Annotated in this window: 41 protein-coding genes, 1 tRNA gene and 1 pseudogene; 32 read left to right on the top strand and 11 right to left on the bottom strand. The window is 70.0% G+C overall.

The window, feature by feature from the left end; all coding sequences use genetic code 11:
- Positions 1–856: UPF0182 family protein (locus tag RN729_RS00625; protein WP_310781559.1), on the top strand; the 856-nt coding region annotated here is incomplete at its 5' end.
- Here RN729_RS00625 and RN729_RS00620 read toward each other — a convergent pair.
- Positions 857–1,003, bottom strand: a complete 147-nt coding sequence (locus tag RN729_RS00620) for a hypothetical protein (RefSeq protein ID WP_310781557.1) — start codon at positions 1,001–1,003, stop codon at positions 857–859.
- Between the two features lie 29 nt (positions 1,004–1,032).
- Positions 1,033–2,301 carry a PIG-L family deacetylase gene (locus RN729_RS00615; protein ID WP_310781555.1) on the bottom strand — a complete coding sequence of 423 codons (1,269 nt, stop codon included), beginning with the start codon at positions 2,299–2,301 and terminating at the stop codon, positions 1,033–1,035.
- Positions 2,302–2,488: 187 nt separating this feature from the next.
- Here RN729_RS00615 and RN729_RS00610 point away from each other — a divergent pair, with 187 nt between their 5' ends.
- From RN729_RS00610 to RN729_RS00575, 8 genes are all read left to right on the top strand, one after another.
- Positions 2,489–3,160: a hypothetical protein gene (locus RN729_RS00610; RefSeq protein WP_310781553.1), complete on the top strand. Its 672-nt coding sequence runs from the start codon at positions 2,489–2,491 to the stop codon at positions 3,158–3,160.
- Positions 3,161–3,255: 95 nt separating this feature from the next.
- Complete coding sequence (locus RN729_RS00605; protein WP_310781552.1) at positions 3,256–4,104, top strand: hypothetical protein; 849 nt, start codon at positions 3,256–3,258, stop codon at positions 4,102–4,104.
- 100 nt (positions 4,105–4,204) lie between these two features.
- On the top strand, positions 4,205–4,585 hold the full coding sequence (locus RN729_RS00600; protein ID WP_310781550.1) for a cupin domain-containing protein: 381 nt from the start codon (positions 4,205–4,207) through the stop codon (positions 4,583–4,585).
- Entirely contained in the window at positions 4,585–5,376 is a 792-nt protein-coding gene (locus RN729_RS00595; RefSeq protein WP_310781548.1) for an SDR family oxidoreductase, read from the top strand. The genes RN729_RS00600 and RN729_RS00595 overlap by 1 nt, the downstream gene beginning before the upstream one ends.
- Before the next feature lie 173 nt (positions 5,377–5,549).
- Positions 5,550–7,664 carry a multicopper oxidase family protein gene (locus RN729_RS00590; protein ID WP_310781546.1) on the top strand — a complete coding sequence of 705 codons (2,115 nt, stop codon included), beginning with the start codon at positions 5,550–5,552 and terminating at the stop codon, positions 7,662–7,664.
- A 49-nt stretch (positions 7,665–7,713) separates the two neighbouring features.
- Positions 7,714–9,150: an amidohydrolase family protein gene (locus RN729_RS00585; protein WP_310781544.1), complete on the top strand. Its 1,437-nt coding sequence runs from the start codon at positions 7,714–7,716 to the stop codon at positions 9,148–9,150.
- Positions 9,147–10,580, top strand: coding sequence for an amidohydrolase family protein (locus tag RN729_RS00580; protein WP_310781542.1), 1,434 nt, complete (start codon positions 9,147–9,149; stop codon positions 10,578–10,580). The genes RN729_RS00585 and RN729_RS00580 overlap by 4 nt, the downstream gene beginning before the upstream one ends.
- 36 nt (positions 10,581–10,616) lie before the next feature.
- Complete coding sequence (locus RN729_RS00575; protein WP_310781540.1) at positions 10,617–11,291, top strand: nitroreductase family protein; 675 nt, start codon at positions 10,617–10,619, stop codon at positions 11,289–11,291.
- Positions 11,292–11,327: 36 nt separating this feature from the next.
- Here the strand turns inward: RN729_RS00575 and RN729_RS00570 are convergent, their stop codons facing one another.
- On the bottom strand, positions 11,328–12,401 hold the full coding sequence (locus tag RN729_RS00570; protein WP_310781538.1) for a Glu/Leu/Phe/Val dehydrogenase dimerization domain-containing protein: 1,074 nt from the start codon (positions 12,399–12,401) through the stop codon (positions 11,328–11,330).
- Positions 12,402–12,568: 167 nt separating this feature from the next.
- Between RN729_RS00570 and RN729_RS00565 the strand changes: the two genes are divergently transcribed.
- A complete protein-coding gene (locus RN729_RS00565) occupies positions 12,569–13,165 on the top strand; it encodes a hypothetical protein (RefSeq protein WP_310781536.1) in 597 nt (198 codons plus the stop codon).
- A 36-nt stretch (positions 13,166–13,201) separates the two neighbouring features.
- On the opposite strand, the gene hemH is transcribed toward RN729_RS00565, so the two are convergent.
- The gene (gene hemH / locus RN729_RS00560) at positions 13,202–14,266 is read right to left on the bottom strand and encodes a ferrochelatase (RefSeq protein ID WP_310781535.1); all 1,065 of its coding nucleotides are present in this window, start codon (positions 14,264–14,266) and stop codon (positions 13,202–13,204) included.
- Positions 14,267–14,391: 125 nt separating this feature from the next.
- Between hemH and hemG the strand changes: the two genes are divergently transcribed.
- On the top strand, positions 14,392–15,657 hold the full coding sequence (gene hemG / locus RN729_RS00555) for a protoporphyrinogen oxidase (protein ID WP_310781534.1): 1,266 nt from the start codon (positions 14,392–14,394) through the stop codon (positions 15,655–15,657).
- Between the two features lie 38 nt (positions 15,658–15,695).
- Here hemG and hemE read toward each other — a convergent pair whose 3' ends face one another.
- A complete protein-coding gene (hemE, locus tag RN729_RS00550) occupies positions 15,696–16,718 on the bottom strand; it encodes a uroporphyrinogen decarboxylase (protein WP_310781533.1) in 1,023 nt (340 codons plus the stop codon).
- A 115-nt stretch (positions 16,719–16,833) separates the two neighbouring features.
- On the opposite strand from hemE, the gene RN729_RS00545 reads away from it, so the two are divergent.
- Together RN729_RS00545 and RN729_RS00540 are read left to right on the top strand one after the other, a co-directional pair.
- Positions 16,834–18,597, top strand: coding sequence for an amidohydrolase family protein (locus RN729_RS00545; RefSeq protein WP_310781532.1), 1,764 nt, complete (start codon positions 16,834–16,836; stop codon positions 18,595–18,597).
- Complete coding sequence (locus RN729_RS00540; RefSeq protein WP_310781531.1) at positions 18,591–19,139, top strand: TlpA disulfide reductase family protein; 549 nt, start codon at positions 18,591–18,593, stop codon at positions 19,137–19,139. The genes RN729_RS00545 and RN729_RS00540 overlap by 7 nt, the downstream gene beginning before the upstream one ends.
- Here the strand turns inward: RN729_RS00540 and RN729_RS00535 are convergent.
- On the bottom strand, positions 19,136–20,902 hold the full coding sequence (locus RN729_RS00535; protein ID WP_310781530.1) for an ABC transporter transmembrane domain-containing protein: 1,767 nt from the start codon (positions 20,900–20,902) through the stop codon (positions 19,136–19,138). The genes RN729_RS00540 and RN729_RS00535 overlap by 4 nt on opposite strands.
- A gap of 111 nt (positions 20,903–21,013) precedes the next feature.
- Here RN729_RS00535 and RN729_RS00530 point away from each other — a divergent pair, with 111 nt between their 5' ends.
- Positions 21,014–22,087, top strand: a complete 1,074-nt coding sequence (locus tag RN729_RS00530) for a COX15/CtaA family protein (protein ID WP_310781528.1) — start codon at positions 21,014–21,016, stop codon at positions 22,085–22,087.
- Here RN729_RS00530 and RN729_RS00525 read toward each other — a convergent pair.
- A complete protein-coding gene (locus RN729_RS00525; protein WP_310781527.1) occupies positions 22,084–23,373 on the bottom strand; it encodes an acetyl-CoA C-acyltransferase in 1,290 nt (429 codons plus the stop codon). The genes RN729_RS00530 and RN729_RS00525 overlap by 4 nt on opposite strands.
- 119 nt (positions 23,374–23,492) lie before the next feature.
- On the opposite strand from RN729_RS00525, the gene gltX reads away from it, so the two are divergent.
- Together gltX and tadA are read left to right on the top strand one after the other, a co-directional pair.
- Entirely contained in the window at positions 23,493–24,968 is a 1,476-nt protein-coding gene (gltX, locus tag RN729_RS00520) for a glutamate--tRNA ligase (protein ID WP_310781526.1), read from the top strand.
- Complete coding sequence (gene tadA / locus RN729_RS00515) at positions 24,965–25,432, top strand: tRNA adenosine(34) deaminase TadA (RefSeq protein ID WP_310781525.1); 468 nt, start codon at positions 24,965–24,967, stop codon at positions 25,430–25,432. The genes gltX and tadA overlap by 4 nt, the downstream gene beginning before the upstream one ends.
- 37 nt (positions 25,433–25,469) lie before the next feature.
- On the opposite strand, the gene RN729_RS00510 is transcribed toward tadA, so the two are convergent.
- The 3 genes from RN729_RS00510 to RN729_RS00500 all read right to left on the bottom strand — a co-directional run bounded on the left by RN729_RS00510 (position 25,470) and on the right by RN729_RS00500 (position 28,401).
- Positions 25,470–25,838, bottom strand: a complete 369-nt coding sequence (locus tag RN729_RS00510; RefSeq protein WP_310781524.1) for a transcriptional repressor — start codon at positions 25,836–25,838, stop codon at positions 25,470–25,472.
- Between the two features lie 35 nt (positions 25,839–25,873).
- Positions 25,874–26,248, bottom strand: coding sequence for a MerC family mercury resistance protein (locus tag RN729_RS00505; protein WP_310781523.1), 375 nt, complete (start codon positions 26,246–26,248; stop codon positions 25,874–25,876).
- Positions 26,249–26,439: 191 nt separating this feature from the next.
- The gene (locus RN729_RS00500; protein WP_310781522.1) at positions 26,440–28,401 is read right to left on the bottom strand and encodes a Na+/H+ antiporter NhaC family protein; all 1,962 of its coding nucleotides are present in this window, start codon (positions 28,399–28,401) and stop codon (positions 26,440–26,442) included.
- A gap of 71 nt (positions 28,402–28,472) precedes the next feature.
- Between RN729_RS00500 and pyrR the strand changes: the two genes are divergently transcribed.
- The 3 genes from pyrR to RN729_RS00485 are packed head-to-tail and all read left to right on the top strand — an operon-like array spanning position 28,473 to position 31,410.
- Positions 28,473–29,144 (top strand): bifunctional pyr operon transcriptional regulator/uracil phosphoribosyltransferase PyrR, encoded by a 672-nt coding sequence (gene pyrR, locus RN729_RS00495; protein ID WP_310781521.1) that lies wholly within the window; start codon positions 28,473–28,475, stop codon positions 29,142–29,144.
- Positions 29,141–30,115: an aspartate carbamoyltransferase catalytic subunit gene (locus RN729_RS00490; RefSeq protein WP_310781520.1), complete on the top strand. Its 975-nt coding sequence runs from the start codon at positions 29,141–29,143 to the stop codon at positions 30,113–30,115. Before pyrR ends, RN729_RS00490 begins: the two co-directional genes overlap by 4 nt.
- Positions 30,112–31,410: a dihydroorotase gene (locus tag RN729_RS00485; RefSeq protein ID WP_310781519.1), complete on the top strand. Its 1,299-nt coding sequence runs from the start codon at positions 30,112–30,114 to the stop codon at positions 31,408–31,410. The genes RN729_RS00490 and RN729_RS00485 overlap by 4 nt, the downstream gene beginning before the upstream one ends.
- Positions 31,411–31,479: 69 nt before the next feature.
- Here the strand turns inward: RN729_RS00485 and rpsT are convergent, their stop codons facing one another.
- On the bottom strand, positions 31,480–31,734 hold the full coding sequence (rpsT, locus tag RN729_RS00480; protein ID WP_310781518.1) for a 30S ribosomal protein S20: 255 nt from the start codon (positions 31,732–31,734) through the stop codon (positions 31,480–31,482).
- Between the two features lie 250 nt (positions 31,735–31,984).
- On the opposite strand from rpsT, the gene RN729_RS00475 reads away from it, so the two are divergent.
- From RN729_RS00475 to RN729_RS00415, 13 genes and pseudogenes are all read left to right on the top strand, one after another.
- Entirely contained in the window at positions 31,985–32,761 is a 777-nt protein-coding gene (locus tag RN729_RS00475; protein ID WP_310781517.1) for a segregation/condensation protein A, read from the top strand.
- On the top strand, positions 32,758–33,336 hold the full coding sequence (gene scpB, locus RN729_RS00470) for an SMC-Scp complex subunit ScpB (RefSeq protein ID WP_310781516.1): 579 nt from the start codon (positions 32,758–32,760) through the stop codon (positions 33,334–33,336). Before RN729_RS00475 ends, scpB begins: the two co-directional genes overlap by 4 nt.
- Positions 33,302–34,099 carry a pseudouridine synthase gene (locus RN729_RS00465; RefSeq protein ID WP_310781515.1) on the top strand — a complete coding sequence of 266 codons (798 nt, stop codon included), beginning with the start codon at positions 33,302–33,304 and terminating at the stop codon, positions 34,097–34,099. Before scpB ends, RN729_RS00465 begins: the two co-directional genes overlap by 35 nt.
- Positions 34,100–34,148: 49 nt before the next feature.
- The gene (locus tag RN729_RS00460; protein ID WP_310781514.1) at positions 34,149–35,171 is read left to right on the top strand and encodes a MoxR family ATPase; all 1,023 of its coding nucleotides are present in this window, start codon (positions 34,149–34,151) and stop codon (positions 35,169–35,171) included.
- An 86-nt stretch (positions 35,172–35,257) separates the two neighbouring features.
- On the top strand, positions 35,258–36,100 hold the full coding sequence (locus RN729_RS00455; protein WP_310781513.1) for a DUF58 domain-containing protein: 843 nt from the start codon (positions 35,258–35,260) through the stop codon (positions 36,098–36,100).
- The gene (locus RN729_RS00450) at positions 36,097–37,104 is read left to right on the top strand and encodes a hypothetical protein (RefSeq protein ID WP_310781512.1); all 1,008 of its coding nucleotides are present in this window, start codon (positions 36,097–36,099) and stop codon (positions 37,102–37,104) included. The genes RN729_RS00455 and RN729_RS00450 overlap by 4 nt, the downstream gene beginning before the upstream one ends.
- Positions 37,101–38,093 carry a VWA domain-containing protein gene (locus tag RN729_RS00445; protein WP_310781511.1) on the top strand — a complete coding sequence of 331 codons (993 nt, stop codon included), beginning with the start codon at positions 37,101–37,103 and terminating at the stop codon, positions 38,091–38,093. Before RN729_RS00450 ends, RN729_RS00445 begins: the two co-directional genes overlap by 4 nt.
- A 2-nt stretch (positions 38,094–38,095) precedes the next feature.
- Complete coding sequence (locus tag RN729_RS00440) at positions 38,096–39,085, top strand: VWA domain-containing protein (RefSeq protein WP_310781510.1); 990 nt, start codon at positions 38,096–38,098, stop codon at positions 39,083–39,085.
- Positions 39,078–39,788 carry a hypothetical protein gene (locus RN729_RS00435; protein WP_310781509.1) on the top strand — a complete coding sequence of 237 codons (711 nt, stop codon included), beginning with the start codon at positions 39,078–39,080 and terminating at the stop codon, positions 39,786–39,788. The genes RN729_RS00440 and RN729_RS00435 overlap by 8 nt, the downstream gene beginning before the upstream one ends.
- 115 nt (positions 39,789–39,903) lie before the next feature.
- Positions 39,904–40,893: pseudogene (gene selD / locus RN729_RS00430) on the top strand (selenide, water dikinase SelD); the annotation flags it as partial.
- 104 nt (positions 40,894–40,997) lie between these two features.
- A tRNA-Ile gene (locus RN729_RS00425) sits at positions 40,998–41,071 on the top strand.
- A 57-nt stretch (positions 41,072–41,128) separates the two neighbouring features.
- Positions 41,129–44,209, top strand: a complete 3,081-nt coding sequence (locus RN729_RS00420; RefSeq protein ID WP_310781508.1) for a carboxypeptidase regulatory-like domain-containing protein — start codon at positions 41,129–41,131, stop codon at positions 44,207–44,209.
- Positions 44,210–44,356: 147 nt separating this feature from the next.
- Positions 44,357–46,424, top strand: a 2,068-nt coding sequence (locus RN729_RS00415) for a TonB-dependent receptor (RefSeq protein WP_310781507.1), incomplete at its 3' end; no start/stop codon positions are given.

Genomic DNA, 46,424 nt, shown 5'->3' with positions numbered 1-46,424 from the left:
CGCGACCGATCCGATCATCCAGTCCTACGCCCGCGTGTTCCCGAACCTGTTCCAGCCGATGGAGGCGATGCCTGCCTCGATCCGCGAGCACGCTCGCTACCCGGAGTTGATTTTCGATATCCAGGCGGAGCTCTACAGGACATTCCACATGCGTGACCCGACCGTGTTCTACAACCGGGAAGACATTTGGGACGTGGGCAGGAGCCTCGCCGGCGACACCGGCGCCGCCGAGCGCATGAAACCGACCTACATCGTGGCGACGCTGCCGGGCGAGACCGAGCCGGAGTTCCTGCTGATGCTGCCGTTCACACCGCGCAACAAGGACAATCTCAACGGCTGGATGGCGGCCCGCTGCGACGGCGATCGGCTCGGGGAGCTGATCTTCTATCAGCTTTCCAAGCAGCAGCTTGTCTACGGACCGAACCAGATCGAAGCGCAAATCAACCAAGAGCAGCAGATCGCCCGCGACCTGACGCTCTGGAACCAGCAGGGCTCCCGCGTGCTGCGCGGCGAGATGATCGCCATGCCCGTTGGGGAGAATTTCCTCTATGTGGAGTCGATTTACATCCAAGCCGAGGCGGCTCGCATGCCGCAGCTGCGCAAGGTCGTGCTCGCGATGGGCGAGAGGCTGGTGTACGAGGACACCTTCGAGGAAGCGCTGGCCACTCTGGGCGACTTAGAGGCCGAAGACGCTGCTGCTCTGCTTGCCTCGGCCGATGCCGAGGCGGGACAGCCCGTCGCCGAAGCTACAGAGCCGCCGATCCGTACGGTCGCCCGCCGCCTGGCGGAATTGCGCAGGCGGGCGCTCCAGCTAGCCGACGACATCGAGGCGCTCGAGCGCGATTTCGAGCGCTGATCAGGGCTTGGCGCCGGGACCGCTCCAGTCCGCCACGAAGATGTTGAACTCGTAGCGCGAACTGGCATCGCGGTCGGACGAGAACACCAGCTGCGAACCGTCCGGCGAGAACTCGGCGAACGACGTGAAGCCGCCGAACTCGGTCACCTGGCGCAGGCCCGAACCGTCGGTGCCGATCAGGAACAGGTCGAATTCCCGGCTGTCGCAGTTGTTCTTGTTCGACGAGAAGATGATGTGCTTGCCGTCCGGCGCGCTTCGACGAGTACGGTCTGTCCCGGGACCAGCACGTCGTCTCGCGCCCGCAGTTCGACCCGCACTCCGGCCACGGCCGCGATCGCCCGCATTAGCAGGCGCGCGCGACGGTCGAGTTCGCGTCGCAACTCGCTCTCCGCCCCGGGGCGTGCGGCGGCGCGGAGCCGCTCCAGCCGTCGCAGCGCCTCGGCGAGGAAGGGCAGGGCGGTCTCCGGCCTCGTCGCGTTGAGCGAACCGCCGGCGTCGCCGATCGCCTCCCGGTACGCATGAATGTCCGTATGAACGTCCGCCTCCGCGGACCCGCCGAGGTCGGCGGCCAGAGTCGCCAGCGTCGTGTCCACCCCCGTAAACAGCGGCTCCGTCGGAGAGCCGCCGACCCGCGAGGAGACGAGCGAGAGGCGGGTGACGCGCGGACCGAGCGGCAGCGCCGTGCCGAAGTCCTGCGAGCGGTGCTGGCTGCGGCTGTCCATCGCGACCTGGTGGTGCGTGAGGCCGAACAGGGGATCGAGCGTGCCCGTCTCGATTTCGATCGAGGTGGCGCCCAGCTCGAAGAGGGGGCGGCGGTACAGCTTCAGCGGCGCCCAGGGTGCCGCGCCCGCCGCCAACTGTTCCGGGAAGCGGGTCGCGTCTCCCGCGGCGTCGAAGGCCTCGCGCGTGAGCAGGCCGGACACCTGGTGGTGCCCGTGGCCGTCCCGCTCCGTTCCGCTCCACATGCTGATGAGCACGTGTGGACGGAAACGCCGGATCGTCCACACCAGGTCGGAAAGGATCCGCTCGCGCGGCCACTTCGAGAAGGTCTCGTCCGCCGTCTTCGAGTAGCCGAAGTCGAAGGCGCGGCCGAAGAACTGCTCCGCCCCGTCGATCGTGCGGGCAGCGAGCAGTTCGCCCGAGCGGATGATGCCGAGCCCCTCGCCGAGTTCCGTGCCGATGAGGTTCTGGCCTCCCTCGCCTCGCGTGAATGAAAAGTAGGCGGCCTCCACCCCCCATCCGCGCGCGAGCGTGGTCAGCAGGGCGGTGTCTTCGTCATCCGGGTGCGCCGCCACCACGAGCACCCTCTTCACGCCATCGAGGTGCCGGAGGATGAGTCCCGCTTCGATCGCGCCGGGGAGGCGCGATCCCTGCGCGTGCGCGAGTGCCGGGAGCAGGCACCACGCCACGGCGGCGATCAGGGTGGACGTCGATCGAAGCTGCATGGGGCGGGAAGCTACGTCCGCGCCGCGACCCCAGAAAGGGAAGGTCGTACGTCTTTACTTGCCTTACAGTTGACTTGCGGCGCATCGGAGTAGATCATGGTCCATTACGACACAGCAAGTACGCGCTACTCGATATCTATCGTCGGGCGAAAAATCTGCAGGAGGAGGCACAATGAACGAAGATGTGATGAAATTCATAGAGGAGGAGTTGAAAAAGAACTCCCAGGTCTCGAATGCGACGCTCTTTGAAGGGGCGAAACTCATAGACAAGGCCATCGGGAAGCTGAACCCGAGGCAGTTCCATGCGAAGTATCCGCTGCAGATCAAGCGTCGTCTGGCGGGGGCCGGCACGAAGAGGACGGTCCGGGCGCCGGCAAAGGCGAAGGCGGCGCGGCCGCCGCGTGCCCCGAAGCGCGACGGGGAAGCAGCGGTGCTGGCGTACGTGGCCCGCGTGCTCAAGAGGAATCCCGACGTAAAGAACGCGGAGTTGTTCAAGGGCGCCTGCGAGATCGACGCTTCGGTCGCCAAGCTGTCGGCCCGACAGTTCCACGCGAAGTACCCGCTCCAGGTGAAGCGGCGTCTGGCCGCGGCTGCGCCGGCTCCGAAGCCCGCCCCGAAGCCCCGGAAGCCCGCCGCGCGGCCCCGGAAGCCCGCCGCGCCGGCCGTGGCCGAGCCCGCGCCGCCGCCCGCCGTGGCCGAGGCCCCGTCGATGGGAGGCGGGAATGCCGCCGCCATCCGCGGACTGCTTCTCAGTCTGGCGAGAGAACTGGCCAACGCCGGGACGCAGGCCGAGACGATCGAGGTCATGGCGCGACTGGACGGCTACGTGGACGACATCATGCAGGCGGCTCGAAACTGAGTCGCACCCGCCGGCCGGCACCCCGCCGGCGGTCCGCTTCGCCGCACATCCCGAGAGCCCGGCGTTCATGCGTCGGGCTCTCGTCGTTTCCGACCGTGTTTCCGGGCGCGTTTCGGCCCGCGTTTCTGGCCGTGGCGCTCGGCATCGTCCTCCCCGCGATGGCGGTGGCGCAACTGAAGCGCGACGCGCTCGTGCAGCCGGTAGGGTTGGAGCGGAGCGAAGCCCTGATCGGCATCGGCTTCACGCGCACGACGAACGCCGCCTTTCCGCTGGCCGGACACGGAGGGGAGCTGACCGCCTTCCCGGTGCTCCACGCCGCCTGGGCGATCGGGCCGCACGCGGTCGCCGAACTGAAGGGGGCGGTCCGGAAGGTGCTCTCGATCGAATCGCGGGACCGGGCCCCCGCCATCGCGCTCGACCCCTCCGTTCGAGACGGGACGACGCGCGATGTCGGCGATTTCGAAATCGGCATCTCGATCGTCCCCCTCAGGGGACCGGGGGGCTTCTCGGCCGGCGGGCACCTGGGAGTCAAGCTGCCGAACTCCGACGAATCGATGGGAATCGGCACGAACACGACCGACGTTACGATGGCGGCTCTCTTCTCCTGGGCCTCCGCCCGCTGGCGCGCGACCGGCTGGTTCGGCGTCTCCATCCTGGAGGTGCCGGCCGAGCCCTTCGAGCAGAACGATGCGTTCGCCTGGGCGTTCGAGGCCCTGTGGGACGCGGCCCCGAGCTGGCGGCTGTCCGTCGGGACCCGGGGGCGGGCCAGCACGAGAAGCATCTCCCCGCCCGGCACCGGCGACCTCGGCGAACTCCGGGCCACGGTCGAGTGGAGACGGGGACCGGTCGCGATCGACGCCGCGCTCGGGCACGGAACGACCGAAATGAGCGGAGACTGGAACCTTCGCGCGGGTGTCGCCTGGACGCTTGCCGCGAATCGGTAGGCGGCACATCGTCCGTCCACTCTACAACCCCCGGTCACGGCGTCCGGGAGCTACCCCGCGAGCACCCCGCGAGCTTACCCCGCGAGGCGAGGAGGAAACGATGAGCGAAGCGAAGCCCCGGCACTTCCGCTGGGAGGCGTTGCCCTGGGAACGTGTGACCGAGCAGTTGGGCCGGCGCATGGTGACGGGAGACCGGGCGATGATCGCGCAGGTGCTGCTCGAAGAGGGCGCGGTCGTCCCCACGCACTCGCACGAGAATGAACAGTTCACATATATCCTCGAAGGCGCGCTGCACTTCTGGCTGGGCGACGACGGGAGCGAGGAGGTCGTCGTGCGCGCGGGCGAGATCCTTCACATTCCCTCTCACGTCCCGCATAAGGCCATCGCGCTCGAGAAGACGCTGGATCTCGATATCTTCTGTCCTCCCCGCACGGATTGGCTCGACGGGACGGACTCCTACTTCCACGACTCGGACGACTGATGGACCTGGGGATCGCGGGCCGCGTCGCCCTCGTGGCCGCCTCCTCCAAGGGGCTCGGCCGGGCCGTGGCGGAGGAACTGGCGGCGGAAGGGACGCATCTTCTCATGTGCGCGCGCGGGAAGGCGGCGCTCGCGGAGGCCGCGGCGTCCGCGGACGCACGAGGGCCGGGTGACGTCGTCGCGGTCCCGGCCGACCTGTCGGATCCCGCGGACGTGGCCGGCCTGGTCGACGCGGCGCTGGCCCGCTTCGGACGCGTGGACATCCTCGTGAACAACGCGGGCGGGCCACCGGCCGGAAAGTTCGAGGACCACGACCGGGCGGCCTGGAAGGCGGCCGTCCGCCTCAACCTCGAGAGCGCCCTCGATCTCACGCGCGAGGTTCTGCCGGGCATGAAGGAGCGCGGCTGGGGGCGGATCCTGAACATCACGTCGGTCGCCGTCAAGGAACCGGTGGACGGGCTCATCCTCTCCAACAGCGTGCGCGCCGCCGTGACGGGTTTCGCGAAGACGCTGTCGAACGAGGTCGCGTCGTGCGGCATCACCGTGAACAACGTGCTCCCGGGCTTCACGCGCACCGCGAGGCTGGAGGAACTGGCCGCCGTGCGGGCCGAAGCCGCGGGGATCTCGACGGAGGAGGTGGAAGCGGAGTGGAACGCCGCGATCCCCGCAAATCGTCTCGGCGACCCGCACGAGTTCGCCGCGGTCGTGGCGTTTCTCGCCTCCGAGCGCGCCAGCTACGTGACGGGCGTCTCCATCGCCGTCGACGGGGGGCGCACGCGGGCCCTCCAGTGACCCCAGTGACCCCCGGTGCCCGGCGCCCCTCCGGGCGGCTCCCGTCCGGGCGGCGCTCATCCGGGCGGCGCTCACCCGGACGGCGCCTTTCCGGGCGGAGGGCCGTCCGGGCCGCGGCGGCGGCGCTCGTCGCCGGCGGGGCGCTCTGGCTGTCGGCGTGCGCGCCCCCGGATATGCCGCCACCGCAGGAAGCCGCGGCCTGCGAGCCTGGCGCGGAATCGGGGGGCGCGGCGAACCCCGACCTGTACTGCATGTCCCTCTTCCCGACGCCCCGCGTGCCCGGCGCGACCGGCACGGTCGAACTCCGCCGCCCGCCGGGACTGTTCTCGATGGGGGTGACGCCGGACGGACGACTCCTGTACGACGCCGTGATCTCGACCAACCTCCCGCCGCCCTCCACGCTGGGTCCGTACGACCGTTACGTCGCCTGGGCGTCGACCCAGGTGCTGTGGCCGATCGAGCGGCTCGGAGAGGTCCCGGCGCGCGGACGCGCCGAGGTGGGGCAGGTCGGGTTCAACAAGTTCCTCATCCTGGTCACGGCGGAGTCCGGTGCGGAACCCGGCGCGGAATCGGGCGCGGCGGGCGGGGCGGACGCGGAGCCGGCGGGTCCCTACGTGCTGCGGGCCCAGTCGCCTTCCAGTCGCATGCAGCCCGCCGACTTCCTCGAGTTCGCGCTCGGCGCCTCCCGCACGCCCCCCGGCGAGATGGCGATGGACGACGCGTGGGGCGGTGTGCCAATGCCCGACGGCGTCATGATGCTCCCGTCCCTCATGGAACTTCGGCCGGACGTCGAGCCCTGGCTTCCGGGAGACGGTTGGGAGGGCGAGATCGTGGACTCGCGCCCCCGCGAGTTGATCGAACTCGGCGACGGCGATGCGCTCTCCCTCGACGCCGTCTACGTGCGCCACCGCATCGGGAACCGCGAAATCCTCGGCTACGGCTTCAACGGGCAGATCCCCGGGCCCCTCCTCCGGGTCCCGGAAGCCGCGACCGTCACGATCGACTTCACGAACCGGATCGACTGGCCCACTGCAATCCACTGGCACGGACTCCGGCTCGACAACCGTTTCGACGGCGTCCCGGGCCTGACGCAGGACGTGGTCCCCCCCGGCGAGAGCTTCCGCTATACCCTGCATTTCCCCGACCCCGGCCTCTACTGGTACCACCCCCACCACCGCGAGGACGTCCAGCAGGAGCTGGGACTCGCCGGCAACATCATGGTCCGCTCGGAAGATCCGGACTACTTCGGTCCCGTCCACCGCGAGGAGATCGTGATGCTCGACGACCTCCTCATGGGCGAGCACGGGATCGTCCCCTTCGGCCTCGAGCGCGCCACGCACGCTCTCATGGGCCGCTTCGGCAACACGATGCTCGTGAACGGCGAACCCGATTACGCACTCGATGTGGAGCGCGGGTCCGTCGTCCGTTTCCTTTTCACGAACGCGTCGAACACGAGGACCTTCAACCTCTCCTTCGGCGGAGCGCCGATGAAGCTGGTGGGCACGGACGTGGGCAACTTCGAGCGGGAGGCGTGGGTCGAGAGCGTCGTCATGGCGCCGGCGGAGCGCTACATCGTGCACGTCGCCTTCCCCGAGAGCGGGGAGGTTCCGCTGCTGAACCGGGTGCAGGGGATCGACCACATCAACGGCGCCTTCTTCCCGGAAGAGGACACGCTGGGCGTCGTCCGCGTCGGCGCGGCGGACGCGGCGCCGGAGCTGACCGCGACCTTCGAGGCGCTGCGGGGGAACGGGCGCGCGCAGGACGAGATCGCGCCGCACCGACCCCTCTTCGACGGGCCGGTGGACCTCGAGCTGGAACTCGACATGTCGACGCAGGGCCTCCCCCTCGTCGTCGAGCGTCTCATGCAGGTGGATTCGGCGTACTTCCACCCGATCGAGTGGTCGGGGACGATGCCGATGATGAACCTGATGTCGACGCCGGAAAACGTGTCGTGGACGCTGCGCGAACCTTCCACCGGGCTCGAGAACGAGGCGATCCGGTGGACCTTCCGCGTGGGCGACGTCGTCAAGCTGAGGATCCGGAGCCGTCGGGAGACGCTGCACCAGATGCAGCACCCGATCCACATCCACGGCCAGCGCTTCCTCGTCCTCGCCACGAACGGCGTGGCGCACGACAACCTCGCCTGGAAGGACACGGCCGTCGTCCCCGTGGGCGGTTCGCTCGACCTCCTGCTCGAACTCTCCAACCCCGGCGACTGGATGCTGCACTGCCACATCGCCGAGCACCTGGAGGCGGGCATGAAGATGGTGTTCACGGTGGAGCCGTGACGCGGTAGGTTTTTCGGGCCCCGAACGGCCCAACTCACAGGAGTCTCCCATGAGAAAGTTCATCGCGGCCCCCGTCGCGCTCGCGGCCCTTCTCGCCCCGGTCCACCTGCCCGCGCAGTCCGCGGCCGAACTCGACGAGGCGACCTCCGAGTTCGTATCCATCGCCGGCCCGACCGTCGCGCTCGTCGGCGTGAAGGTCATCGACGGTACCGGCGCCGCCGGACGGACGAACCAGACGGTCGTGATCGAGGGGAACCGCATCGCCGCGGCCGGTCCGTCGGGCACGGTGGAGATCCCGTCGGGAGCCGAGGTCCACGAGCTGCCGGGACACACCGTGATCCCGGGAATGATCGGGCTCCACAACCACATGTTCTTCATGGGCGCCGGGGGCCGGATGGCCCAGGGCAACATCTCCTCCCCGCGTCTCTATCTCGCGGCGGGGGTCACGACGATCCGCACGACGGGCAGCGTCTCGCCCTACGCGGACCTCAACGTGAAGTCGAACATCGAACGCGGGCTCGCGCCGGGCCCCCGCATGCACGTCACCGCGCCGTACGTCACCGGACCCAACCCGGCGCTCGGGGACATGGCGCAGGTGAACTCGCCCGAGGAAGCGCGCCGCTTCGTCCGCTACTGGGCCGGGGAGGGCGCCTCCTGGATCAAGGCGTACACGACGATCCGCCGCGCCGAACTCGCCGCCGTCATCGAGGAGGCGCACGCGCAGGGCCTTCGGGTCACGGGCCACATCTGTTCGATCACCTTCCAGGAAGCCGTCGACATGGGGATGGACAACATCGAGCACGGCTTCGGGACGGCGACGGACTTCGACCCGCGGAAGCGGCCCGACGAGTGTCCGCCGAATTCCATGGTCACGGTCGGTGAGGAGGGGGACCCGAGCGGGGAGACCGCCCGGGCGCTCATCCTCTCCATGGTAGAGAACGATGTGGGAATGACCTCGACGATGGCCGTGATCGAGCCCATGACGAAGGGGCGGGCGGTCCTCGACGATCGGACGCTCGAGGCGATGGCTCCCGAGGTGCGGGAGGACTACCTCGAGACGGTGGACGCGATCGAGGCGAACCCGGATTGGCCGATGACGGAGGCGCACCTCCAGAAGCACATGGCGTTCGAGCGCGGCTTCGTCGAGGCCGGGGGCGTGCTCGCGGCGGGCGTGGACCCGACGGGGATCGGGGGCGCGATCGCGGGTTTCGGGGACCAGCGCAACTACGAGCTTCTCGTCGAGGCGGGATTCGATGCCCCGACGACGGTCCGGATCGTGAGCGCGAACGGCGCCCGGATCATGGGCGTGGACGACGAACTGGGGACGATCGAGGCCGGAAAGCTCGCGGACCTCATCGTGCTCGATGGCGACCTGGAATCGGACTCCGCGATCATCAGGAACGTCACGGTCGTGTTCAAGGACGGGGTGGGTTACGACTCGGAGAAGCTGATCGACTCCGTGAAAGGAATGGTAGGGATCCGATGATCGAATATCGTCGTGCCCGAAACGGGATTTTCGCCTTCGCCATCGCCGCGGGGCTCGCCGCGCCGGCCGCCGCGCAGAGCTACGACCGGCTGTCCGAGCAGACCCGCGCCTACGTCGCGGTGGAGGGGCCGGTCGTGGCGCTCGAACACGTACGCGTCATCGACGGCACCGGCGGCCCGGTGCTCGAGGATCAGACGGTGCTGCTGCGCGACGGCCGGATCGCCGCGGTGGGCCCCGCCTCGTCCGTCCCCGTCCCGGAGGGCGCGGAGCGTCACGATCTGGGCGGCCACACCGTGATCCCCGGGATGGTCGGCATGCACGACCACCTGTTCTACACCTCCGTCGGGGGACGGCGCGTGCAGCTCGGCTTCAGCGCGCCGCGGCTCTACCTCGGCTCCGGCGTCACGACGATCCGCACGACCGGGAGCTTCACTCCCTACGCGGACGTCCACCTGAAGGATGCGATCGACCGCGGCGATTCGCCGGGTCCCCGCATCCACATCACGGCGCCGTACATCACCGGCTCGACGGGCTCGCCGCACCAGGCCCGCATGACCTCTCCCGAACAGGCGCGGCGCTTCGTCGAGTACTGGGCGGAAGAGGGGGCGACGTGGGTGAAGGCGTACACGTCGATCGGGAGCGCCGAACTCGGGGCGGCGATCGAGGAGGCGCACCGCCTGGGTCTCCGCGTCACCGGGCACCTGTGCTCGGTGAGTTTCCAGGAGGCCGTCGCGCTCGGGATCGACAACCTCGAGCACGGGATGCTCACGGCGTCCGATTTCGTGCCGGAGAAGGAGCCCGACCGCTGTCCCGGCAACATCATGCAGCGGGCCGGCGGCTCGGACCCCACGGGACCCATCGCGCAGGAGACGATCGAGGCGATGGTGGAGGCCGGAGTGGGGCTCACCGCCACGCTCGCGGTCTACGAGGCCTTCTTCCCGGACCGTGCGGTCGTGGATGAGCGGACGCTCGAGCTGATGGCTCCGGACCTTCGAGAAGCGTACCTGGACGAGCGCGGGCGCATCCAGGAGATGGGACCCGATCCCGAGAACTTCCGGAACGAACTGCGTTTCGAGAAGGCGTTCGTCGACGCCGGGGGGTTGCTCGCGGCGGGGGTCGATCCCACGGGCAACGGCGGCGCGCTCCCCGGCTTCGGGAACCAGCGGAATTTCGAGCTTCTGCTTGAGGCCGGACTCTCGCCGGTGCAGGCCGTGCAGGTCGTGAGCGCCAACGGGGCGAGGATTCTCGGGGTGGACGACGAACTCGGCACGGTCGAAGCCGGGAAACTCGCCGATCTCATCGTGCTGAACGGCGATCCCGGGAGCGATCCGAGCGCGATCCGGGCCGTCCGCTGGGTGTTCAAGGACGGCGTCGGATACGACTCCCGCGAACTCGTTCAGGCGACGCGGGGCCTCGTCGGGATCCGCTGAGTCCCGCGCCGGTCCCCTGACTCGCAGATCGATCCGATGACGGACGGCGGTGCGTACCGCCCGGTGCCGCTGGCGACGTTCACGCGGCGTGAAGAGGCGGAGATGGTGCGCCGCGCCCGGGCCTTCCGCGACGAGGTGCGACGCCGCCGGACGGTCCGGGAGTACTCCGGCGAACCTGTCCCGGAGGAGGTCATCGACGCCTGCATCGAGGCGGCGGGGACGGCGCCCAACGGCGCGAACCGGCAGCCGTGGCACTTCGTTGTCGTGCGCGACCCCGAGGTGAAGCGCCGGATCCGGGTGGAAGCGGAGAAGGAGGAGCGTGATTTTTATGCGCATCGTGCGCCGGCCGCCTGGCTGCAGGCGCTCGCCCACCTCGGGACGGACGAGCACAAGCCGTTCCTGGAGAGGGCGCCCGTCCTCATCGCGATCTTCGCGGAGAGCTACGAGGTGCGCGACGGGGAGAAGCTCAAGAACTACTACGTGACGGAATCCGTCGGCATCGCCACGGGGATCCTCATCACGGCGCTGCACCACGCGGGGCTCGCCACCCTCACCCACACGCCGAGCCCCATGGGCTTCCTGAACAAGGTCCTCGACCGCCCTGCCAACGAACGGCCCTTCCTGCTGCTCGTCGTGGGCTATCCGGCGGACGACGCGCTCGTCCCGGACATCACGAAAAAGCCGCTCGACCGCATCGCCTCCCGCCGGTAACCGGCGGGCGCCGGGGGGCGATTCGGCGCCGGCGGCTTAGGCGGCGGGCGAGAGCGGTCCGCCGGTGGCGTCGAGGAAGCGCCGGGCTCGCCGGCGGGCGGCGTGGAGCGGCGATTCTCCGGCGGCGGCCGCCTCCTCGAATATCTCCCGCAGCGAGGACCCGATCTCGTCGACGCTCGCCCGGAGCCGGGCCTCCTCCCTCTCGCCCCGATGGATGGCGGCAAAGGCGGCGGCCCCGCCGGCATTGATCACGTAGTCGGGGGCGTAGAGGATCCCGCGCTCGTGGAGTCTCTCTCCATCGGCCTCGGAGAGGAGCTGGTTGTTCGCGGAACCGGCCACGATCCGGCACCGGAGACGGGGAATCGTGTCGGGGTTGAGCGTCGCCCCGACGGCGCAGGGCGCATACACGTCCACGTCCACATCCCAAAGGTCGTCGGCGGGGATGACGACGCCGCCGAAGCGCGTCCGCGCCCGCTCGGCGGCCTCCTCGCGCAGGTCCGTCAAGTAGAGCGTTGCCCCGGCCTCGGTCAGGAGCCCGGCCAGGGGGAGGCCGACATCGCCGAGTCCCTGGATGAGCACTGAGCGGGTGCCGAGGTCCACCTCGCCGAAGCGGTGCTCGAGCGCGGCCCGGATCCCGGCGACCACGCCCCGCGCCGTGTACGGCCCGGGATCGCCCGGCTTCCCGTCCACGAGGCCGACGGCGTACCCGGAGATGGCTCCGATCCGGGCCATGTCCTCCGGCGTCGTGCCGAGATCCACGCCGGTCTGAAAGGCGCCGCGGAGCGAGATGAGACGGGCCGCGTAGCGGTCGATCAGGCCGGCGCGGGCCTCGTCGCCCAGGTCGTCCGGGACGGCGATGACCGCCTTGCCGCCGCCATACCGAATTCCGACGCCCGCCCACTTCCACGTCATGCCCTCGGCGAGGCGCATGGCGTCGATCAGGCCGTCCACGGGCGTGGGATAGGAGGTCATCCGGGTGCCTCCGGCGGCCGGACCCAGCCGCGTGTCGTGCAGGGCGACGAAGATCCAGGCGCCGGTGGCGGCGTCGAAGGCGGTGACGACGGACTCGCCCTTCCACGCCTCCATGACGTCGAGAAAGCCGCGGGTCATACACTCTCCGTATTCGATTCGTGCGTCATCGGGTGCGCGGGCGGGGCGCATGTGCGCGGTGAGACTATCGCGCGCTGCCCGCGCGGGCGACATTGGAACTTGCGGGGCGTGATCGCGTATCGGTGCTCGGGAGGAAAGACGGCTGCGACCGACCGGGAGGTGCTGGGATGACGACACTGTTCTTCGGAGACATGCTCCCCCCGTCGCGCGAAGCCGAGAACCGTCGCGAACACGTCCTCGTCGGCACCGCCACCCCCCTCAAGCTCGATGTCCGGCCGGTCGAGCACCACCTGACGCCCCGGGGCAGCATCTGTATCGGGACCTTTCACGAAGACAGGCCGATCGGGCGCTGCGCCATCCCCCACGACAGCGTGAAGGACTTTCTCGAGATGGACCTCTTCGACAGGCCGGTCTCGCTCGCGCTGAACGTCCGGAAGGGCGGTCCCGGCATGGAGGGCAGCCTTCTCGCGCTCGTGCCGATGGACCGGGCGTCGCCGGGCGGATCCGAGCGGGATGAACCGTGGAGGGCCAGCGTCCCCGGCGCGGCGTACGACGACGCGATCAAGGCGGGCGGCGGCGAGTCCGGGTCCACTCAGCTGGTCGGAATCTTCCTCGGCGAGGTCGTGCGTTTCGAGGGAGACCGGCGGGAACCGGCGTCGATGCTCCGCGAAGCCGCCGACATGCTCGCGTGCGTCATCCGCGGGCAGGTGGACAGCGTCGGCGGCCGTGTCATCGAAGACCTCACCGCGCGCCCGGAGGGCTGAGCGAAGGCGCGGCGGCCGGTTGCGTCGCGGCGGCCGTCAGGCGACCGGTTCGCCGTTGAAGCAGACCTCCGTCCCGGGGCGACACCGGCACGAAGTCCGGGGAGGGAGGGCGGGGAGGTCGAGGCCCAGCGCCGCCAGCGCGAGGTCGGCCAGCACCTCGGCGAACGCCCCGTCGTCGTGCGGGACGGGGACGCGGCGAAACTCGAGGCCGAGTCCAGCGGCGTGCCCGGCGAGATCCACGTCGAGTTCCATCAGCGTCTCGGACTGCTCGTGCATGAAGCTGATGGGGTCGACGAGGATCTTCGCGACGCCCGGGAGGGACTCCAGCGCCGTCTCGATGTCCGGCGGCGTCCATTCGATCCGTCGGTTCGAGTGGTTCTGGTAGCCGAGCGTCCACGCCTCCACGCCGAGCGCGCGCGCCTGAGTCGCGCACCACTCCTCGACGTATTCCACGTAGCGGCTGCCCTCTTCGATGTACCGAAGCGGGGTGCCGTGGGCGCTGAACACGAGGCGGACGCCCGGGTCGGTCAGGCTCCACCCGGCTTCCGCGGCGGTGCGGCGGATCGCCTCGGCGCGAAGGCGCGCGTAGCGGGGATGACGATGCCACCCGGTCACGCCGCGCACCTCGGGGCGCCACCCGATACGCTCGAGCGCCCGCTCGACTTCGTCCAGCGCCGCGACGGTGGTCGAAGGACCGCACAGCGGGTACACCGGCAGGGGCACGAGCGCCGGGGCTCCGGTATCGCGCAGGCGGCGCAGCGCTTCCTCGATCGACGGCTCGGTGAACTGCATCCCCACGGCCACGCTCATCGGGTGGCCGCGGACCTTCAGCGCCCGGTCGAGCGCGGCGCCCTGCGCCTCCGCCTGACGGTCGAGCGGTGAGCCGCCGATCCTTTCGTAGACCTCGAGCAGACCGGGCGTCCGCCGCCGCGCGAGTTCGCGACTTCGCGCACGGGCCGCTGCCGTGTCCACGTGCGGCTCCAGCCGCGCGTTCGCCAGGAAGATCCGCTCCAGGAAGCGGGTGACGGCGCCCGGGTCCGCTCCTCCCGGTTCGCCGAAATTCAGGAGGAGGACGGCGGGTCGGGGTTCGGAGTTCGCCATCGCTCGAACATATCGGCGCGGTCCCCCGCTTGCCCGCGCCGGGAGGGTTCGGAACGTTGCCGCCTCCCGGCGCGAGAGGGTTCGAAGGGTGGCCGCTTCCTCGCGGGAGGCCGGAAGGGGGAGGCATGCGGGTCGGAATCATCGGCGGAGGGATCACGGGGCTGGCGCTCACGCACGCCCTCGCGCGGCGTGGTGTCGACTCGATTCTCTTCGAGGGAGCCCACGACGTCGGCGGGGTGATCCGCACCGCCCGTCACGACGGTGGGGTCGTCGAACTCGGCCCCCAGCGTACGCGGCTTTCGCCTCCCGTGCGGCGACTCGTCGATGAACTGGAGCTTCGGGGGAAGATCCTGGAGGCGCGGCCCGGAGCGCGGCTGTTCATCTGGGCCCGCGGCCGCCTGCGGGTCGTACCGACCCGGCCGCGCGGGCTCCTGACGGGCGATCTGCTCTCGCTGGCCGGACGCGCCCGCACCGCCCTCGAACCCCTCACCGGGGGGATTCGGCCGCAGGAGTCCGTGGCCCGCTACTTCAGCCGCAAGCTCGGCCGCCAGGCGTACGCCCGACTCTTCGGCCCCCTGGTTTCCGCGACCTTCGGCTCGGACCCGGAGACGATGCCGGCGGCGCGGGTCCTTCCGATGTTCCTCGGACCGCTCGGTGTGAAGCGCAGTCTGCTCGCCGCGGCGCAGCGCCGGGAGCCCGACGCCACGCCGCCCGCCTTCACCTTTCGGGAGGGCATGGGCACGCTCCCGCGCGCGATTGCGCGCCGGCATGCGGAACGGGTCCGCGTGTCCGCCCCGGTCGAGGAGATCCGCCGCTCCGGCCGGCGGTTCGAGATCGGTCAGGGGGGCGTCCGCCCGGACTCCGAAGCCGTGGACCACGTAGTGATCGCGACGCCGGCGCCCGTCGCGGCGGAGCTTCTGAGGCCGGTCGCCCCCGCGGCCGCCGACCGCCTCGCGGAGCTGCGGTATCACCGCGTGGCCGTGGTGCCGCTGGAAGTGGAGGGCGCGCCGGAAGGGTTCGGGTTCCAGGTCGCGCTGGGGGAACGGTGGCGCACGCGCGGCGTGACGTGGAACGCCTCGCTGTTCGGGCGCGACGGCCTCTGCACGGCCTACCTGGGCGGCGGCCTCGACCCTGATCTGGCTGCATGGAATTCAGCCAGAGTCGAGCGGACCGCGGCCGAGGAGTACGAGGCGATCCACGGGGTGGCGGCGGCCCCGCTCTGCACGGCCCGGCCGCGGCTCCCGGCGTATGACGGCTCGTGGACGGCGCTGGACGGACTCGATCTTCCTCCGGGCATCACGCTCGCCGCCGGCTACACGGGACGGCTGGGGATATCGAGTCGAATCGCCGAAGCCGAGTCGGTGGCGGAGCGTCTCGCCGCGCACGCATAGCGCCATCCCGCCGGCCGGCGTTCCCGCGGGCAACGTCCTCAGCAGTTCTCGTCCGGCGGACTCCAGCGTCGCACCTCGTCGACGACGGCGGCGATCACCGCCGGATCGGAGTCCGGGTGGAGGCCGTGTCCGAGGTTGAAGACGTGGCCGGGCCTGCCGCCTGCCCGGCGCAGCACGTCGCGCGTCGCCGCGCGCGCCGCCTCCTCGCCCGCGAGAACGCAGGCCGGGTCGAGGTTCCCCTGGATCGCGCGCTCCGGGCCGACGATCTTCCATGCCTCGTCGAGGGGTGTGCGCCAATCGACGCTGATCGCATCGCCTCCCGCCTCCGCTACCGCGGCGTGCGTCGCGCCGTAGTGCACGGTGGGGACGCCCCTCTCGCGGAGGCGCTCCAGCAGGCGGCGTGAGTACGGGAGCACGTGTGTCCGGTAGCTGTCCGGAGCAAGGATGCCCGACCACGAATCGAACACCTGGATCGCGCCGGCGCCGGCCTCGTGCTGCGCGATCGCGAACTCCGCCAGGTGCTCTGCCCAAAACCCCGCGAGCCGGTCCCAGAGTCCGGGAGACCGGAGGATGAAGGCCCGAAGCTGGGCGAGCCGGCTGTCGCGCGTGCCGCGCGTGAGGTACGAGCACAGGGTGAAGGGGGCCCCCACGAAGCCGAGGATCGGGCGCGCCTCGTCCGCCGCGAGGAGGCGGATCGCTTCGAGCACGAAGTCTAGTCGCTCCCGCGGCTCGAAGGGACGCAGGCGGTCCACATCCTCGAGGCCGCCCCAGGGGGGCAGGGGAACGGGCCCGACGCCGGCCCTCAGTTCGATCTCGATCCCGGCGGCCTCGAACGGCGTCGACAGGTCCATGAAGAGGACGAGAGCGTCCACATCGAAGTACTCGAGCGGGAGTCGCGTGACCTGCGCGGCCGCCTCCGGGTCGCGCACGAGTTCGAGGAACCCGTGCGCCCGCCGAAGTTCGCGGTAGGCCGGGAGGGAGCGGCCCGCCTGCCGCATGAACCACACCGGGGTCCGCTCCACGGGTTCGCGCGCGAGCGCGCGCAGAAGAAGATCGTTCATGGCCCGCCGATGTTACCCCGTCGCGCGGCGCTCGCCAAACCCTCCGGTTGGACTCGTGTGCGACCTGTCTTAGCTTGCGGCCCACGACCCGGGATCTCTCACAGGGGGAGCGACCATGAACCGCCGTGACCTTCGCATGCTTCTTGTTGCGGCCGTCTTCGGGTTCCTGCACATGGCGACCGTCGCCGCGCAGGAGCCCGCATTCGACATCCTGCTGCGAGGCGGACGCGTGCTGGACGGCACGGGGAATCCGTGGTATCGGGCCGACGTCGGGATCCGCGGCGGACGCATCGCCCGGGTCGGGGACCTCGCCGACGCCACGGCCGGCCGCGTGATCGAACTCGACGGCCGCTACGTCGTCCCCGGATTCATCGACATTCATTCGCACGCGGACCAGGGACTCGACGAGGCGGGAGATGCCGGCAGCGAGGGCGCGCGCCGCCGGGCCGCCCCGAACCTCGTGAGCCAGGGCGTGACGACCGTCGTGGTGAACCAGGACGGCCGATCGCCGTGGCCGATCGCCGATCAGCGCGCACGGCTGGAGTCGCGCGGCCACGGGCCCAACGCGGCGCTCATGGTCGGGCACAACACGATCCGCGCGATGGCGCTGGGCGACGACGTCATGCGCCCTTCGACGCCGGCCGAAGTCGAGCGGATGACGGAACTCGTGGAGCAGGGCATGGCCGAGGGGGCCTACGGGCTCAGCGCGGGGCTCGAGTACTTCCCGGGGATCTGGAGCGAAACCTCCGAACTCTTCCCCCTCGTCGAGGCGGCGGGACGCGGGGGCGGCCTCTACATCGTGCACGAGCGCAGCTCCGGCATGACGCCGATGTGGTTCTGGCCGAGCCAGGACGATCCGGGGCCGCCGACCATGATCGAGACGATCATCGAGGACATCGAAGTCGCGGAGCGCACGGGCGTGACGACGGTGGCGACCCACATCAAGGCCCGCGGCTCGGATTTCTGGGGAGCGGGGCGGGCGCTCGTGGACCTGATCGAGCGGGCCCGGGCGCGCGGCGTGCCGATCTGGGCGGACCAGTACCCGTACAATACGACGGGAAGCGACGGGAGCACGGTACTCCTCCCCCGCTGGATCTTCCCCGGCGGCGGATTCGGAGGCGGCCCGCGCAGCCGGGAGGCGGTCGACTACGCTTCGCGGCTCACGGAAGCGCTCGGCGATCCCCTGCGGAGCGAAGAGGTGCGGCTCGACATCGCCCACGAGATCGGACGCCGCGGCGGGCCGGAGAACCTCGTCGTCATGGACCATCCCGACGAGACGCTGGTGGGAAAGACGGTAGCGGAGCTTGCGGCGGAGTGGAACGCGTTCCCCGTGGACGTGGCGATCCGCCTGCAACTCGAAGGGTACCGCACGCGTCCGGGCGGCGCCCGCCTGCGCGGCTTCTCCCTCTCCGAGATCGATGTCGAGGAGTTCTCGGCCCATCCGTGGCTCGTGACGGCCTCCGACGCCGGGATCGCGCTCCCGGACGACGGACCCGTGCACGCCCGCTTCTACGGCACCTTCCCGCGAAAGATCAAGCGGTATGCGATGGACCTGGACGTGCTGTCGGTGGAGAGCGCGGTGCGTTCGATGACGTCGCTTCCCGCGCAGCTCATGGGGATCCGGAACCGCGGCCTCATACGGGAGGGGCTCGTCGCCGACATCGCGGTGCTCGACCTCGACGAGCTCCAGGACCACGCGACCTTCTTCGAGCCGCACCAGTATCCGTCGGGCGTCGATTTCGTGCTCGTGGCCGGCACCTTCGTCGTCGACGAGGGCGAACTGACATGGGCGCTTCCCGGCGTTGTCCTGACGCCGGGTGCCGGCGGGGAAGCGAGCGCCGACGAGGAATCGAGCACCGACGAGGCGGCGGGATGCTGACCGGGCGGGGTGCCGTCGCCCTCCTCGGGCTGGCCGGCTACGGGTGCGGCCCGGGGGGCGACGCGGCGGATGGAGAAGCGGCGGATGGCGGCGCTGCGGTGAGCTACACGGACGCCGTGCCCTCGGGCGCGAAACCGGCGCCCGAAGACGTCTTCCGCACCCTGGAGGGCGGCGAGGCGAGCTTCCCCGACCTGCGGGGCAATGTCGTCGTCGCGAACCTCTGGGGTACCTGGTGCCTCCCGTGCCGCGATGAGCTTCCGGAACTCGTGGAACTTGCCCGCATCTACGACGGCCGGCCCGTGGTCATGCTCGGACTCGCCGTCGATTCCGGCGACGTCGGCGAGATCCGTGCCTTCATCGAGGAGTTCGGCGTCGAATACCCGAACTGGATGATGGGGATGGATGACGCGGTCGGGACCTTCGGGGCCGTGGGCTTCCCGACCACGGTGATCGTGGACCAGGAGGGATGGATCCGGAAGGAACTCCTCGGTCCCCAGACCGCCGCATCCCTCACGGCTGAGATCGAAGCCCTCCTCCGCTAGGCGAGTTGCTGGCCCTCGTAGAGGCGGGCATAGAGTTCACAGCGATCGATCAGCGCGTCGTGCGGACCGCTGTCGATGAGGCGTCCCCGGTCCAGAACGAAGAGCCGGTCGGCGCGCCGCACCGTGCGCAGGCGGTGGGCGATGATGACCGTCGTCCGCCCCGCGGAGGCGAGTTGCAGCGCCTCCTCGACCAGCGCCTCGCTCTCGGCGTCGAGGCCGCTCGTCGCCTCGTCCAGGATGAGAATCTCGGGTTCCTTGAGGAGGACGCGGGCGATTGCGATCCGCTGACGCTGTCCGCCGGAGAGCCGGACGCCGCGCTCGCCGACCCGTGTGTCGTAGCCGTCCGGCAGCCGGTCGATGAACTCGCGCGCATGCGCCGCCTCCGCCGCCGCCTCGATCGCCCCGCGGTCCGCGTCCAGCCGCCCGTACGCGATGTTCTCGCCGATCGTCCCCGCGAAGAGCGGGTGGTCCTGCGGCACGATGCCGATCCGCGATCTCAGCTCCGCGACGCCGCAGGCTCGAACGTCGGTCCCGCGCACGCGGACCCTTCCCTCGGTCACGTCCCAGAAGCGGGGGATGAGTGATGCGAAGGTCGTCTTCCCGGCGCCGCTCGGGCCCACGAGCGCGACGACTTCTCCGGGCGCGATCGTCGCCCCAATCCCCTCCAGCGCCCACGGTTCGCTCTCGCCGTAGCGGAACGAGGCGCCCTCGAAGGCGATCTCCGGCGGTCCTTCTCCCGAGATCGATTCCGGGGCTTCCGGGTCCACGATTTCGCTCTCGCGGTCGAGGAGGTCGAAGACGCGCCGCGCGGCGCCCTGCGCCTCCTGGTACGAACCCCAGAGCGACGCGAGCGCCATGATCGCCGCCGCGACGGAAAAGGCGTAGAGGAGGAACGACACCAGCTGTCCCGCCGTGATCTGCGCCGCCAGCACGAGCCGTCCGCCCTGCCAGAGGACGACGACGATGCCGCCGAAGGCGACGACCGTGAGGATGCCGAAGAGCAGCGCGCGCACCACCGCCCGCGAGAGCGCCGCCTCGAGCGCCGTGCGAATCCCGGCACGGTACCGCTCCCGCTCCCATTCCTCACGCACGAACCCCTGCACGACCTCGATCTGGCCGAAGGCCTCGTCCGCGACCGCGTGCGCGGCGGCGAGACGATCCTGCACCTCGGTGCTCCGGCGCCGCAGAAGGCGGCCGAGCGCGAAGCCGGCGAGCACGACCACGGGGGCGACCGTCAGCGTCGTCAGCATCAGCTGCCAGTGAAGCAGCGTGAGGAGGATCGCGGCGCCGACGAGAAAGAGCACCTGCCGCACGAGTTCGGCGATCTGGTGCCCCATGATCTGCTGCAGCGTCGAGCAGTCGGAGGCCAGCCGCGAGGTGAGTTCGCCGCTCGTTCGGCCCGCGTGGAAGCCGGGGGGGAGCGCGACGAGCCTGGAGAAGAGTTCGTCGCGCAACTGCGTCACGACCCGCTCGCCCGTCGCCCCCAGCCAGTACGTCTCGCCGAAGTTGAACACGCCCTGGAGCGCGAAGAGTCCGAGCAGTCCGAGCGCGATCGTGCCGAGGAGCGCGGCGTCCCCGTTGCCGAAGGCGGCGTCCATCAGGTAGCGGACGATGAGGGGGAAGGCGAGCCCGATCGCCGTGCTCAGGAGGAGGCAGACCCCGGCGCCGACGAGAGCCGGCCGGTGGGCCCGCAACCGCGGGGCCAGCCGCTTCAGCGCGAACAGCGAAATCCGTGATCTGCCGCGTCGTCCGGAGTCCGACATCGCGCTTGGCCTCTCCACCGTCCCCGTCTATCTTCCGCGCCCCGGCGACTCCGGGAGGGACCGAAGTTCGCACAGGTCACGAAACCGGCGCAAACGCACCCCGGAACCCTCATGCCATCGCCTTCCGTTCAGAGCATGCCGCGACGCCACGCGCGGATCATCGCCGCCTGGCTCCTGGTCGGCTGCACCCTCGTTGCGGCGACGCTCGTCGTGGGAGGTGTGACGCGCCTGACCGGATCGGGCCTCTCAATGGTCGACTGGGAACCGGTGAGCGGCGTCGTGCCTCCGCTGAGCGCCGAGGGGTGGGAGCGCGAGTTCGCCGCCTATCGCGACTCTCCGGAGTACCGGCTCGTGAACCGGGGGATGTCGCTGGCCGACTTCAAGCGCATCTTCTGGTTCGAGTACGCGCACCGGCTTCTCGGGCGCGTGATCGGACTCGTCTTCATCATCCCCTTCGCAGTCTTCCTTCTCCGCCGGATGATCCCGCCGTCTCTCATCCCGCGCCTCCTGCTCCTTCTTGCGCTGGGAGGCGCCCAGGGGCTGCTCGGCTGGTGGATGGTACAGAGCGGGCTCGTCGACATCCCCCGCGTGAGTCCCTACCGCCTGACCGCGCATCTCTCGCTTGCGGTGCTCGTCTACGCCCTCACGCTCTGGACCGCGCTCTCGCTGCTGCGCCCCGCGGCGGAAAACGGGGGCCTGGAACCCACGTCGGGCGCCGGCCTCCCCCGCGGCTCCGCCGGCCTCCCCCGGGGGTCCACCGTCGTACTCGGGCTCGCCGCGCTCACGCTGCTCTCGGGCGGCTTCGTGGCCGGTCTGGACGCGGGACTCGTCTACAACACGTTCCCCACGATGGGGGACGGCTGGATTCCCCCGGACCTCTTCGGGGCGTCCCCCTGGTGGCTGAGTCCGTTTGAGGACAGGACGACGGCGCAGTTCAACCACCGCGTCCTCGCGATGGTCCTGCTCGGGGGTGTGACGGCGCTCTGGTGGGCCTGCGCGCGGCGCGCCCCGGCCCCGGCGAGGACGTGGGCGCACGCCGGCTTCGCGGCCGCGTGGGCGCAGGCGGTGCTGGGGGTTGCGACGCTGCTCCTCTTCGTCCCCATCCCGCTTGCCGCGCTGCACCAGGCGAACGCACTCGTCCTCGTCACCGCGCTCCTGGGCCTGACCTTCGAACTCCGCCGCTAGACGGCCTCCAGGAGCGCCACGTGGCCGAGGCCGCCCGCGGCGCACACGCTGACGATCGCCCGCGTCCCGGCCGGCCGTTCCGCGAGGTCGAGCACCGTCTGGGAGAGGATGCGCGCCCCGGTGGCGCCGAACGGGTGTCCGAGCGCGACGCTCCCGCCGTTGGGGTTGATCCGGTCGCGCGGGAACGCGCCGAGGCCGTCCTTCACGGAGGAACGGGCGGCGAGCCACCTCGAGTCCTCCAGCGCCGCGACCGTGCACAGGACCTGCGCCGCGAACGCCTCATGGAACTCCCACAGCCCGATGTCCTCGAGCGTGAGTCCGTGGCGATGCAGAAGTTCGGCAATCGCGATGGCCGGGGCGATGAGGAGCCCCTCGCGGTCCGGATCGATGGCGGCCTGCCGCCAGTCGAGGAGGCGCGCCCGCGGCAGCGAGTCGGGAAGCGAGGAGAGTCCCGCCTCGGACGCGACCCAGCACGCCGCGGCTCCGTCCGTCAGGGGCGTGGAGTTGCCCGCGGTGAGCGTCCCCCCGGAACGGGAGAAGGCCGGGCGAAGGCCGGCGAGCTTCTCCATCGACGTCCCGGCGCGCGGGAGGGTGTCGCGATCGACGGGGAAGGTGCCGGGCGTGACGAGGAGCCGCCGGAAGAACGCGCCCTCATCCCGGGTGGCGCCCTCGTGACTCGCGAGCGCGAATCGGTCCTGAGCCTCGCGCGAGATGTCCCATTCGCGGGCCATCTCCTCGGCGTGCCCTCCCATCGTCTTCCCCGTCGTCCGCTCCTTCACCGCCGGCGCCGAGATCCGGAAGTCGCGGGGGCGAATCCCCGCCAGCGTCCGCACCATGCGCGCCGGGCTGCCCGCGCTCCCCGCGCGTCGGATCGTCCGGCTGAGTCCCGGCGAGAGTCCGATCTGCGTGTGACTCGTCGATTCCACGCCGCCGCAGAGGACGAGATCCGCCCGTCCCCCGGCCACCTGACCCGCGCCGTGGGTCGCGGCGGCGATGGAGGTGGCGCACGCCTGGACGATGCCCTGGGCCGGGACGCGCGCCTCGAGACCCGCGTCGAACCAGACCTCACGGCCCCAGTTGCTCACCGTGAGCGAGGGGATGACCGCGCCCCACAGGAAGAGATCGATCCGCCCCGCGTTCTCGCGGCCCGGCCCCCCATCTCCCGCCACCGTCTGCTGGATGACCGGGGCGGACAGCGCCAGGCTGTCGAGGCGCGAAAGTTCGCGGTCGATCTTCGCAAACGGACTGCGGAGGCCGGGGAGGACGAAGGCGGATCCGGGGCTCATGCGTGGCATCCTATGGGTCGTCCATCCAAGATGGAACAATCCCGGCCCGGATGCGCGGGCGCGCGGAGTTCGACCGGTTCCCCAACGGAAGACGGTTCCCCGACGGAAGAGGAGCGTTCATGACGGTCCGGGTGAGGTTCGCCCCCAGCCCCACCGGTTTCCTGCACGTGGGCGGCGCGCGCACGGCGCTGTTCAACTGGCTGTATGCTCGCAGCGCGGGCGGGACGTTCCTCCTGCGCGTGGAGGATACGGACCGGGCGCGTTCCCGCCCCGAACACACGCAGGCGATCGTGGACGGACTCGCATGGCTGGGTCTGGAGGTGGACGAGGGTCCGGTGTTCCAGGCGGACGGCGTCGAGCGCCACCGGCGCGATGCCCTGAAGCTGCTCCGCCAGGGGGCCGCCTACCGGTGTTTCTGCACTGCGGAGGAACTCGCCGCGCGGCGCGAGGAGGCGAAGCGGGCCGGGGCGGGATACGGGTACGACGGCCGCTGCGGGCGGTTGGACGCCGCCGTCTCCGACGCGCGGGCCGATGCGGGGGAGCCGTTCGCCGTCCGGGTTCGGGCGCCGGAGGAGGCGATCGAGTGGGAGGACATGATCCACGGGCCGATGTCGTTCCCGGCCGGGTCGATCGACGACTTCATCATCCTCCGTTCCGACGGGACGCCCGTCTATAATCTCGCCGTCGTCTCCGATGACGCGGAGGCGGGGATGACGCATGTGATCCGCGGCGATGACCATCTCTCGAACACGCCGAAGCAGATCCTCCTCTATCGCGCCCTCGGCCGGCCGCTCCCCGCCTTCGGACACGTGCCCCTGATCCTCGGCTCGGACGGCAAGCGACTCTCCAAGCGCCACGGCGCGATGTCCGTCCTCGCCTATCGCGACGAGGGCTACCTGCCCGATGGGATGGTGAACTTCCTCGCGCTCCTCGGCTGGTCTCCGGGAGACGACCGGGAGGTGTTCGATGTCGGAGGCCTGACGAAAGCGTTTTCGATCAGCCGCGTGCTGAAGAAGAGCGCGGTGTTCGATCTCGAGAAGCTCGGCTGGCTGAACGGGCGCCACATCGCCGACGCTCCGGCGGCCGACCTGGCCGGAGCCGTCGTCGAGATTCTCGGCCGGGAGGCGCGGGAGGACGGGCGGGACCTTTCCGAGACCCACCCCGGACTCGATTCCTCGCCCGAGCGCCTGGCGCGGATCATCGATCTCGTGAAGGGACGTCCGCGGACGCTGCCCGCGCTCGCGCGGCAGGTCTCTCCCTTCTTCGCCGCGGGCATCCGCTACGACGAAGATGCGGTGAAGCGTTTCTGGAAACGGCCGGAGGAGACGGCCTTCCACCTCCGGCTTCTGGCAGAGCGTCTCGCCGGGGAGGCGGCGTTCCGCGACGTGCAGACGCTGGAATCCGAGGTGCGGGGTCTCGCGGCGGAACTCGAGGTCGGCGCGGGGCGGATCATCAATCCCCTCCGCGTTGCGCTCATGGGCCAGGCTGTGAGCCCCGGCATCTTCGAGGTGCTCGAAGCGATGGGACGGGAGCGGACGCTGGCCCGGGTTCTCGCCGCAGCCCGTGCCCTCGACGCCCGGATGGCCACGGCGTGAACCGGACCTGGCCCGCGGAGCACGAGGCGCCGATGCGGCGGGCGCTGGAACTCGCGACGCTCGGCGGGGAGAGGGGGGAGGTGCCCGTCGCCGCGCTCGTCCTCGACGCGGGGGGCGAGATCGTGGCGGAGGCGCATAACCGGACTCGCGCGGACTCCGACCCTACGGCACACGCGGAGGTTCTGGCGTTGCGCGCCGCCGCCGCCCGCCTCGGCGACTGGCGGCTGGAGGGACACACCCTGTACGCCACCCTCGAACCGTGCGCGATGTGCGCCGGCGCCGCGGTCCTGGCCCGCGTCCGCACCGTCGTGTTCGGGGCCGCGGATCCCAAGGCGGGGATGTGTGGCTCGGTCGAGAACCTGGTCTGCGACCCGCGGCTGAACCATCGAGTGGAGCTCGTGCCCGGCGTGCTTGCCGAGGAATCCGCGCGTCTCCTGCGGGACTTCTTCCGCCAGCGGCGCTAGCGCGGCGGCTGCGGCGTCAAAGCGGCCGGGCGGCCGGTCAGACGCACTCCTCGCAGCGGCCGAAGAGGACCAGCTCGTGGCTTTCGACCTCGAAGCTCTCGGGGGCCCACTCTTCGATTTCATCCGGACAGTGGTGCACGTCGAACACCTGATCGCACGTGCGGCAGAGGAAGTGGTGGTGATGCGGCCCGCCGGCCAACTCGTACCGAAGCCCACCGCCCGGAAGCTCGACTTCCGACAGCCACCCTTCGGCGACGAGGGCCTTCACGTTCCGATAGACGGTCGCGATCCCGAGCGACGGCACGATCCGCCGGCCGTGCTCGAGGACCTCATCCGCCGTGAGGGGGCGCGCGACGCTCATGAACACGTCCCGAATCGCCCTGCGTTGACGGGTGTCTCGTTGCATTGGCAGTCTACCCGGACCAGAGGGGACGGTCGGCGTCAGCTTCGTTGATCCGTGGGCTCCTCTTCGTCACATACCGCGCACGCGCCCGCGCCGGCCTGGCAGATGCGGGCGCCCTGAAAAAGCGCGCCTGCGAGGACCAGGCTGCCGGCGGTCGACGTCCCGGTCTCGGGCAGCGGCTCGAGCCAACCGGCGAGGGAGGCGAACCAGAGTGCGGTCCCCCCCGCGAAGATGAGCAGCACCGCCGCGTTCCTGCGGGCCGGGCCCAGGGCGAGCATGACCGCGCCGAGGACGAAGGTCCCGGCCCAAACCGCTCGCTCGACGCCCTCGGAGAGCGCAAGCGCGGGTGCCGCCGCGACGAGAAACGGCGTGAGCGCACAGTGCACGCCGCACCAGACCGCGGCGCACGCCACCACGCGCGATCCCGAAGCCAGAGACGCACCCGACGAGACCCTCGACGGGGCCGTTGCGAGAGTTGCGAGAGAGTTTTTCATCAGGGCGTGATGATAATGGATTATCAATCGCGTGTCACGAAATCCGCGTCACGGCGGCTGCCCGCCGGCCCCGGGGGACGACCCCGCGTGTGCGCGCGACGCCGGGGCCGTCAGCTTCCCGCGGGAACGGGCCTTCCGACGAAGCGCAGCACGACGATGACCGTGCCGATCCCCAGCAGGTGGGCGATCCAGGGCGACAGTCCGTAAGACGTCCCCACATGGCCGAAGAGCATCGCGGCCACCGCGACGACGAGCGCGTAGGGAAGTTGCGTTCGCACGTGGTCCATGTGGTCGCACGCCGACGCCATCGAGCTGAGCACGGTCGTGTCGGAGATGGGCGAGCAGTGGTCCCCGAAGATCGACCCGGCGAGGACCGAACTGATCGAACTCACGAGCAGCTCGCCGCCTCCGGCCTCGAAGCCCGTGGCGCCGCCGAGGGCGACGATAAGCGGGACCACGAGCGGGAGCAGGATGGTCATCGTGGCCCACGAGGTGCCGGTGCAGAAGCTGACGATCGCGGCCGTCACGAAAGTGATGACCGGGACGAGTTCCGGCGCGAGGTTGCCTTCGAGGATCTGGGTCAGGTACGGCGCCGTCGCGAGCTGACTCGTAACCTCGCCGAGCGACCACGCGAGGGTGAGGATGACGAACCCCATCGTCATCGCCCGGATGCCGGCGAGCCAGCCGTCGAGCGCCTGGCTCAGCGTCAGGATGCGCTGCGTCACTGCCAGCCCGATCGCGACCAGGCAGCCGGCGAGCGAACCCCACAGGATCGCCTTGAACGGGTCCGCCGCGCCGAACGTGTCCCAGAGCGAGGCCGGCCCCACGGCACCGCGGCCGTCGAAATACAGCCCGAAAAGGACCGTCAGGACCACCGTCAGCACGGGGATCGCCGCATTGTACCAGCGCAGGGGCACGCCCTCCGGCGCATCGAGTCCCGTCTCCTCGGAGTTCACCATCAGCTGCGACCCCGGCCGGAAGACGCCGCCGCCGGTGCGTGCCCTCACCTCCGCTCCGTGCATGGGGCCGAAATCCCGCTGCGAGGCGATCACCGCCGCGACCATGAACAGGGCGAGGATGGGATAGAAGAGGTACGGAATGCTGCTCAGGAAGACCGTGAAGGGGCTCGCGGAGGCGAGCGCCCCGGCCAGCGCGGGGTCGGCGGTCTGCTCGGCGGCAATCCGGAGTCCGTCGCGGATCAGCGAGATCTCGAAGCCGACCCACGTCGACACGAAGGCGATCGTGACGACGGGGGCGGCCGTCGAATCCACGAGATAGGCCAGCTTCTCCCGCGAGACCTTCAGCTTGTCCGTGACGGGGCGGAACGTGTTCCCGACGATGAGCGTGTTCGCGTAGTCGTCGAAGAAGATGCCCACGCCTGCGAAGAAGGTGGCGAGTTGCGCGCGGCGCGGCGTGGTGGCCAGCGGCCGCAGGGCTTCGACGATCCCGCGCGTGCCCCCGGAGCGCGAGATTACCCCCACCATCGCGCTCAGCAGCGCGGAGAACATGAGGATCGAGGCGTTGTCCGTGTCGGCGAGGGAAGGGACGATGAACGTGTCCATGGTGCGGCCCAGCCCGGCGAGCGGGTCGAGGCCGGCGATGAAGAATCCGCCCAGCCAGATGCCGAAGAAGAGCGACACGACGACGTGGCGGAAGATGAGCGCTAGGGCGATGGCGATGATCGGCGGAAGGAGGCTGACCCAGCCCGGGAATTGCGGCGGATCCACGCTTGCACTCGCCGACCCCCCATCCGACGTCATCTCCACGGAGAGCGGGAGGGCCCCTTCCGCGGCCCGCAGCCCGCTGACGGAGGTCTCGGAGCGGATGGGCAGATCGCCGGCGGCGAGTTCGCGTCCCGAGGCGGATCTCACGCGATAGCGGGCGTTCTCCCCGTCTTCCGTGTGGAGTGTGAGAGAGAAGGGAACGTTCGTGAGGACGACGGCGGGCCCCTCCACGTTGAGCGAGGGGCCGTCCTGCGCAAAGACGGCGCCGGGGAGAGAGGCGGACAGGACGAGCACCGGCAACACAAGCCACCGTCCGGCGTGCCGGAAGATGTCGGATCGTATGCGCATGCCCGAACCTACCGGGGCGATCTCGCGAGGGTCAACGCAGGTCGACGCGCAGGTCGACGCGGGGAGAGGGGATGCGGGCGACGTTGATCGCGGCAGGGGGGCGATCTATACTCCCGCCCGAGGAGGCCGCCCGAGCAGCCACGGCTGCCGGCGCCGAGCCGCGCGACGGATCGAGCGAAGCCGAGACGACACTGACGCACAACGTCCTCGACGAGGCCGCTGCCCGAGGGCTCCTTGCCGAGCTTTCCGCGCAGCTTGACCGGGCGATCGAGCCCGACGCCCGCCTCATCCTCATCGGCATCCACCGCCGCGGCGATTCGATCGCGGCCGAGATAGGCCGTCACCTCGAGCCGACGCGCGGCGCCGTTCCCATCGGTTCGCTCGACATCACGCTCTACCGCGACGACTTCGGGCAGGTCGGCGCGCTCCCTCTCGTCGGGACCACCCGCATCCCGGAGTCCATCGAAGATGCGCACATCGTCATCGTCGACGACGTGCTTCACACCGGACGAACGATCCGGGCCGCGCTCCGGGAGCTGTCGGACTTCGGGCGGGCGCGCCGGATCCAGCTCTGCGTTCTCGTGGACCGCGGGGGACGCCAGCTCCCGATCCAGCCCGACTACGTCGGCCGCGTGATCGAAGTCGGCCCTAACCAGGACGTGGCGGTGCGCGTCGCGGACACGGACGGCGACTGGGGCGTCGACATCGTCGCCCTGCCCGCCGCTCCGGAGGCGGGGGCATGACGACCCAGGGGCGGGAGCTCGAGTTCGGAAAGGACCTCATCGGACTCGAATCCCTCACGGGGGGCCAGATCGAGGCGATTCTCGATACCGCGGAGCCCTTCAAGGAGATCAGCGAGCGCAAGATCAAGAAGGTGCCGGTCCTCCGCGGGCAGACGATCGTCAACCTCTTCCTCGAACCCTCGACCCGGACCCGCATCAGCTTCGAGTTCGCGGAGAAGCGGCTCTCTGCCGATACGGTGAACATCTCCTCCGCGGGCTCCTCCGTGCAGAAGGGCGAGACGCTCGTCGACACGGCGCGCAACCTCGAGGCGATGAGGATTCACATGGTCGTCGTGCGTCACGGATCGTCCGGCGCGGCGAAGTTCCTCGCGGACCGGATTCCCTCCAACGTCATCAACGCCGGCGACGGTCAGCACGAGCATCCCACACAGGCGCTCCTCGACCTGTTGACGATCCGGGACCGGTTCGGGGCCATCGCGGGCCGGCGCGTGTGCATCGTCGGCGACATCCTCCACTCCCGAGTCGCGCGCTCGAACATCTGGGGCCTCCTGAAGTGCGGGGCCGACGTCGCCGTGTGCGGGCCGCGCACGCTGATCCCGGCCGGGATCGAGGAGCTGGGCGTGCAGCGGCTGGACTCGATCGAGGAGGCGATCGAATGGTGCGATGTGCTCTACGTGCTGCGGCTTCAGCTCGAACGGATGGAGGGCGGCTACGTCCCCTCGCTGCGCGAGTACAACCGGGTGTTCGGCGTCAGCTCGGAGCGCCTCGGCCGCGCGGGTGACGAGATGATCGTCCTCCACCCCGGGCCCATGAACCGGGGCGTCGAGATCGACTCCGATGTGGCGGACGGTCCGCGCTCGGTGATCCTCCCGCAGGTGACGAACGGGGTCGCCGTGCGGATGGCCGTCCTCTATCTGCTCGCGGGCGGACGTCCGGAGTGGGCCGAAGACGCCAAGGGGGCGGGGCCGTGAGCGGGTCGCTCCTTCTCGCCGGCGGCCGGGTGATCGATCCCTCCTCGGGGCTGAACGAGGTGCGGGACGTCCTCGTGCGGGATGGACGGATCGAAGCGGTCGAGCAGGGCCTGGCGGGGCCGGAGGGCATCCCCCGGGTCGAGGCGCGGGGACTCGTCGTCGCGCCGGGGCTGATCGACGTGCACGTCCACCTGAGGGAGCCGGGCGCCGAGCACAAGGAGACGATCCGCACGGGCGCGCAGTCCGCGGCGGCGGGCGGCTTCACGACGATCTGGGCGATGCCGAACACGGATCCGCCGCTAGACGACCCCGCCGCGGTCGGCTTCGTGCGGGAAGAGGCGCGGCGCTGGGCCCGGAAAGGGGAGGGCGGGGCGCGCGTGAGTCCCGTGGCCGCCGCCTCGCTCGGCCTCGCCGGAGAGCAGATGACCGAAATCGGCGGCCTCGTCGAGGCGGGCGCGGTCGCGGTCACCGACGACGGACACCCGATCCACGACCCGGCGCTCATGCGGCGCCTGCTCGAGTACACGCAGTCCTTCGGGATCCCCGTCCTTCAGCATGCGGAGGACATGGCGCTCTCGGCGGGAGGGGTGATGAACGAAGGCGCCGTGGCCACCGCGCTCGGCCTGCGCGGGATCCCGAACGCCTCGGAGGCCACGATCGTCGCGCGGGACATCTATCTCGCGGAACTCACCGGCGGGCACGTACACGTTCAGCACGTCTCGACCCGCGAAGCGGTCGAACTCATCCGCGCCGCCCGCGAGCGCGGCGTGCGGGTAAGCGGCGAGGCCTCACCTCACCACATGGCGCTGACGGAAGAGGCGGTGCGCGGCTATCGCACGGAGGCCAAGATGAACCCGCCGCTCCGGTCCGCGGCCGACCGCCTTGCGGTGCGGCAGGGGCTCATCGACGGGGTGCTGGAGTGCGTGGCCACGGACCACGCCCCGCACCACTACGAGGAGAAGGAACGCGAGTTCGACGATGCGCCGTTCGGCATCGTCGGTCTCGAGACCGCGCTCGCCGTGTGCATCGGCGAACTCGTGAAGCCGGGGGATCTCCCGCTCTTCGATCTAGTCGAGCGGATGTCCACGGCGCCAGCCCGGTTGATGGGGATCGAGGGCGGCACCCTGCGCCCCGGCAGTCGAGCGGACATCGTCCTCTTCGATCCGGAGGAGGAGTGGACGGTCGACCCCGCGAGCTTCCGCTCGAAGAGCCGGAACACGCCCTTCATCGGGTGGGAGGTGACGGGACGCGTGAAGCGCACGATCGTCGGCGGCGAGACCCGCTACCACGACTGACCCGCGCCGACCTGACGGCGCCGGCCTGGCGGGCCGTGGCAGGACCCCGCGGTCAGGCGGAGCGGGACGCTACCCCAGGCTGTTGACGTGCCGGGCCGCTCGCGCCTTCTGACGGGCGGCGGCGTTTGCCTTGATGACGTTTCGGCGGGTCGCTCTGTCGAGAATGCGGTACAGTTCGGACAGCGCCGGCGTGGCCTCGTCCGGCGACTTCGTCGCGAGGAGGTGCTTCGTCCTCGTCCGGATCTCGGACCGCACCTGGCGGTTCCGGAGTCTCCTCGCACGCGACTGGCGCAGCCGCTTCTTCTGACTCTCGTTATTCGGCATTCGATTCCTTCTTTTTTCTTCCCCGTGCGGCGGTCGGCGAGGCGGTTCGCAGACGGCCGCTCCGATCCGTCCGAAAATCAACACGGAAACATACGAGACTTGCCCGATACCTCCAACTCGGAATGACCGGCGGAACGTCCGGCGGAACGCATGTGTCGGGGGTACGCGCCGCGGGATGCCCGTGCTACATTGGGCACGGACCGGTCGGCGATCCTCGGTTTCCGCCGGCCCGAGCGCGCAGGGAGGTTTCTTGACGGCGGTTCCCAATCGACTTCCAAGCCAGCGGGCGGCGCAGCCGTTCGTCGTGGAGCTCGACCGGTTTCAGGGTCCCCTGGATCTCCTCCTGCACCTCATCCGGTCGCAGGACATCGACATCTTCGATATCCCGATCTCCACCATTACCCGGCAGTTCCAGGAAGCCCTCACCGAGGGCCTTGATCGCGTGGAGCTCGATCGCGCCGGGGAGTTTCTGGAGCTCGCCGCGACCCTCGTCCACATCAAGGCGCAACTCCTGCTGCCGGGGCGCAGCGACACGGAATGGGAAGATGATCCCCGGGCCGAACTCGTGCGGCGCCTCCTGGAGTACGAGCTGTTTCAGGAGGTTGCGCGGACTCTGGGCGCGGCCGAACTGGAGCGGCGGCGACACATGTCGAAGGGCTTCCTGCCTCCGCGACCGCCGCGCGAGGCCGAGGACCTCGAACTCGCGACGACGCTCGGCGACTTCCTGGCGGTGCTCGGCGATATCCGGGCCGCGGATCCCGCGACGGCGCACGTCGCCCCCATTCGCATCGTCCCGGTCGAGGACAAGATCGTCGTCATCCGACGTCTGCTGGGCGAGAGCCGTCGGGTGCCGTTCAACCGGCTATTCGATTCGTGGCAGGAGCGGCAGCACGTCGTCGCGGCGCTGCTCGCCTGTCTGGAGCTCGCCAGACAGCAGCTCCTGAGGCTCGAGCAGGTGAAGCGATTCGGGGCGATCTGGCTGTTCGGACCCCGCTCGCGGGATAACGGGGGAGAGGGAACGGCGTGAGTCCCGAGCAGATCGTGGAAGCCGCCCTGTTCGCGAGTCAGACGCCGCTCACCGCCCGCGAACTCGCCCGGGCGGACGACGCGCTCGACGTCCGGCGCGTCCGGGAGGCGCTCGCCGCGCTGCGCGAGCACTACGACACGGACGGACGGGCCTTCCAGGTCTACCAGCTGGGGGACGGATTCCAGATTCTCACGCGTCCGGAGTTCGTGCCGTACCTCGAGCGGTTCGAGTCGGTGCCCCGGCCTCCGACGCTTTCCCGGGCCGCGCTCGAGACGCTCGCGATCATCGCGTACCGGCAGCCCATCGGTCGGATCGAGGTCGAGGAGATTCGCGGCGTGGCGTCCACCTCGGTGCTGCGCACGCTCCAGGACTGGGAGCTGATCGAGATCGTGGGGCGGGGAGAGGGGCTCGGGCGGCCGCTCCTTTACGGGACGACACCCCGTTTTCTGGATCACTTCGCCCTGCAGTCGCTGGAGGATCTCCCGGCGCCGGAGGAGCTGTCCGTGGCGCTCGTGCGCACGGAACCGGAGGCGTTCACCGATGGCGCGCCGCCGCCGGAAGAACGCGCCGACTAGCTGCGCGAGCAGCGGGCGGCTGATGCGACTGCAGAAGTATCTTGCCAGGGCAGGGGTGGCTTCCCGTCGTGGGAGCGAGGATCTCATTGTCAGCGGCCGCGTCCGCGTGAACGGCGAAGTCGTGACGAAGCTCGGGACCACGGTGGATCCGGACTCCGCCCACGTCGAAGTGGACCGCCGCCGCATCCGCCTGAAGCCGGCGCTCTGGCTGGCGCTCAACAAGCCGCCGGGGTACACCTGCACGCGGCATGATCCCCGCGGGCGCCCGATCATCTACGACCTGCTCCCCGCCGAGGTCCGCCACCTGCCTCACGTCGGCCGGCTGGATTTCATGAGCGAGGGTCTCCTCCTCCTGTCGAACGAAGGGGATGTCGTGCACCGGCTCCTCCACCCCCGGACCGGGATCGAGCGGGTCTACCATGCGGAACTGCGCGGGCCCGTGACCGCGGGGCTGCCGGATCGGCTGCGGGCCGGCGTGGCGCTCGAGGACGGACCCGCGCGCGCCCGCCGCGCTCGCTGGATCACGCCTCCGCATGCGTCGTCGCCCACCGTCGAGATCGTCCTGGCGGAAGGAAGAAACCGGGAGATTCGACGCATGCTCGCCTCGCTCGGCGTCACGCTGCGGACGTTGCGCAGGACCTCGTTCGGTCCGATTCGGCTGGGCACTCTGGCAGCGGGAGCGACCCGTGAGCTGTCTCCGAAGGAGCGGGCGGCGCTCGAACGTGCGGCAGCCCCCGCTTGCTCCGGGGCGGTTCGGGAGTGAACATCGGGCGGCTGGCAGACCGACCATCACCGCGACAGCGAGAAGGCGCATGAACGGAGAAGCCGGGACGGCCCAACGGATCTCGGGAGAGGATCTCGAGACCCAGCAGGCCGCGATCCGTGAGGCGGGGACCTTCGTGGCCGAGGTTCGAAACGAACTGGGCAAACGAATCGTCGGACAGCACGCTCTCCTCGACCGCGTTCTCATCAGTCTCCTCACGGGTGGCCATATCCTGCTCGAAGGTGTTCCCGGGCTCGCGAAGACGCTCACCGTCAGCACACTCGCCGAGGCGATCCACACTACGTTCCGGCGCATCCAGTTCACGCCGGACCTGCTGCCCGCCGACGTCGTGGGCACGCTCGTGTGGGAGGAGAAGACAGGCACCTTCACTCCGAAACGGGGGCCGATCTTCGCGAACATCGTCCTCGCCGACGAGATCAACCGCGCGCCCGCCAAGGTCCAGTCCGCCCTCCTGGAGGCGATGCAGGAGCGGCAGGTGACGATCGGCGAAGAAACGCATCCGCTCCCCGTGCCGTTCCTCGTCATGGCCACGCAGAACCCCATCGAGCACGAGGGGACGTACCCGCTTCCCGAGGCGCAGGTGGACCGGTTCATGTTCAAGACCCGGGTCGGCTACCCGTCGCCCGAGGAGGAGCGGTCCATCATGCGGCTCATGGCGGGAGAGGATCCGCCGCCGATCGAGGCCGTCGTGGAGCCGGACCGCATCCTCGCCGCGCGCGCCATGCTTCCGGCGATCTACGTGGACCGCCGACTCGAGGACTACATCCTCCAGCTCGTGCTCGCGACGCGTGAGCCCGCGGCCCACGGCCTCGCGCAGTTCGTGGACTGGATCGAATTCGGAGCCTCGCCGCGCGCCACGATCTTCCTCGCGAGAGCCGCCCGCGCGCACGCCTTCATCGAGGGTCGAGCCTTCGTGGTTCCGGAGGACGTCAAAGCGATCGCCCGCGATGTCCTTCGGCATCGGCTCGTCCTGACCTTCCAGGCGCAGGCCGAACAGATCGATGCCGATCACGTCCTCGACCATCTCCTGGAGACCGTGCCGTTGCCGTGAGGCTGCCCGGTTTCCTGTGGCGCCCGCGACGGCCGGCGCCGACGGCCGACTCCGGCGCCGCGTCGAAAGAAGTTCGGCGGCTGGAGTTGAAGAGCCGGCGGTTCATGGACAACCCGGCTCTTGGACCTTACCCGTCGCTCTTCCGTGGACACGGCATCGAGTTTTCCGAAGTCCGCGAGTATCAGCCGGGCGACCCGTTCCAGGCGATCGACTGGAAGGTGACCGCCCGCATGCGCCGCCCCTACGTGAAGCGTTTCGTGGAGGAACGGGAACTCGCCGTCCTCCTCGTCGTCGATGTCTCCGCCTCGAACGAGTTCGGCACGCGGAAGGCGCTGAAGCGCGACCTCGTCGCGGAGGTGGCGAGCACCCTGGCCCTCGCGGCGATGCGCGCGGGAGACCCGGTGGGCATGCTCCTCTTCTCCGACCGGATCGAGCGCTACGTGCGGCCGGCACGGGGCCGCAACCGCAACCTCCGCCTCCTGCATGAACTGGTTTCCGTCCAGCCGGAGGGGAAGGGGACGGACCTCGACCTCGCGCTCGTCACAGCGGCGCGCATGTTGACCGTCCGCTCGCTCGTGTTCGTGATCTCGGATTTCGTGGGCGCCGGGAACCTGGCCCGCCCGCTGCTGGGGCTCTCGGGTCGCCACGACGTCGTTGCGCTCGCGATCGACGACCCCGCCGAAACGACGATCCCCGCAGCGGGCTGGGTGGAAGTCGTGGACCCCGAAACGGGCGACCGCGCCGTGGTCGACCTCGGAGACGCGGCGCTTCGGCAGCGGCTCGCGGAGCACGCGACCACGGGAGCGCGGGCGCTGGAACGGCTGTGCGCGCACTGCCATGTCGACCTCATGCGGCTGCGGACCGACACCCCGTACGAGTCCCGGCTCTCCGGCTTCTTCGCAGCCCGCGGCCGGCGGAGGCTTCGGTGAGGTGGTCCCGGTGTGCGGTCCGGATCGCCCTCGGCCTGGGGCTGGGGTTCGGCCTGGGGCCAGGGTTCGGCCCGGGGCCGGGGTTCGTCCCGGATCTGGCCGCCCAGGCCGCAGTCGACCTCGAGGCGACGGTCCTCCCTTCGTCCGTCCGGGTCGGCGAGGAGTTCACGGTCCGCCTCATCGTCGGGCAGGAGAGATCCGGAGAGGTTCGCTTCCCCGCGCTCATCGACGGGCCGGAGTCGATCGAGCAGACGGGACCGGTGCAGATCCGGTCTGTCGAAGAGGGTCGGCGCTGGGAAGCGGAGTACCCGATGCGCGCGTGGCGCGCGGATACGCTCGTGATCCCGCCGGTGGAGGTGGAACTCGCCGCCGCCGGCGGCGTGGTCCGTCGGCTGCAGCCCCCACCGGTCCCCGTCGCGAGCGTGCTCCCGGCCGCGGAGGATCCGCTCGAGCTGAGGGACCCGCGTCCCCTCCTGAGTCTGCGGGCGCTGCCCTGGTGGCTGCTCCTGCTCGCTGCGGCGCTCGCCGGGCTCGCCTGGTGGACCTGGGGTCGCGGCCGCGCCGCCGCGACCGCCGCGGAGGTCCCCCTCGGTCCCGGCGACCTCGCGCTTCGCGACCTCGCGCGCCTTCGCGAGAGGTGGGTCGGGCAGGAGGTGAGCGGCGACCGGTTCTACGACGGCTACGAGGACACGCTTAGGCGTTATGCGGATGTGACGCGCGGATGGGCGCCCTCGAAGGAACTCCTCGGGCTCGGGGGTTCCGACGCCGGGCTCGTCGCGGCGCTCCGCCACTCGATTCTCGCCCGTTTCGCGCGCAAGCGGACGGAGTGGGAGGGTCCGCTCGGCGACTTGGACGTCGGGGAGGCGTTCGTGCGCGCGGACATGGCGGATTCGCCCCCGGCGGATGGGTCCGGCGCGCCGGACGCCGCCGAAGCCGCCGAGGATGGTGCGGGGCGGCAAGGTGCCGGAGAGGGCGGCCCGAGCGGAAACGGAGGTGGCGCGTGAGCGAATTCGCACTCCCCGGCTGGCCGTTCCTCCTCCTGCTGGCGTTGCTGCCGCTGGGGTGGGTCCTGATGGGCTCGGGCAGAATCCGTCTCCCGTTTCCGGACATCGCCCGCCTCACCGGATCCCGTGGACGGGGACGGGGACGGTTCTGGTGGTGGTTCCCGGCCGCCCTTCGCTCCCTCGCCCTCGGCCTCGTCATCATCACGCTCGTCAATCCCGTACGGGTATGGGAGCGCGTGGAATCGGAGCGCGAGGGCGTGGCGATCATGCTGGCCGTCGATATCTCAAGCTCGATGCTGGCGGAGGATTTCCGGCCCGACAACCGCATCGAAGTCGCGAAGCGGGAGGTCATCCGCTTCGTGGAGGGAAGGGAGTCGGACTGGATCGGTCTCGTCGCGTTCGCCGGAGAGGCTCTCACGATGGTCCCGGGGACGCTGGACCACGCGGTCGTGGAGAGTGCCGTGGAGCGGCTCGAGGCGGGACAACTCCGGGACGGGACGGCGATCGGCGTCGCGCTCGCCACGGCGGCGAACCGGCTCCGCGACCTGGAGCCGGAATCGCGCATCGTCGTTCTGCTCACCGACGGAGACAACAACAGCGGCGGCATCTCGCCGGAAGAGGCGACGGCCGCGGCCGCCTCCCTCGGCATCCGCGTCTACACGATCGGCGTCGGCCGCGACGGGGTCGCCCCCGTGCCCGTAGCCCGGACGGCCTTCGGATACCAGTACGCGAATATCCGCGTCCACGTGAACGACGAACTCCTCGATCACATGGCGACCCGCACGGGAGGCATCTACTTCCGTGCGACCGATCCCGAGGGACTGACGCGGATCTACGAACGGATCAACGAACTCGAGACCACCCCGATCAAGGAAGTGCGGACGGAGGAGCGGGTCGGGATGCGCCGGCAACTTCTCATCGCGGCGCTCGCGCTCGTCATGCTTGAACTCCTCGTGGCGGCGACGCGCTCCCGCCGGGTCTGGACTTGACCGTGGCCCCGCTCCCCGTCGCCCTCCTGCTCGGGGCGCTGGCCATCGGGCTCAGGCTGCTCGCCTCGCGGCGGTCGAGCGGCGACCGCGAGAAGCTCGCCGAAACGTCGCTGCTCGAGCGCTACGTGCGGCTGCCGGTCCACGCCCTTCCACCGCTTCGGCTGGCCCTGCTCGGAGCGGGCGTCGTCGCGATCGCCCTCGCCTCCGGTTCCGGCGGGACGGAGGCCCGGCGTCTCGACGAAGGGGGAGCGGAAACGATCCTGGTGCTCGACGCGTCGAACTCGATGCTGGCGGGCGATGTCGAGCCGAGTCGGCTCGAGGTGCAGCGGCAACTGGCCGCCCACCTCGCGACGCGCACGGAGGGTCGGATGGGCGTCGTCTACTTCGCGGGCCGCGCGTACGTGCTCTCGCCGCTGACCACGGACATGAGCGCGATCGAGATGCTGGCGGAGGGCGTGCGGCCCGCGGCCGTGGGGCTGGGCGGATCCTCGCTCGCCTCGGGCCTCACGCAGGCGATCGATCTCCTCGCCGGCGGAGAGGACGGCGCGCGCAAGTCGATCGTGGTCTTCTCCGATGGCGAGGAAACCGCCGGCGCGCCCCTCGGTGAGGCGATCGGGCGGGCCCGGGACGCGGGGATCGTCATCCACGCCGTGGGGATCGGAAGCGAACTCGGCGGGCAGATTCCCCTGACGCGGGAGGCGTCGCTGGACCCGACGATGGCCGCGCGGCGGCGGGGCGGCGCCTCGGTGCTCCAGGGGCCGGACGGGAGCCCCGTCATCACGCGGTTGGACGCGGCCTCGCTGAGGCAGATGTCTCTCGGCACCGGCGGCCGCTATGTTGACGGTTCGGACGGGATCGACGCGATCGAGCGGGAACTGGCGCAGGGCGGCCGGGAACCCCTGACGTCGACCGACGACGCGGCCGTAGCGGCTTTGCTTCTGCTCGCCTTCGTCAGCCTCTGGGGAGAAGGGTTCCTGTTGCCACGTGGTTGAATCGACGCGGAGTGTTGCGATCCTAGGGCTCGCGGCCGCGGCCGCCTCGCTCGCGGCGTTTGCCGGGAGCGAGCCGCAGGCCGCGCCGGGTCAGGCGGCCGGTCAGGCCGGCGCCGGCGAACCGCAGGCGTCCGAATCCGAGGCCGTCGCACGCTACCGGGAGCGAGCCGCTTCCTCAGACCGGCCGATCGACCACTACAACTACGGGACGGCCCTCCTCCATGACGGACAGGTCGCCGAGGCGCAGGCCCCTCTCGAACTTTCGATCGGCAGCGAGCGGGACGAGGTGCGCGAGAGCGCCTTCTACAACCTCGGACTCAGCACGGCCCTCGACGGCCGTTTCGCCCAGAGCGACCCCTCGGCGCGTCGGAACGCCCTCCAGGCGGCGCGCGAAGCCTTCCGCGAGGTCCTCCGCCGCCGCGTGGACGATGAGGACGCGCGCTGGAACCTCGAACTCGTCGAGCGCTGGCTCGAGGAGGAGGGAGAGAGCGGCGGCGAGGAGCAGCAGGGCGGGCAGGGACAGTCTCCACAGGGGGCCGGCGCCGGCGCCGCCGCGGCCGCGGGCTCCGGCGAGATGGAGATGCTGTCGCCCGAACAGGCGGCGGCGCTCCTCGAACAGGCGGGCGACGCGGAAGCGGCGATTCGCGACCGCGTGATGGGCCGCAACCGTTTCCAGGATCCCGTCGTGGAGCGGAACTGGTAGGAATCCCTGCGAGACGCCTCGCGTCGCCATAGCTTCGGTCGCCATGAACTCGCCCTCGGCCGAAGCGGCCCGCCTGACCCAGTACTCTCACGGAGCCGGCTGAGCGTGCAAGCTCGGCCCGGAGGATCTGGGCCGCATCCTGCAGCACGTTCCGCACGTTCCCGATGACCGGCTCCTCGTGGGACTCGAGGGTCCGGACGACGCCGCCGTGTATCTGCTCGACGACGGGGAAGCCATCGTCGCGAGCCTCGACTTCTTCACTCCGCTCGTCGACGATCCGGCGGACTTCGGCGCCATCGCGGCCGCGAACGCGCTCGGCGATCTGTACGCCATGCGGGCCCGCCCCATCTTCGCGCTCAACATCCTCGCGGTTCCCGCCGGAACGCTCTCGGACGAGATCGTGGGCGCGATCCTCCGCGGCGCGGGGGAAGTGTGCCGCGAGGCCGGCATCGCCGTGGCGGGGGGACACTCGATCGACGACGCGGAGCCGAAGTTCGGACTGGTGGCCATCGGCCTCGGCGATCCCGACCGCCTGTGGAGGAAGGGCGGTGCGCGGCCGGGGGATGCGCTCGTACTCGGCAAGGCGCTCGGAACAGGCGTTGTCACGACAGGGCTCAAGCGCGGCGTGACGGACCCCGACGACCTCCGTGTCGCCGTCGATTCCATGCGACAACTCAACCGCGAGGCGGCGGCCGTTCTTTCCGGCTTCGACGTTCACGCGGCCACCGACGTCACCGGATTCGGGCTCCTCGGCCACCTGCTCGAGATGTGCAGCGCCTCGGACGCGAGCGCCCGGATCCGCGCTTCGGCGCCGAAACTCCTCCCCGGAGCGCTGCGCCTCGCCGGGGAGGGGTGCGTCCCGGGCGGCACGGCCCGGAACCGGGACGCCTACGCGTCGCAGGTGCAGTGGGATGACGCCGTCCCCGACGACCGGCGGACCCTGCTTCTCGACCCGCAGACATCGGGCGGGCTGCTCGCGGCCGTCCCGGCGCGTGAGGCGTCGTCCGCATCGTCCGCGCTCGCCGAGGCGGGCTACGCGTCCGCCGTGATCGGAGAGATCATCGAGCGGGACGGTCCCGAGGTCGGCGTCGAGGTCGCGCCGTGATCGCGCCGCGGAAACAGTGGCACCGCGGGAGCGCGGCCATTCCCGTGGCGGTTGCCGGGACGTTGGTGCGAGGCGTCGCGGCGCGTACGTTTCACGCTCCGTCCGGGCCCGTAGCTCAGCCGGTTAGAGCAGGGGACTCATAATCCCAAGGTCGCAGGTTCGAATCCTGCCGGGCCCATCTTCAGATCCCCGAGTCCCGACGCGCACTTCCACCAGGAGAAGCAAGGAGTCGTCCATGCGGCCATGCCGGGTTTCGGTATCCCGACGCGGGTCCACCCTTCTGTTCGCCGTGCTCGCGCTGTTCTGCGCCGCCGTGGCGGACGCGGCCGGGCAGGCCCAGGCGACCACCGGCGTCATCCGCGGGGTCGTCCGCGATCCCGTGGGGGCGCCCGTCGCCGGCGCCGCCGTGGTCATCGAGCACCGGGCGACCGGCTTTGCGACGACCGTCGTGACGGGCTCCAACGGGGCGTTCGTGCGGACGCTCCTTCCGCTGGGGGTCTACGACGTCACCGCCAGGGCCGTGGGCCAGTTCGGCGACGAGCGTACCGAAGGGCTCGTACTCCGGGTGGGAGAGGTCGTCGACCTCGTACTCGAATTCAGGCCCGTCGCGCTGGCCGACATCACCGTGACGGCGGACCGGACGCCGCTCGTCGACACCGAGGACTCATCGAGTTCCCACCGCCTCGCGGAGGAAGTCGTCGACAACCTGCCCAACAACGGCCGCAACTTCCTCGACTACACGCTCCTCACTCCGGGCGTTTCCGTGTCGCAGGGTCCGGACGGCGAAGTCCTCAACATCGGAGGACAGCGGGGGATCTTCAACAACGTTTCCGTGGACGGAGCGGACTTCAACAGCCCCTTTTTCGGCGAGCAGCGGGGCGGCCAGCGTCCCGCCTTCACCTTCAACCAGGACGCGATCGAGGAAATCGTCGTCGTGAACCAGGGGGCGTCCGCGGAGTTCGGGCGCTCCGCGGGAGGCTTCGTGAACGTCGTCACGAAGTCGGGGACGAACGAGTTCACGGGCTCCGCGCACTACTTCGGCCAGTGGGATGCGATCTCCACGGCGTACCCGGGCGAGCGCGGAGGCGGAAAGCCCGAGTTCGGACGCGGCCAGTTCGGCTTCACCGTCGGCGGCCCGATCGTGCGCGACAAGGCCTTTTTCTTCGTCGCCTACGACCAGCAGAAGGCGAACGAGACGAAGCAGTTCACGCGCAACGTCGTGAACCGGTCCGAGCTCGAGAAGCTGGAGAACTTCCTTCAAGCGCAGTGGCCCGGCCTGTTCGACGACGAGTTCGGCCCGATCCGCCGCACCGACGACAACCGGGCCCTGATCGCGAAGCTCGATTTCCACCTCAGCGACCGCCACCAGGCATCCTTCAAGTACAACTACACCTGGTCCCAGCAGGTGAACGGGACCTTCGACGTGGATTCCTGGGGTCTCAGCGCCAACGGCCTGGAGGAGGACTTCTCCCACGCGATCAACGCGAGCCTCAGATCGCAGCTCTCCAACACCGTCTCCAACGAGTTCCGCTTCCAGTACGCGCGCGAGGATCGGCCCCGGGGCTACGACGGACCCCTGCTTCCGGGCTCCGCCCCGCCGCCGCAGCCGGCCTTCTCCGCGATCGGCGGCCGCCCCTTCCCGGACATCGCGATGGATTTCGCGGATGGGTTCCGCATCGGGATGCCCTTCTTCCTCCCCATCGACCCCGGCTACGACACCCGGATCCAGCTCGTCGACAACCTCTCCTTCCTCGCGGGGGACCACTTGGTCAAGGTCGGCGTCGAGTACAACCGGACGGGGGTCGGCCAGCAGTTCATCGGCTTCGCGAACGGCCTCTACAAGTTTTCCTCCGTCGACGGGTTCATGAACTTCGTCACGCAGGGGAACCGGTACGTCACCTGCTCCGACGGTTCCGACAGCGCGGAAGGCGTCTGTCCGCCGGGGACCGCGATCACCGGCCCCGTACTCCTCTACCTGCAGGCCCTCACGCTGGGGAACACCCCGGCCGACCAGCTGGGCTTGCAGGACTTCTCGATGCACGAACTCGGGCTCTTCATCCAGGACACGTGGCGCCCGCGTGACAACCTCACCCTGAACCTCGGCGTGCGCTGGGAGGCGTCGTGGCACCCGGGGATGTTCATCGAGCCCGGGGACACCTTCTATGGATCATGGGTCGGGACCTCGGGCTTCCCGTCCGACGGGACGATCCCGGACGACCTCGACAATTTCCAGCCGCGCTTCGGGCTCGCCTGGGATCCACGGGACGATGGGCGCACCCTCGTCCGCCTGAACGCCGGGTCCTACTTCTCGCGCATCCCGATGCTGGTGTTCGCGCAGCACCGGACGACGAACGGCGCCTTCCAGGGCACGCAGTTCGCGGCCAGCGACGCGACCTTCCTTCCACCGCCGCCGCAGATCGGGGAATTCCTGACACCGCCCCCGCCGGGCACGCCGCCCTTCCAGCCCGGCGTGAACATCGCGGATCGCAACCTCGAACTGCCGCGGACCTGGTCCTTCAACGTCGCCATCGAGCAGGCGCTGAGCGAGAACGCGGCGGTGACGCTCTCGCTGCAGCACGCCCGCACGGACAACCTGTTCCGCTTCGTGGACCGAAACGCGGCGGAACTCGGCGCGCCCTTCGCCGAAGGGGCCAGCGCCCTGGGGACGGTCACCGTGACCGAGAGCAGCGCCCGCTCCCGCTACAACGCGATCACGCTCGGACTGCGCGGGGACGCCGCGCTCGACGGAAGGCTGAGTTTCGACGCGAACTACACGATGGGCTTCGACAGGTCGGATGACGATAACGAACGGGATCCGTTCAACTTCTTCTATGCGACCGCAACCGATTTCGAGCCCGAATACAACTGGTCGATCCGGGACCGGCGGCACCAGCTGACCGGTTTTGCGCTCTTCGATCTCGGGCGCGGGATCGTCCTCAACCACGTCTTCCGATACCTCTCCGCATCGCCGATGTCGGAAAGTTGCGGCCCGACCGCGGCGAATCCTCTCGCAGCCCCCGCGGGTCAGCGCGCGGGAGCCCCGGGGGACCGCGTGTGCGCCGATGGATCCGTCCTCAGGCGCAACACGCTCCGGCGCGAGAACGACTTCTTCACGTGGGATCTGCGACTCTCGAAGGCCTTCGATGTCGGGGGCGGACGCACGGTCGAGCCGATTCTGGAGGTCTTCAATCTGACGGGCGCCGACAACTTCCTCGACACCGCGCAGACCGGCCTCCTGTTCAACTTCGACGGCACCATCCGGAGCGGCCTCGGTGACACGCGGCGGGCTCAACTCGGGATCCGCGTCCGCTTCTAGCAGCCTGCCGGCGGTCTGCGCGCCCCCCTCTCGGGGGGGGAGCCCTTTACGGAGAGGGTTGCTGAACCTATAAATCGTGGAACGAGTTGAAGGAAACGGAAGCGGACCGTTCGGTCGTTTTCGACCCTGCAGCCCAAGGAGTGCCGCATGAAAGGCATCGCTTGTCGCACTATCGGAGCATGGGGAGCCGCCGTCTTCGCGCTCGCCTGCCTCGCACCGGGCCTCAGCGGCCAGGGTGCGGGCAGCATCGCGGGCCAGGTGACGGAAGAGGGCTCCCTCCGACCGCTGTCGTCCGTGCAGGTGTTCATCGAAGGCACCGGAATCGGGACCTTCACGAACGCCAGCGGAGACTTCGTCCTGCTCAACGTCCCCGCCGGGGAGCAGACGCTTACGGTCCGCCTGGTCGGCTACCGTCAGGCCTCCGAGACCGTGACCGTCGCCGCCGGCGAGACCCAGACGGTCAACTTCGCCCTCATCGTCACCGCGGTCCAGATGGACGAGATCGTCGTGACGGGCACCGGCGTTGCGACGGAGAAGCGCCGGCTCGGCCACACGATCGCGACGCTGGACGCGGCGGAGCTCGAGAATGCGCCGATCTCCGACTTCAGCCAGTTCATCGCGGGCCGCGAGCCCGGCGTGGTGGCGCTGCCCTCGTCGGGCTACACGGGCGAAGGCGCCCGCATCCGCATCCGCGGGTCGGCGTCGCTGTCGCAGCTGAACGAACCGATCGTCTACGTTGACGGGATCCGCGTGGACCGCTCCGCGGTGCAGAACTTCAACGGGCAGGGGAACCCCTCCCGCCTCGACGACATCCCGCCCGAGTCCATCGAGCGCGTCGAGATCCTGAAGGGCGCCGCGGCGGCGACGCTGTACGGGACGGAGGCCTCGAACGGCGTGATCCAGATCTTCACGAAGCGCGGCACCATCGGACGTCCGCGCTTTACGCTGCGGGCCGACCTGACCGGGATCTCCGTGCCGACGAACCGCATCCTGCCGCTCGCGGACTTCGCCGGCCGGGCCTGCGCGAGTCCCGGATGCACGGGAGACGGCGACGCCCAGCGGCTGGCGGATGCCGTCAACCTGATGTCGAACCGCTGGGGAGAGTCCGTGTCGCCCTGGACCCCGGTCGAGCGCGACCTGATTCCCGATCTGCTCACCACCGGATTCGGCCAGACGTACTCCGGATCCCTCCAGGGCGGAACGAGCGTGTTCCAGTACTTCGCCTCCGCGCGCCTCGCGACCGAGGACGGCCCTTACGACGCGTCGCGGAACTTCGAGGTCGTGGAGGGGCTGGACCCCGAGAACGACACGAACCGCCGCGCTTCGATCCACACCAACTTCACGCTGATCCCGAGCAGCGACCTGCGCATCGGCGTGACGACGCTGTATTCGGACATGGAGCACCACACGCCCGACAACTCGAACAACATCTACGGCGTGTTCTCATCGGCGCTCATGTCTCAGCTGCGGCTCGCCAACAACGACCCGGAACTAGGGCAGATCAACCAATACGGCCAGCCGGCGTTCGCCACGCTGCGCGAGAACGCGTACCAGTTGAACTTCGTGAACTCGCAGCACTTCGCGGGCTCCACAAACATCGACTTCTCGCCCACCGAAGCTTTCAACCTCAACGGGACCTTCGGGATCGACTTCACGTCCGACGACGCGGTGAGTTTCCGGCCCTATCGGTGGAACGTGGACGGCTTCTCGGGCTCGACCCCCGAGGGGAGCCGGGACGTCAACGAGAATCGCAGCCGCGAACTCACGGCCGACATTAAGGGCTCCTACGTCTTTAGCACCGACCGGATCGAGAACACGCTGCTCTTCGGCGGCCAGGGATTCCTGCGCACGGTGCAGTCGGCGGGGGGAGACGGACGCGACTTCCCCGGCCCCGGCCTCGAGACTCTTTCGGCGCTGGGTTCCGAGTCCTCGTTCGAGAACTGGCTGCGGGTGACGCAGCTCGGCGGCTACGTACAGGACCAGATCGGATACGACAACTGGCTCTTCCTCACGGTGGGGGCTCGCTGGGATGCCAACTCGGCGTTCGGTGAGGCCTTCAACACCGCTTTCTACCCGAAGGCCAACTTCGCCATCGTCCCGAGCGAGCAGTGGGACAGCGAGGTCTTCTCGTCGATGCGGATCAAGGGGGCCTACGGAACGTCCGGGCTGCAGCCGGGCGCCTTCGACAAGTTCACGACCTTCTCGTCGCTGGGCA

The organism is Candidatus Palauibacter polyketidifaciens (genome assembly GCF_947581785.1).
Lineage (GTDB): Bacteria > Gemmatimonadota > Gemmatimonadetes > Palauibacterales > Palauibacteraceae > Palauibacter > Palauibacter polyketidifaciens.
Note: the sequence above shows the minus strand (reverse complement) of the source record. Positions and strands in the feature narration are given on the sequence as shown.

Excerpts from the sequence above, each read along its gene's own strand:
- RN729_RS00500 (WP_310781522.1), bottom strand. The coding sequence starts at position 28,401 with ATGCGCATACGATCCGACATCTTCCGGCACGCCGGACGGTGGCTTGTG.
- RN729_RS00600 (WP_310781550.1), top strand. The coding sequence starts at position 4,205 with ATGAGCGAAGCGAAGCCCCGGCACTTCCGCTGGGAGGCGTTGCCCTGG.
- RN729_RS00510 (WP_310781524.1), bottom strand. The coding sequence starts at position 25,838 with ATGCAACGAGACACCCGTCAACGCAGGGCGATTCGGGACGTGTTCATG.
- pyrR (WP_310781521.1), top strand. The coding sequence starts at position 28,473 with ATGCGGGCGACGTTGATCGCGGCAGGGGGGCGATCTATACTCCCGCCC.
- RN729_RS00535 (WP_310781530.1), bottom strand. The coding sequence starts at position 20,902 with ATGTCGGACTCCGGACGACGCGGCAGATCACGGATTTCGCTGTTCGCG.
- RN729_RS00465 (WP_310781515.1), top strand. The coding sequence starts at position 33,302 with ATGGCGCGCCGCCGCCGGAAGAACGCGCCGACTAGCTGCGCGAGCAGC.
- hemE (WP_310781533.1), bottom strand. The coding sequence starts at position 16,718 with ATGAACGATCTTCTTCTGCGCGCGCTCGCGCGCGAACCCGTGGAGCGG.
- RN729_RS00565 (WP_310781536.1), top strand. The coding sequence starts at position 12,569 with ATGACGACACTGTTCTTCGGAGACATGCTCCCCCCGTCGCGCGAAGCC.
- gltX (WP_310781526.1), top strand. The coding sequence starts at position 23,493 with ATGACGGTCCGGGTGAGGTTCGCCCCCAGCCCCACCGGTTTCCTGCAC.
- RN729_RS00590 (WP_310781546.1), top strand. The coding sequence starts at position 5,550 with ATGCCGCCACCGCAGGAAGCCGCGGCCTGCGAGCCTGGCGCGGAATCG.
- RN729_RS00545 (WP_310781532.1), top strand. The coding sequence starts at position 16,834 with ATGAACCGCCGTGACCTTCGCATGCTTCTTGTTGCGGCCGTCTTCGGG.
- RN729_RS00610 (WP_310781553.1), top strand. The coding sequence starts at position 2,489 with ATGAAATTCATAGAGGAGGAGTTGAAAAAGAACTCCCAGGTCTCGAAT.
- rpsT (WP_310781518.1), bottom strand. The coding sequence starts at position 31,734 with ATGCCGAATAACGAGAGTCAGAAGAAGCGGCTGCGCCAGTCGCGTGCG.
- RN729_RS00540 (WP_310781531.1), top strand. The coding sequence starts at position 18,591 with ATGCTGACCGGGCGGGGTGCCGTCGCCCTCCTCGGGCTGGCCGGCTAC.
- hemG (WP_310781534.1), top strand. The coding sequence starts at position 14,392 with ATGCGGGTCGGAATCATCGGCGGAGGGATCACGGGGCTGGCGCTCACG.
- RN729_RS00420 (WP_310781508.1), top strand. The coding sequence starts at position 41,129 with ATGCGGCCATGCCGGGTTTCGGTATCCCGACGCGGGTCCACCCTTCTG.
- RN729_RS00525 (WP_310781527.1), bottom strand. The coding sequence starts at position 23,373 with ATGAGCCCCGGATCCGCCTTCGTCCTCCCCGGCCTCCGCAGTCCGTTT.
- RN729_RS00595 (WP_310781548.1), top strand. The coding sequence starts at position 4,585 with ATGGACCTGGGGATCGCGGGCCGCGTCGCCCTCGTGGCCGCCTCCTCC.
- hemH (WP_310781535.1), bottom strand. The coding sequence starts at position 14,266 with ATGGCGAACTCCGAACCCCGACCCGCCGTCCTCCTCCTGAATTTCGGC.
- RN729_RS00580 (WP_310781542.1), top strand. The coding sequence starts at position 9,147 with ATGATCGAATATCGTCGTGCCCGAAACGGGATTTTCGCCTTCGCCATC.
- RN729_RS00575 (WP_310781540.1), top strand. The coding sequence starts at position 10,617 with ATGACGGACGGCGGTGCGTACCGCCCGGTGCCGCTGGCGACGTTCACG.
- RN729_RS00585 (WP_310781544.1), top strand. The coding sequence starts at position 7,714 with ATGAGAAAGTTCATCGCGGCCCCCGTCGCGCTCGCGGCCCTTCTCGCC.
- RN729_RS00530 (WP_310781528.1), top strand. The coding sequence starts at position 21,014 with ATGCCATCGCCTTCCGTTCAGAGCATGCCGCGACGCCACGCGCGGATC.
- RN729_RS00490 (WP_310781520.1), top strand. The coding sequence starts at position 29,141 with ATGACGACCCAGGGGCGGGAGCTCGAGTTCGGAAAGGACCTCATCGGA.
- RN729_RS00460 (WP_310781514.1), top strand. The coding sequence starts at position 34,149 with ATGAACGGAGAAGCCGGGACGGCCCAACGGATCTCGGGAGAGGATCTC.
- RN729_RS00615 (WP_310781555.1), bottom strand. The coding sequence starts at position 2,301 with ATGCAGCTTCGATCGACGTCCACCCTGATCGCCGCCGTGGCGTGGTGC.
- RN729_RS00570 (WP_310781538.1), bottom strand. The coding sequence starts at position 12,401 with ATGACCCGCGGCTTTCTCGACGTCATGGAGGCGTGGAAGGGCGAGTCC.